Origin of the sequence: Serratia sp. MMO-28 (assembly GCF_037199905.1) — a bacterium.
GTDB lineage: Bacteria > Pseudomonadota > Gammaproteobacteria > Enterobacterales > Enterobacteriaceae > Chania > Chania oryzae.
On the sequence record NZ_JBBCVB010000020.1, the window covers coordinates 1 to 53303 of the forward strand.

At 52.3% G+C, this 53303-nt stretch carries 74 protein-coding genes (1 of these 74 running past the window's edge); 15 read left to right on the top strand and 59 right to left on the bottom strand.

The annotated features are described in order from the left end of the window. Positions 1 to 364: 364 nt before the first annotated feature. Complete coding sequence (locus tag WG891_RS17375) at positions 365 to 907, top strand: gamma carbonic anhydrase family protein (RefSeq protein WP_337263916.1); 543 nt, start codon at positions 365 to 367, stop codon at positions 905 to 907. 40 nt (positions 908 to 947) lie between these two features. Here WG891_RS17375 and aroE read toward each other — a convergent pair whose 3' ends face one another. The 5 genes from aroE to dprA are packed head-to-tail and all read right to left on the bottom strand — an operon-like array spanning position 948 to position 4493. After that, positions 948 to 1766 carry a shikimate dehydrogenase gene (aroE, locus tag WG891_RS17380; RefSeq protein WP_337263917.1) on the bottom strand — a complete coding sequence of 273 codons (819 nt, stop codon included), beginning with the start codon at positions 1764 to 1766 and terminating at the stop codon, positions 948 to 950. 11 nt (positions 1767 to 1777) lie between these two features. Next, positions 1778 to 2347, bottom strand: coding sequence for an L-threonylcarbamoyladenylate synthase type 1 TsaC (gene tsaC, locus WG891_RS17385; protein WP_337263918.1), 570 nt, complete (start codon positions 2345 to 2347; stop codon positions 1778 to 1780). Positions 2348 to 2354: 7 nt separating this feature from the next. After that, positions 2355 to 2900, bottom strand: coding sequence for a DNA topoisomerase family protein (locus tag WG891_RS17390; protein ID WP_337263919.1), 546 nt, complete (start codon positions 2898 to 2900; stop codon positions 2355 to 2357). Between the two features lie 26 nt (positions 2901 to 2926). Next, positions 2927 to 3400: a DUF494 family protein Smg gene (smg, locus tag WG891_RS17395; RefSeq protein WP_076943292.1), complete on the bottom strand. Its 474-nt coding sequence runs from the start codon at positions 3398 to 3400 to the stop codon at positions 2927 to 2929. Next, positions 3372 to 4493 (bottom strand): DNA-protecting protein DprA, encoded by a 1122-nt coding sequence (gene dprA, locus WG891_RS17400; protein ID WP_337263920.1) that lies wholly within the window; start codon positions 4491 to 4493, stop codon positions 3372 to 3374. Before dprA ends, smg begins: the two co-directional genes overlap by 29 nt. Before the next feature lie 132 nt (positions 4494 to 4625). Between dprA and def the strand changes: the two genes are divergently transcribed. The 5 genes from def (at position 4626) to mscL (ending at position 9431) form a co-directional block, all read left to right on the top strand. Then, positions 4626 to 5135, top strand: a complete 510-nt coding sequence (gene def, locus WG891_RS17405) for a peptide deformylase (protein WP_076943290.1) — start codon at positions 4626 to 4628, stop codon at positions 5133 to 5135. A 17-nt stretch (positions 5136 to 5152) separates the two neighbouring features. Continuing rightward, the gene (gene fmt, locus WG891_RS17410) at positions 5153 to 6097 is read left to right on the top strand and encodes a methionyl-tRNA formyltransferase (RefSeq protein WP_156294330.1); all 945 of its coding nucleotides are present in this window, start codon (positions 5153 to 5155) and stop codon (positions 6095 to 6097) included. A gap of 76 nt (positions 6098 to 6173) precedes the next feature. Next, positions 6174 to 7463 carry a 16S rRNA (cytosine(967)-C(5))-methyltransferase RsmB gene (rsmB, locus tag WG891_RS17415; RefSeq protein WP_076943288.1) on the top strand — a complete coding sequence of 430 codons (1290 nt, stop codon included), beginning with the start codon at positions 6174 to 6176 and terminating at the stop codon, positions 7461 to 7463. Positions 7464 to 7533: 70 nt separating this feature from the next. Then, positions 7534 to 8910 (top strand): Trk system potassium transporter TrkA, encoded by a 1377-nt coding sequence (trkA, locus tag WG891_RS17420; RefSeq protein ID WP_076943287.1) that lies wholly within the window; start codon positions 7534 to 7536, stop codon positions 8908 to 8910. 107 nt (positions 8911 to 9017) lie between these two features. Next, on the top strand, positions 9018 to 9431 hold the full coding sequence (gene mscL / locus WG891_RS17425; protein WP_337263921.1) for a large-conductance mechanosensitive channel protein MscL: 414 nt from the start codon (positions 9018 to 9020) through the stop codon (positions 9429 to 9431). Between the two features lie 35 nt (positions 9432 to 9466). Here the strand turns inward: mscL and WG891_RS17430 are convergent, their stop codons facing one another. The 41 genes from WG891_RS17430 to fkpA form a co-directional block, all read right to left on the bottom strand. After that, entirely contained in the window at positions 9467 to 9673 is a 207-nt protein-coding gene (locus WG891_RS17430) for an alternative ribosome-rescue factor A (protein WP_337263922.1), read from the bottom strand. Positions 9674 to 9756: 83 nt separating this feature from the next. Further along, complete coding sequence (zntR, locus tag WG891_RS17435; protein ID WP_337263923.1) at positions 9757 to 10188, bottom strand: Zn(2+)-responsive transcriptional regulator; 432 nt, start codon at positions 10186 to 10188, stop codon at positions 9757 to 9759. A 223-nt stretch (positions 10189 to 10411) separates the two neighbouring features. Next, on the bottom strand, positions 10412 to 10801 hold the full coding sequence (rplQ, locus tag WG891_RS17440; protein ID WP_004929726.1) for a 50S ribosomal protein L17: 390 nt from the start codon (positions 10799 to 10801) through the stop codon (positions 10412 to 10414). Between the two features lie 40 nt (positions 10802 to 10841). Continuing rightward, positions 10842 to 11831: a DNA-directed RNA polymerase subunit alpha gene (locus WG891_RS17445; RefSeq protein ID WP_002919219.1), complete on the bottom strand. Its 990-nt coding sequence runs from the start codon at positions 11829 to 11831 to the stop codon at positions 10842 to 10844. A 26-nt stretch (positions 11832 to 11857) separates the two neighbouring features. After that, positions 11858 to 12478, bottom strand: coding sequence for a 30S ribosomal protein S4 (rpsD, locus tag WG891_RS17450; RefSeq protein WP_076943283.1), 621 nt, complete (start codon positions 12476 to 12478; stop codon positions 11858 to 11860). 33 nt (positions 12479 to 12511) lie between these two features. Continuing rightward, the gene (gene rpsK / locus WG891_RS17455; RefSeq protein ID WP_004929731.1) at positions 12512 to 12901 is read right to left on the bottom strand and encodes a 30S ribosomal protein S11; all 390 of its coding nucleotides are present in this window, start codon (positions 12899 to 12901) and stop codon (positions 12512 to 12514) included. Between the two features lie 16 nt (positions 12902 to 12917). Further along, positions 12918 to 13274 carry a 30S ribosomal protein S13 gene (gene rpsM / locus WG891_RS17460; protein ID WP_025123454.1) on the bottom strand — a complete coding sequence of 119 codons (357 nt, stop codon included), beginning with the start codon at positions 13272 to 13274 and terminating at the stop codon, positions 12918 to 12920. A gap of 146 nt (positions 13275 to 13420) precedes the next feature. Then, on the bottom strand, positions 13421 to 13537 hold the full coding sequence (gene rpmJ / locus WG891_RS17465; protein ID WP_037402687.1) for a 50S ribosomal protein L36: 117 nt from the start codon (positions 13535 to 13537) through the stop codon (positions 13421 to 13423). 33 nt (positions 13538 to 13570) lie between these two features. Beyond that, positions 13571 to 14902, bottom strand: a complete 1332-nt coding sequence (secY, locus tag WG891_RS17470) for a preprotein translocase subunit SecY (RefSeq protein ID WP_337263924.1) — start codon at positions 14900 to 14902, stop codon at positions 13571 to 13573. Positions 14903 to 14910: 8 nt separating this feature from the next. Then, complete coding sequence (gene rplO, locus WG891_RS17475) at positions 14911 to 15345, bottom strand: 50S ribosomal protein L15 (protein WP_024912197.1); 435 nt, start codon at positions 15343 to 15345, stop codon at positions 14911 to 14913. A gap of 3 nt (positions 15346 to 15348) precedes the next feature. After that, entirely contained in the window at positions 15349 to 15528 is a 180-nt protein-coding gene (rpmD, locus tag WG891_RS17480; protein ID WP_004956161.1) for a 50S ribosomal protein L30, read from the bottom strand. A 6-nt stretch (positions 15529 to 15534) separates the two neighbouring features. Next, positions 15535 to 16035: a 30S ribosomal protein S5 gene (rpsE, locus tag WG891_RS17485; protein WP_004956164.1), complete on the bottom strand. Its 501-nt coding sequence runs from the start codon at positions 16033 to 16035 to the stop codon at positions 15535 to 15537. A 14-nt stretch (positions 16036 to 16049) separates the two neighbouring features. Continuing rightward, a complete protein-coding gene (gene rplR, locus WG891_RS17490) occupies positions 16050 to 16403 on the bottom strand; it encodes a 50S ribosomal protein L18 (protein ID WP_076943282.1) in 354 nt (117 codons plus the stop codon). A 9-nt stretch (positions 16404 to 16412) separates the two neighbouring features. Further along, positions 16413 to 16946, bottom strand: coding sequence for a 50S ribosomal protein L6 (gene rplF, locus WG891_RS17495; protein ID WP_337263925.1), 534 nt, complete (start codon positions 16944 to 16946; stop codon positions 16413 to 16415). Between the two features lie 14 nt (positions 16947 to 16960). After that, positions 16961 to 17353: a 30S ribosomal protein S8 gene (gene rpsH / locus WG891_RS17500; protein WP_076943280.1), complete on the bottom strand. Its 393-nt coding sequence runs from the start codon at positions 17351 to 17353 to the stop codon at positions 16961 to 16963. Positions 17354 to 17383: 30 nt separating this feature from the next. Then, positions 17384 to 17689 (bottom strand): 30S ribosomal protein S14, encoded by a 306-nt coding sequence (gene rpsN / locus WG891_RS17505; RefSeq protein ID WP_076943279.1) that lies wholly within the window; start codon positions 17687 to 17689, stop codon positions 17384 to 17386. Positions 17690 to 17702: 13 nt separating this feature from the next. Next, the gene (rplE, locus tag WG891_RS17510; RefSeq protein WP_076943278.1) at positions 17703 to 18242 is read right to left on the bottom strand and encodes a 50S ribosomal protein L5; all 540 of its coding nucleotides are present in this window, start codon (positions 18240 to 18242) and stop codon (positions 17703 to 17705) included. Between the two features lie 14 nt (positions 18243 to 18256). Then, positions 18257 to 18571, bottom strand: coding sequence for a 50S ribosomal protein L24 (rplX, locus tag WG891_RS17515; RefSeq protein ID WP_037402707.1), 315 nt, complete (start codon positions 18569 to 18571; stop codon positions 18257 to 18259). 10 nt (positions 18572 to 18581) lie between these two features. Continuing rightward, positions 18582 to 18953, bottom strand: a complete 372-nt coding sequence (gene rplN / locus WG891_RS17520; protein ID WP_000613954.1) for a 50S ribosomal protein L14 — start codon at positions 18951 to 18953, stop codon at positions 18582 to 18584. A gap of 166 nt (positions 18954 to 19119) precedes the next feature. Beyond that, on the bottom strand, positions 19120 to 19374 hold the full coding sequence (rpsQ, locus tag WG891_RS17525) for a 30S ribosomal protein S17 (protein ID WP_020837241.1): 255 nt from the start codon (positions 19372 to 19374) through the stop codon (positions 19120 to 19122). Further along, positions 19375 to 19566, bottom strand: coding sequence for a 50S ribosomal protein L29 (gene rpmC, locus WG891_RS17530; protein ID WP_024912203.1), 192 nt, complete (start codon positions 19564 to 19566; stop codon positions 19375 to 19377). Continuing rightward, positions 19566 to 19976 carry a 50S ribosomal protein L16 gene (gene rplP, locus WG891_RS17535; protein WP_076943277.1) on the bottom strand — a complete coding sequence of 137 codons (411 nt, stop codon included), beginning with the start codon at positions 19974 to 19976 and terminating at the stop codon, positions 19566 to 19568. Before rplP ends, rpmC begins: the two co-directional genes overlap by 1 nt. A gap of 12 nt (positions 19977 to 19988) precedes the next feature. Next, the gene (gene rpsC, locus WG891_RS17540) at positions 19989 to 20687 is read right to left on the bottom strand and encodes a 30S ribosomal protein S3 (protein ID WP_004956187.1); all 699 of its coding nucleotides are present in this window, start codon (positions 20685 to 20687) and stop codon (positions 19989 to 19991) included. 17 nt (positions 20688 to 20704) lie between these two features. Then, positions 20705 to 21037, bottom strand: coding sequence for a 50S ribosomal protein L22 (rplV, locus tag WG891_RS17545; protein ID WP_002223844.1), 333 nt, complete (start codon positions 21035 to 21037; stop codon positions 20705 to 20707). Positions 21038 to 21051: 14 nt separating this feature from the next. Continuing rightward, on the bottom strand, positions 21052 to 21330 hold the full coding sequence (gene rpsS / locus WG891_RS17550) for a 30S ribosomal protein S19 (RefSeq protein WP_004929772.1): 279 nt from the start codon (positions 21328 to 21330) through the stop codon (positions 21052 to 21054). A gap of 14 nt (positions 21331 to 21344) precedes the next feature. Further along, positions 21345 to 22169: a 50S ribosomal protein L2 gene (rplB, locus tag WG891_RS17555; protein WP_024912205.1), complete on the bottom strand. Its 825-nt coding sequence runs from the start codon at positions 22167 to 22169 to the stop codon at positions 21345 to 21347. A gap of 18 nt (positions 22170 to 22187) precedes the next feature. Beyond that, complete coding sequence (gene rplW / locus WG891_RS17560; RefSeq protein WP_004951179.1) at positions 22188 to 22490, bottom strand: 50S ribosomal protein L23; 303 nt, start codon at positions 22488 to 22490, stop codon at positions 22188 to 22190. Next, positions 22487 to 23092 carry a 50S ribosomal protein L4 gene (rplD, locus tag WG891_RS17565; RefSeq protein WP_004929779.1) on the bottom strand — a complete coding sequence of 202 codons (606 nt, stop codon included), beginning with the start codon at positions 23090 to 23092 and terminating at the stop codon, positions 22487 to 22489. Before rplD ends, rplW begins: the two co-directional genes overlap by 4 nt. 10 nt (positions 23093 to 23102) lie before the next feature. Beyond that, positions 23103 to 23732: a 50S ribosomal protein L3 gene (gene rplC, locus WG891_RS17570; protein ID WP_076943276.1), complete on the bottom strand. Its 630-nt coding sequence runs from the start codon at positions 23730 to 23732 to the stop codon at positions 23103 to 23105. A gap of 32 nt (positions 23733 to 23764) precedes the next feature. Continuing rightward, positions 23765 to 24076, bottom strand: coding sequence for a 30S ribosomal protein S10 (gene rpsJ / locus WG891_RS17575; protein ID WP_001181005.1), 312 nt, complete (start codon positions 24074 to 24076; stop codon positions 23765 to 23767). A gap of 366 nt (positions 24077 to 24442) precedes the next feature. Continuing rightward, positions 24443 to 24922 (bottom strand): bacterioferritin, encoded by a 480-nt coding sequence (gene bfr / locus WG891_RS17580; RefSeq protein ID WP_337263926.1) that lies wholly within the window; start codon positions 24920 to 24922, stop codon positions 24443 to 24445. 74 nt (positions 24923 to 24996) lie between these two features. Beyond that, positions 24997 to 25191: a bacterioferritin-associated ferredoxin gene (bfd, locus tag WG891_RS17585; protein ID WP_076943274.1), complete on the bottom strand. Its 195-nt coding sequence runs from the start codon at positions 25189 to 25191 to the stop codon at positions 24997 to 24999. 132 nt (positions 25192 to 25323) lie between these two features. Further along, on the bottom strand, positions 25324 to 26508 hold the full coding sequence (tuf, locus tag WG891_RS17590) for an elongation factor Tu (RefSeq protein ID WP_337263927.1): 1185 nt from the start codon (positions 26506 to 26508) through the stop codon (positions 25324 to 25326). A 71-nt stretch (positions 26509 to 26579) separates the two neighbouring features. Next, positions 26580 to 28688, bottom strand: a complete 2109-nt coding sequence (fusA, locus tag WG891_RS17595; protein WP_337263928.1) for an elongation factor G — start codon at positions 28686 to 28688, stop codon at positions 26580 to 26582. A 97-nt stretch (positions 28689 to 28785) separates the two neighbouring features. Then, complete coding sequence (gene rpsG / locus WG891_RS17600; protein WP_021181637.1) at positions 28786 to 29256, bottom strand: 30S ribosomal protein S7; 471 nt, start codon at positions 29254 to 29256, stop codon at positions 28786 to 28788. Positions 29257 to 29352: 96 nt separating this feature from the next. Next, positions 29353 to 29727 (bottom strand): 30S ribosomal protein S12, encoded by a 375-nt coding sequence (gene rpsL, locus WG891_RS17605; RefSeq protein WP_004930426.1) that lies wholly within the window; start codon positions 29725 to 29727, stop codon positions 29353 to 29355. 143 nt (positions 29728 to 29870) lie between these two features. Beyond that, on the bottom strand, positions 29871 to 30158 hold the full coding sequence (gene tusB, locus WG891_RS17610; RefSeq protein WP_337263929.1) for a sulfurtransferase complex subunit TusB: 288 nt from the start codon (positions 30156 to 30158) through the stop codon (positions 29871 to 29873). Positions 30159 to 30170: 12 nt separating this feature from the next. Next, positions 30171 to 30530 (bottom strand): sulfurtransferase complex subunit TusC, encoded by a 360-nt coding sequence (gene tusC, locus WG891_RS17615; protein ID WP_337263930.1) that lies wholly within the window; start codon positions 30528 to 30530, stop codon positions 30171 to 30173. 9 nt (positions 30531 to 30539) lie between these two features. Next, positions 30540 to 30929 carry a sulfurtransferase complex subunit TusD gene (gene tusD / locus WG891_RS17620; protein WP_076943269.1) on the bottom strand — a complete coding sequence of 130 codons (390 nt, stop codon included), beginning with the start codon at positions 30927 to 30929 and terminating at the stop codon, positions 30540 to 30542. Next, positions 30929 to 31651 (bottom strand): helix-turn-helix transcriptional regulator, encoded by a 723-nt coding sequence (locus WG891_RS17625; RefSeq protein ID WP_076943305.1) that lies wholly within the window; start codon positions 31649 to 31651, stop codon positions 30929 to 30931. Before WG891_RS17625 ends, tusD begins: the two co-directional genes overlap by 1 nt. Before the next feature lie 330 nt (positions 31652 to 31981). Continuing rightward, the gene (gene fkpA, locus WG891_RS17630) at positions 31982 to 32851 is read right to left on the bottom strand and encodes an FKBP-type peptidyl-prolyl cis-trans isomerase (protein WP_337263931.1); all 870 of its coding nucleotides are present in this window, start codon (positions 32849 to 32851) and stop codon (positions 31982 to 31984) included. A 363-nt stretch (positions 32852 to 33214) separates the two neighbouring features. Here fkpA and WG891_RS17635 point away from each other — a divergent pair, with 363 nt between their 5' ends. After that, positions 33215 to 33442, top strand: a complete 228-nt coding sequence (locus tag WG891_RS17635) for a protein SlyX (protein WP_337263932.1) — start codon at positions 33215 to 33217, stop codon at positions 33440 to 33442. A gap of 43 nt (positions 33443 to 33485) precedes the next feature. Here WG891_RS17635 and slyD read toward each other — a convergent pair whose 3' ends face one another. From slyD to kefG, 4 genes are all read right to left on the bottom strand, one after another. Beyond that, positions 33486 to 34076 (bottom strand): peptidylprolyl isomerase, encoded by a 591-nt coding sequence (gene slyD, locus WG891_RS17640; protein WP_337263933.1) that lies wholly within the window; start codon positions 34074 to 34076, stop codon positions 33486 to 33488. Between the two features lie 94 nt (positions 34077 to 34170). Continuing rightward, entirely contained in the window at positions 34171 to 34374 is a 204-nt protein-coding gene (locus WG891_RS17645) for a YheV family putative zinc ribbon protein (protein WP_037376686.1), read from the bottom strand. A 14-nt stretch (positions 34375 to 34388) separates the two neighbouring features. Further along, positions 34389 to 36197: a glutathione-regulated potassium-efflux system protein KefB gene (gene kefB, locus WG891_RS17650; protein ID WP_156294327.1), complete on the bottom strand. Its 1809-nt coding sequence runs from the start codon at positions 36195 to 36197 to the stop codon at positions 34389 to 34391. After that, a complete protein-coding gene (kefG, locus tag WG891_RS17655; RefSeq protein ID WP_337263984.1) occupies positions 36197 to 36751 on the bottom strand; it encodes a glutathione-regulated potassium-efflux system ancillary protein KefG in 555 nt (184 codons plus the stop codon). The genes kefB and kefG overlap by 1 nt, the downstream gene beginning before the upstream one ends. A gap of 176 nt (positions 36752 to 36927) precedes the next feature. On the opposite strand from kefG, the gene WG891_RS17660 reads away from it, so the two are divergent. After that, on the top strand, positions 36928 to 38847 hold the full coding sequence (locus WG891_RS17660) for an ABC transporter ATP-binding protein (RefSeq protein ID WP_337263934.1): 1920 nt from the start codon (positions 36928 to 36930) through the stop codon (positions 38845 to 38847). Between the two features lie 245 nt (positions 38848 to 39092). Continuing rightward, entirely contained in the window at positions 39093 to 39821 is a 729-nt protein-coding gene (locus tag WG891_RS17665; protein ID WP_337263935.1) for an ankyrin repeat domain-containing protein, read from the top strand. Positions 39822 to 39900: 79 nt separating this feature from the next. Here WG891_RS17665 and tauD read toward each other — a convergent pair whose 3' ends face one another. The 6 genes from tauD to WG891_RS17695 form a co-directional block, all read right to left on the bottom strand. After that, positions 39901 to 40749, bottom strand: coding sequence for a taurine dioxygenase (gene tauD / locus WG891_RS17670; RefSeq protein WP_337263936.1), 849 nt, complete (start codon positions 40747 to 40749; stop codon positions 39901 to 39903). Next, positions 40746 to 41582, bottom strand: a complete 837-nt coding sequence (tauC, locus tag WG891_RS17675) for a taurine ABC transporter permease TauC (protein WP_337263937.1) — start codon at positions 41580 to 41582, stop codon at positions 40746 to 40748. Before tauC ends, tauD begins: the two co-directional genes overlap by 4 nt. Then, positions 41579 to 42346 (bottom strand): taurine ABC transporter ATP-binding subunit, encoded by a 768-nt coding sequence (gene tauB, locus WG891_RS17680; protein WP_337263938.1) that lies wholly within the window; start codon positions 42344 to 42346, stop codon positions 41579 to 41581. Before tauB ends, tauC begins: the two co-directional genes overlap by 4 nt. 9 nt (positions 42347 to 42355) lie before the next feature. After that, positions 42356 to 43351, bottom strand: a complete 996-nt coding sequence (gene tauA, locus WG891_RS17685) for a taurine ABC transporter substrate-binding protein (protein ID WP_337263939.1) — start codon at positions 43349 to 43351, stop codon at positions 42356 to 42358. A 115-nt stretch (positions 43352 to 43466) separates the two neighbouring features. Next, positions 43467 to 44249: a PhzF family phenazine biosynthesis protein gene (locus tag WG891_RS17690; protein ID WP_337263940.1), complete on the bottom strand. Its 783-nt coding sequence runs from the start codon at positions 44247 to 44249 to the stop codon at positions 43467 to 43469. 10 nt (positions 44250 to 44259) lie between these two features. Continuing rightward, positions 44260 to 44862 carry a LysE family translocator gene (locus WG891_RS17695; RefSeq protein WP_337263941.1) on the bottom strand — a complete coding sequence of 201 codons (603 nt, stop codon included), beginning with the start codon at positions 44860 to 44862 and terminating at the stop codon, positions 44260 to 44262. A 117-nt stretch (positions 44863 to 44979) separates the two neighbouring features. Between WG891_RS17695 and WG891_RS17700 the strand changes: the two genes are divergently transcribed. The 4 genes from WG891_RS17700 to WG891_RS17715 all read left to right on the top strand — a co-directional run bounded on the left by WG891_RS17700 (position 44980) and on the right by WG891_RS17715 (position 48265). Then, on the top strand, positions 44980 to 45960 hold the full coding sequence (locus WG891_RS17700; protein ID WP_337263942.1) for a hydrolase: 981 nt from the start codon (positions 44980 to 44982) through the stop codon (positions 45958 to 45960). After that, positions 45957 to 46190, top strand: coding sequence for a YheU family protein (locus WG891_RS17705; protein WP_337263943.1), 234 nt, complete (start codon positions 45957 to 45959; stop codon positions 46188 to 46190). Before WG891_RS17700 ends, WG891_RS17705 begins: the two co-directional genes overlap by 4 nt. Before the next feature lie 133 nt (positions 46191 to 46323). Beyond that, entirely contained in the window at positions 46324 to 47193 is an 870-nt protein-coding gene (locus tag WG891_RS17710; RefSeq protein ID WP_337263944.1) for a phosphoribulokinase, read from the top strand. A gap of 163 nt (positions 47194 to 47356) precedes the next feature. Beyond that, entirely contained in the window at positions 47357 to 48265 is a 909-nt protein-coding gene (locus WG891_RS17715; RefSeq protein WP_337263945.1) for a LysR substrate-binding domain-containing protein, read from the top strand. A 2-nt stretch (positions 48266 to 48267) separates the two neighbouring features. Here the strand turns inward: WG891_RS17715 and WG891_RS17720 are convergent, their stop codons facing one another. Then, positions 48268 to 48675, bottom strand: a complete 408-nt coding sequence (locus tag WG891_RS17720) for an OsmC family protein (RefSeq protein WP_076943256.1) — start codon at positions 48673 to 48675, stop codon at positions 48268 to 48270. Between the two features lie 382 nt (positions 48676 to 49057). Between WG891_RS17720 and crp the strand changes: the two genes are divergently transcribed. Both crp and WG891_RS17730 read left to right on the top strand, forming a co-directional pair. Next, positions 49058 to 49690 (top strand): cAMP-activated global transcriptional regulator CRP, encoded by a 633-nt coding sequence (crp, locus tag WG891_RS17725; RefSeq protein WP_005969523.1) that lies wholly within the window; start codon positions 49058 to 49060, stop codon positions 49688 to 49690. A 55-nt stretch (positions 49691 to 49745) separates the two neighbouring features. After that, a complete protein-coding gene (locus tag WG891_RS17730) occupies positions 49746 to 51821 on the top strand; it encodes a YccS/YhfK family putative transporter (protein ID WP_337263946.1) in 2076 nt (691 codons plus the stop codon). 43 nt (positions 51822 to 51864) lie between these two features. Here WG891_RS17730 and argD read toward each other — a convergent pair whose 3' ends face one another. Together argD and WG891_RS17740 are read right to left on the bottom strand one after the other, a co-directional pair. Continuing rightward, positions 51865 to 53082 carry a bifunctional acetylornithine/succinyldiaminopimelate transaminase gene (gene argD, locus WG891_RS17735; protein WP_076943254.1) on the bottom strand — a complete coding sequence of 406 codons (1218 nt, stop codon included), beginning with the start codon at positions 53080 to 53082 and terminating at the stop codon, positions 51865 to 51867. A 132-nt stretch (positions 53083 to 53214) separates the two neighbouring features. Continuing rightward, positions 53215 to 53303: the 3' end of an aminodeoxychorismate synthase component II gene (locus tag WG891_RS17740; RefSeq protein WP_076943253.1), read on the bottom strand. It continues 487 nt past the right edge of the window; only the last 89 of its 576 coding nucleotides appear in the window; the start codon falls outside the window, past its right edge — the gene reads right to left on this strand; it ends in the stop codon at positions 53215 to 53217.

Sequence of the window (53303 nt, forward strand, 5' to 3'; positions counted from 1 at the left end):
TGTCTGATAAATTGTTAAAGAGCAGTGAGTTACGCGCTTTCGCTTGCTAACTCGAGGTGGCGTATATTACGCTTTCCTCTTTCAGAGTCAACCCTAAATTTCAGGTTTTTTCTTTGCGACCCCTGGATACTCTGTGAAGTGATTCACACGTTCCCGGTCGATGGAGGCGCATTATAGGGATCCTTGTTTTTTCCACAAGCCCTTTTTAGATCTTTTCTTTCCGACTGCGTACTTTTCAGCCCTTTCGTGTGGATCTTGCCCGATCGAGGCTATTTCACACGGGATCCGGCATATTGACTGGTTGTAATTCCATCACCAAAGTCTAGTATTGCCGGTAAATATGATCCTGACGTGAGGCTATACTATGTCCGATACAGTACGTTCTTATCTTCATTACTCCCCTCAGATCGGTCAGCGCGTGATGATCGATCCTTCCAGCGTCGTGATCGGTAACGTTGAACTGGCTGATGACGTCAGTATTTGGCCACTGGTTTCCATCCGTGGAGATGTGAATGCCGTAAAGATCGGTGCGCGTAGTAACATCCAGGATGGCAGCGTCCTGCATGTAACACACCAATCTGACTATAATCCGGCAGGCTATCCTTTATTGATTGGTGAAGATGTCACCGTCGGGCATAAAGCCATGCTGCATGGTTGCGTTATCGGCAACCGGGTTTTAGTCGGAATGGGCTCGATCCTGCTGGACGGTGCGGTAATAGAAGATGATGTGGTGATTGGTGCTGGTAGCCTGGTGGCCCCAGGCAAACGCCTGGAAAGCGGTTACCTGTATGTCGGCAGTCCGGCACGCCAGGTAAGACCGTTAACACTGGCTGAACGAGAAGGATTAGTCTACTCATCTAACAACTATGTACGCTGGAAAGAAGAATACCTCTCCAAAGATATCTAATATTGAACGCCCCGCTCTAACCTACCGAGCGGGGCATTATTCAAACGGCCATCTCTTTGCGCAGTTTGCATAACACAGGCTCGATTTCCGGCATCACACCATGCCATAACAGGAAAGCATGTGCCGCCTGCCCCACCAGCATCCCCAATCCATCAGCATAATGTTTCCCGCCCTGTTTCTTCACCCAGGCTAAAAATGGGGTTTCTCCTCGCTGATAGAACATGTCGTAACAACGGGTTGTGCTATTCACTATATTGGCTGGCAATGCCGGGATCTCACCGCTGATCCCTGAAGCAGTCGCATTGATCACTAAGTCAAAATGCTGTTGATCAAGTTGATCCATCGGCAATGAGACGATCTCACCCAAATGTTGGAAGAGCGTCACCAACTCTTGTGCGCGACTAGAGGTGCGGTTGGTCATCACCACTTCGCAGCCAAAAGAGAGTAATGGCAGGATAACACCGCGTGCTGCACCACCCGCTCCCACCAGCAGAATGCGATCGCCGGGTTGGATCAACTGTTGGCACTCAAGATCGGTCAGCAAACCAATACCGTCGGTGTTATCGCCCAACAAACCGCCATTCGGCAACACTTTGAGCGTATTCACCGCCCCCGCTATTGCCGCCCTGTCACTCAGTTCGGTAGACACTTCGTAAGCACGCTCTTTGAAAGGAACGGTGACATTGGCCCCCTTTCCCCCTTCAGCTATAAATTGCTGCAGCGCTACCTCAAATCCATCCAGCGGTGCCAGCACCGTACCGTAAGGATGCTCAATCCCGGTTTGTTCGGCAAACAGTGCATGAATGCGGGGAGATTTACTGTGAGCAATGGGATTACCGAATACCGCGAACTTCTCCATTAACATAACCTCTAGCCCTGACGAATTTGCTCGCCTGTTAAAGCATCTCTGATTTCAGAAGGATTCAGGCGCCCGCCAACGTGACCAGCCAGCACCGGGAAAGATTCGCCAAATTGCTGTTTTACCTCTTCAACAGTACGGCACGGTTCTTGGCCGCTTAAGTTGGCACTGGTTGAAACCAGCGGTTTACCAAACTGACGGCAGAGCTGTTGCACCAGTGGGTGATCGCTAACGCGAACCGCCAACGAGCTAAAGTGGCCGGTCAGGAAACGTGGTGTTTGCCGTTTGGCCGGGATCACCCAGGTGACCGGACCAGGCCAACTGGCAAAAATCGCTGCACGCTGCTGCTCGCTCAACGTGCTGTCATCAATATAAGGTGCTAGCTGTGCATAATCGGCAGCGATCAGGATCAGACCTTTTTCCCACGGGCGTTGTTTCAAGGCCAGTAGTTCTTTGACGGCCTGTTCGCTATCCGGATCGCATCCCAGACCGAATACGGCTTCGGTTGGATAAGCAATGACCAGCTGATTTTTTAGCGTTTCTATAATAGGTGCAAATGCGGAAGTTTGTTCTGAGCTCATGGCATGCTTATTCTGTGGTGATGACGGGTTTTCCGCACAATTTACTGGCACAAAAGAGGGTTGGGCCTTTTGCCGTACGTTTTTCCATCAGCAACGGGTAGTGGCAATAGGCACACTCACCGGCGATAGGTTTAAAGTTGAGGGCGAACTGGCAAGCCGGATAACGATCGCAAGAGTGGAACACCTTGCCATAACGTGATTTACGTTGCAGTAGCTTGCCTTGACCACATTGTGGGCAGGCAATGCTGGTTTCATCTGGCTTATCGATCACTTCGGTATGATCGCACTCGGGATAGTTTCCGCAGCCGATGAACATGCCATAGCGCCCCTGACGCAGCACCAGCGTCGCTTGGCATTTCGGGCACGTCTGCCCCTCTAGAACTTTGACAATATGGCCGTCAGCCTGCGCTTTCAACGGGCGAATATATTGGCATTCAGGATATTGGGAACAGCCAAGAAAGGGGCCGTGGCGACCACTACGGATCACCAGTTCGGCCCCGCATTCCGGACAAGGTTCATTTTGCCTGGCGGCAAAAATCGCGGTTTTTGTCATAACGTCTTTCTATGCTTGCTATCGGCTCAGTGCAGATAGCCTTCGTTTACTTCAAATAACAGCTCTTCCATTTGCTGATAGGCACTTTCATACCCGGGGATATTAAACAGCACCATCAACACTACCCATTTCAGATCTTCGAGATCAAACTCCGTGTTATCCAAAGCCATAACACGATCGATGACCATTTCACGGGTTTCGAGGTTCAATACTTGAATCTGTTCTAGGAACAAAAGGAAACCACGGCAACCGGCATCCAAACGCACACTTTCCTCTTCGGTGTAGATCCGCATTGCCAGCGGGTCGGCATCCATAAAGTAAGGCGCATTCTCACCTTCCTGGAGGTCTGCAAGCTTCTCAAGCCAGTTCAGTGCGTTGTAAATATCATCTCGCTCGAATCCTGCTTCGGCAAGATCGGCGGTCAAGGTATCCTGATCAACAGACATCTCTGGCTCATTGTGGATATAAGTTTCAAACAAGTACATGAGTACGTCGAACATAGCCTGCCCTCCTTAATCGGACATAGCCGCCGGATACAGCTGCGATCCACCCTGCTAACTCCAGATCGAGTAACTTGATTACCACCTCTGGCACAGGTTGGCCGGCACGTTCAGCGACGACGTCAACAGGTGTCACCTCATATCCTACGTTAGCCAACACATCGGCAAATGGCAATTCAACTTGGGCCTCTGATGCAGAAATAGTTGTATTTTCATTCACAGACAACCAATGCAGGCCACTTCCCAGTTGTTCGGCGATGTCTTTAGGGCCGGTAACCAAGCTGGCTCCCTGCTGAATTAACCAGTGAGTGCCCTCACTCATCGGGCTCCCCAGCGCTCCTGGCAGGGCGAAAACTTCACGCCCCTGCTCCAGCGCACAACGTGCTGTAATCAATGAACCGCTGCGTAACGAAGCTTCGATGACCACCACTCCCATACTTAAGCCGCTGATAATCCGGTTGCGACGTGGGAAGTGATCCGCCAGCGGCAAATCCGTTGCCAGATGCTCAGAAACCACCGCACCACCCTGCTCAACGATTTGTTCAGCAAGATACCGGTGACGACGCGGATAAATGTTGGCCAGGCCGCTGCCCAGCACGGCGATCGTCACTCCTTGAGCCGCCAAAGCGGCACGATGGCAAATACCGTCAATACCGATGGCTAACCCGCTGGTAATAGCAAAACCGCAGTGCACCAGCCCAGTGGCAAAATCGTTCCCCCAATGCTCACCATAGTGGCTGAATTGGCGGCTGCCCACCATAGCGATCTGCGGTAATTGCAGAGCGGCTGGATTTCCTCTCACCATCAGTAAAAACGGCGCATCGGCAATATGTGTCAAAAGCTCAGGGAAACCCGGTTCGCCGTAAATCACCATCCGATTACCTGCTTGCTCCAACCATTTCAGCGATGCCTGCAGGTAATGCATAGGGGTGTGGCGAAATTGCTCCTGTTGCTTATTATTCAAACCTAGCAAGTTCAATAACGGGTAAGGATCTCCGCCCTCAATAACCAGTTGATGGATAATTTGGCTGGCTTGCTGCGCATTTATCCCAGTCACCGCATGCATACGTAGACCGATTTCCTCTCGCTGCATCACGCATTCCCTCGCTGAAAGTAGGGTGTTACCCATTGGTGCAATTGGTCAACGATGCTGTCAATCAAGCCAGGAAATGTCTAGAATAGAAGCTAACTCCCTTTTATCACTCGGATACAGATCTAAAGATATATGTCAGTCTTGCAGGTATTACATTTCCCAGACGAGCGGCTACGCAAAGTTGCAGCCCCGGTAAAAGAAGTCAATGCAGATATCCAGCGCATAGTGGATGATATGTTTGAAACCATGTACGCAGAGGAAGGCATTGGTCTGGCTGCGACGCAGGTGGATATTCATCAGCGCATTATCGTCATTGATATCTCTGAAAACCGCGACGAGCCGCTGGTGCTGATCAACCCGGAAATGCTGGAAAAACACGGTGAAACCGGTATAGAAGAAGGCTGCCTTTCTGTTCCTGAGCATCGCGCTCTGGTGCCGCGAGCAGAGAAAGTGAAGATCCGCGCGCTTGACCGCGAAGGGAAGTCTTTTGAGTTCGAAGCCGATGAGTTGCTGGCTATTTGCATCCAACACGAGATGGATCACCTGGTCGGTAAGTTGTTTGTCGATTACCTTTCTCCGCTTAAACGCCAGCGTATCCGTCAGAAACTGGAAAAAATGGCCAAGCTTAACGCCCGTGCCTAACCGATCAGGAAACTAACGTGTCTGACTCTTTACGGATTATTTTCGCCGGAACACCAGACTTCGCAGCGCGTCACCTCGACGCGCTGTTGTCGTCTGAGCACCAGATTGTTGGGGTTTTCACTCAGCCCGATCGCCCGGCAGGTCGTGGGAACAAACTGACGCCAAGCCCGGTCAAGGTACTGGCAGAACAGCACCAGCTCCCGGTGTTTCAGCCCAAATCACTGCGCCCGCAAGAAAATCAGCATCTGGTTGCCGATCTCAACGCCGATGTTATGGTGGTGGTTGCCTATGGCCTGATCCTGCCGAAAGCCGTTCTGGAGATGCCGCGCTTGGGTTGCATCAATGTGCACGGTTCACTGCTGCCCCGCTGGCGGGGAGCTGCGCCTATCCAACGGGCATTGTGGGCCGGTGACAGTGAAACTGGCGTGACGATCATGCAAATGGATGTTGGGCTTGATACCGGCGACATGATGCACAAAATCAGTTGCCCGATCACAACCAGCGATACCAGCGCCAGCCTATACAACAAGTTAGCGGAACTGGGGCCACAGGGGTTACTGGCAACGTTGCAGCAGTTGGCGACCGGAACGGCTCAGCGCGAAGTGCAAGATGAAACGCTGGTCACCTATGCAGAGAAACTGAGCAAAGAAGAAGCTCGCCTGGATTGGAACCTATCTGCGGCACAGCTTGAGCGCTGTATTCGCGCTTTCAACCCATGGCCAGTCAGCTATTTCACGATTGAAGACCAGCCGGTGAAAGTCTGGCAAGCAACGGTTCTGGCCGAAACAGCCGGCTCACAACCCGGCACTGTCGTTCATGCCGACAAACATGGCATCCAAGTTGCCACCGCTGACGGTATTCTGAACCTGACACAATTGCAGCCCGCGGGCAAAAAACCGATGTCAGCACAGGATTTACTGAATTCACGCCGCGAATGGTTTATACCGGGAAACCGGTTATAAAAAGCCCATTGCTCTTGCCCGGTCACAGTTGCCGGGCTGTTTCTTTCTTAATGCCGTTCGTTATCAGCTTCAGCCTATGAAAAACAATTACAATCTCCGAAGCCATGCAGCCAAAGCTATCGGCCAAGTACTGGATCAGGGGCAGTCACTCAGCACTGTTCTGCCTGCATTGCAAAAGAACATTTCAGACAAAGATCGTGCTCTGCTGCAGGAGCTTTGCTTCGGCACGCTGCGAGTACTACCTCAGCTCGAATGGTGCATTCAACAACTGATGGCCAAACCAATGACCGGCAAGCAGCGTACGCTGCATTATTTGCTGATGGTTGGCCTGTATCAGCTACTGTATACCCGTATTCCTCCGCACGCAGCGCTGGCTGAAACAGTAGAGGGGGCCGTGGCCCTCAAACGCCCGCAGTTGAAAGGCCTGATCAATGGCGTTCTGCGCCAATTCCAACGCCAGCAAGAAGAACTGTTGCAACGTGCGGCCAATAACGAAAGCCGTTACCTGCACCCAAGCTGGCTGCTCAAGCGTATTAAGCAGGCCTATCCAGCCAATTGGGAACAGATCGTTGATGCCAACAATCAGAAACCCCCGATGTGGCTGCGCGTTAATCGTCTTCACCATAGCCGTGATGAATACTTGCAACTGATGCAACAGGCAGGTATCGCCGCTGAGCCCCATAGCGAATATCGCGACGCGGTACGTTTGCTGGCACCTTGCGCCGTGACAGACCTGCCGGGTTTTGCTGACGGCTGGATCACCGTGCAGGATGCGTCAGCCCAAGGCTGTGTCGATCTGTTAGATCCGCAAGATGGCGAACAGATCCTTGATTTATGTGCTGCGCCGGGGGGTAAAACCACCCATATTCTGGAGGCTGCCCCAAAAGCCCATGTGATGGCCGTTGATATTGATGAACAACGTTTGGGCCGGGTAAAAGAAAACCTGCTGCGCCTGCGCCTACATGCCGAAGTCAAATTAGGTGATGGCCGCACACCGGCAGCCTGGTGTGGCGATAAACAGTTTGACCGCATCCTGTTGGATGCCCCCTGTTCTGCCACTGGTGTCATTCGCCGCCATCCTGATATTAAATGGCTGCGTCGAGATAGCGACATCGCTGAGTTAGCCAGTCTGCAGTGCCAGATTCTCGAGGCTATCTGGCCACACGTAAAGTCAGGTGGCGTGATGGTCTATGCGACCTGTTCTATTCTGCCGCAGGAAAACAGCGAACAGATATCCGCTTTCCTGCAGCGCCACAGTGACGCTAAATTGGTAGAAACAGGTGATAATCAGTCACCAGGCAAGCAAAATCTTCCTCATCCTGAGGATGGAGATGGTTTCTTTTACGCTAAGCTGATTAAAATGTAACTATCAGGGCGCACTTTAGGGCGCCTACAAATAACGGCTATGGCCGTTGCGGTGTAAAGCAGAGAACACGATGAAAATAATTATTCTTGGCGCTGGTCAGGTTGGTGGGACGCTGGCAGAAAACCTGGTGGGTGAAAACAACGATATCACCGTGGTCGATACCGATTCTGGGCGTTTGCGCCAGCTACAGGATAAATTCGATCTGCGCGTCGTCCAAGGGCATGGCTCCCACCCGCGAGTCTTACGTGAGGCTGGGGCAGAAGATGCCGACATGCTGGTCGCTGTCACCAACTCTGACGAAACCAATATGGTTGCCTGCCAAATCGCCTATTCACTGTTTAATACCCCAAATCGCATCGCCCGTATTCGCGCACCGGAATACATTCGTGAGTCCGAGAAACTGTTCCATCCGGATGCGGTGCCAATCGATCACCTTATCTCACCAGAGCAGTTGGTCATAGATTACATTTATAAGCTGATTGAATACCCTGGCGCATTGCAGGTGGTGAATTTTGCCGCCGGTAAAGTCAGCATTGCGGCCGTGAAAGCCTATTATGGTGGCCCGCTGGTCGGCAATGCCCTATCGTCTATGCGCGAACATATGCCACACATCGATACCCGTGTTGCCGCCATCTTCCGCCAAGATCGCCCGATACGTCCACAAGGTTCAACCATCATCGAAGCAGGTGATGAAGTCTTTTTTGTTGCCGCCTCTCAGCATATCCGCGCGGTAATGAGCGAGTTGCAGCGGTTAGAAAAACCCTATAAGCGCATCATGATTGTGGGCGGTGGGAACGTGGGAGCAGGGTTGGCACAGCGGTTGGAAAAATCATACAACGTGAAACTGATTGAACGTAATCAGCAGCGTGCCGCCGAGTTGGCGGAACATCTGCACGATACGATTGTTTTCTACGGAGATGCTTCCGATCAGGAACTTCTTGCCGAAGAACACGTGGAGCAGGTGGACGTATTTATCGCCATCACCAATGACGATGAGGCTAATATCATGTCTGCCATGCTAGCCAAGCGCATGGGGGCCAAGAAAGTCATGGTGTTGATCCAGCGCCGTGCTTATGTCGACTTAGTACAAGGCAGCGTGATCGATATTGCTATTTCACCGCAACAAGCGACGATCTCCGCATTGCTGGGGCATGTGCGTAAAGCCGATATTGTCAGCGTTTCTTCGCTGCGTCGTGGTGTTGCAGAAGCTATCGAAGCTATCGCACACGGGGACGAAAGTACCTCTAAGGTGGTTGGCCGCCTGGTGGAAGAGATTAAACTGCCACCAGGGACCACCATCGGAGCCATCGTCCGTGGGGATGATGTCATTATTGCCAACGGCAATAGCAAAATTCTGCAAGGCGATCACGTGATCATGTTTATTACCGATAAGAAATTCGTGCCAGACGTTGAACGTCTGTTCCAACCGAGCCCGTTCTTCTTATAAAAACCTTGATTATGCAGGCGTAAGAAACCATAAACTTTTCTATACTCATCGTGGCGAAAGGAAATCGCTTTGTTAAACTTTCATCATTAATTTTTAAGGGGGTTGTTATGAGTATTTTGAAAGAATTCCGCGAGTTTGCCATGCGCGGCAATGTGGTCGACTTAGCCGTAGGTGTCATTATTGGTGCCGCATTTGGCAGAATTGTTTCATCACTGGTAGCTGACATTATCATGCCACCATTGGGTCTGCTGCTTGGGGGCGTTGATTTTAAACAGTTTCACTTGGTACTACGTGAGGCAGAAGGCAATATCCCTGCCGTAGTAATGAATTACGGGGCTTTTCTGCAGAACATTTTTGATTTCATCATTGTCGCTTTCGCCATTTTTATGGCAATCAAGCTGATGAATAAGCTACGCAGCAAAGCAGCTGAAGAACCGGCAGCGCCTCCCGCGCCCACGGCCGAAGAAAAATTACTGACAGAGATCCGCGACTTGCTCAGACAGCAACAATCCAAGCAGTAAGCACACTTTTCATTCGCTAGAAAGTCGCTTGCATCTTAAAACCAGAAGGCCAGTGGTAAATTATTATTTGATAACTTACCACTGGCCTCCCAGCTCCCCTCTTTTACATGCTTATCTTTACGCCGGTAGCTGCCTTTCCCTTTGGTATTCTTTTCTACGCGCTGACGGAAAAGTGGGTCATGCAGCAGCGCCTCAATGGCGTTTTCCTGGATTTGGCCTTTAGTGTGCCGATATTTAGTCATAGTCATATTCCTTGTGAATCGCGTGGGCATAAAACGGGCTGATAATACTGCTGTACGGATAAAAATTAAAGTGTTGGAAGCGCTCAGACTGATTTTTGACTCTTGTCTTCGCTCGCACCTTGTTCCAAAGCCTCCAGAATAGAACAGTAGTTGCTGGTATGTGCACTGCCACAGCAGGCATCGCTGAGCCTTTTGAGCGACGCGCGCATTCTGGTCAGTTCGGTAAGCTTATTTTCTACTTCAGCTAACCTGGCATCTACGATGGATTTAGATTCCTGGCAAGTATGATGTTCTGGATCTACACGGATCGACAATAATTCCGCAATGGTTTCCAGCGTGAAGCCCAATTGCTTGGCATAGCGGATAAAACGCAGACGCTGCAGATCCTGATCGCTATACAAGCGATAGCCGCCCTCAGTACGGACGTTATGGTCCATCATGCCTTGCTTCTCGTAATAGCGAACGGTGTCTGGTGTAACATCCGCGAGTTTTGCCAGTTGGCCGATTTTAAACATTTTTACTCCCCAAGGCTGAATCTTCCAGCAGCGGGTGTTGGGTGTTTCCAACACAAACACACCACGTAGCGAGAGTCCGCCGTCACAATTAATCCGATGGATAGTATTAGCATAACGGATAAAAAGAAGGAGCTTAAGAGGTGCTACTACAGGAGAATGTTTTCATGTTGCTTAATAGACGTAAAAAAACCGGGCAAGCCCGGTTTTTTTACGCGTCTACAGATTACTCTGCAGTTGCTACTTCTGCTTGAGACTCAGCACGATCAACCAGCTCGATGTATGCCATCGGCGCGTTGTCGCCTGCGCGGAAGCCACACTTCAGAATACGAGTGTAACCACCGGCACGGCTCGCAAAACGCGGGCCTAGCTCGTTAAACAGTTTTGCCACGATCTCGTTATCACGAGTACGGGCGAATGCCAGACGACGATTAGCTACGCTGTCGGTCTTGGCAAGAGTAATCAGCGGCTCAACAACGCGACGCAGCTCTTTCGCTTTTGGCAAGGTCGTCTTGATGATCTCATGACGAACCAAAGAGCCGGCCATGTTACGGAACATAGCCTGGCGATGGCTGCTGTTACGGTTCAGTTGACGACCACTCTTACGATGGCGCATGACCTTATCCTTCTCAGTAAAACCTTAACCTGTGATCCGGTTACTCGTCAGCAATGCTTGCCGGTGGCCAGTTTTCCAGGCGCATGCCCAGAGACAACCCACGCGAAGCCAGCACGTCTTTAATCTCAGTAAGAGATTTTTTACCCAGGTTAGGCGTTTTCAGCAACTCAACCTCGGTACGCTGTACCAGATCACCGATGTAGTGGATAGCTTCTGCCTTGAGGCAGTTAGCAGAGCGGACAGTCAATTCCAGATCGTCAACAGGGCGCAGCAGGATCGGATCGAATTCTGGTTTCTCTTCTTTCACTTCCGGCTGACGAACATCACGTAAGTCAACGAAAGCTTCCAGTTGTTCAGCCAGAATGGTTGCCGCACGGCGGATCGCCTCTTCAGGATCGATCGTACCATTGGTTTCCATTTCGATTACCAGCTTGTCCAGGTCAGTACGCTGTTCTACACGCGCTGCTTCAACATTGTAGGCAATACGCTCTACAGGGCTATAGCAGGCGTCAACCAACAGACGACCGATCGGGCGCTCATCTTCTTCCGAATGAATTCGGGCAGAAGCCGGCACATAACCACGACCGCGCTGAACTTTGATACGCATGCTGATAGCAGCGTTCTCATCGGTCAGGTGGCAGATCACGTGCTGCGGCTTGACGATTTCGACATCACCATCATGGGTGATGTCGGCAGCGGTCACAGGGCCAATGCCAGATTTATTCAGGGTAAGAATAACTTCATCTTTTCCTTGAACTCTCACCGCCAGCCCTTTCAGGTTGAGCAGGATCTCCAGGATATCTTCCTGTACGCCTTCTTTGGTGCTGTACTCATGCAGTACACCATCAATCTCAACCTCGGTCACCGCGCAACCCGGCATAGATGAAAGCAGAATACGGCGCAGTGCGTTGCCAAGAGTATGGCCAAAGCCACGCTCTAAAGGCTCAAGGGTCACCTTGGCGTGCGTCGAACTGACTTGCTCGATATCTACCAGGCGCGGTTTTAGAAACTCTGTCACAGAACCCTGCATTGTGTCCTCTCTTTGAAACTCAAGCTTTACTTGGAGTAAAGCTCGACGATCAGGTGTTCGTTAATGTCGGCGGACAGATCGGTACGTTCAGGAATACGTTTGAACACACCTTCCATCTTCGCAGCATCAACTTCCAGCCAAGTCGGCTTTTCACGCTGCTCAGCCAGCTCCAGAGAAGCCTTAACACGAGACTGCTTTTTAGCTTTCTCGCGGATGCTGACTACGTCATTCGGAGATACCTGATAAGAAGCGATGTTAACAACGCGACCATTTACCATAACTGCTTTATGGCTAACCAGCTGACGTGCTTCTGCACGAGTGGCACCAAAGCCCATACGATAAACTACGTTGTCCAGACGGCCTTCCAGCAGTTGCAACAGGTTTGCACCGGTGTTGCCTTTCAGACGTGCTGCTTCTTTGTAATAGTTACGGAACTGGCGCTCCAGAACACCGTACATACGGCGAACTTTTTGCTTCTCACGTAACTGTACACCATAGTCAGACAGACGCGGTTTACGCGCACCGTGTTGACCAGGCGGTTGCTCAATTTTGCACTTTGAATCGATCGCGCGAACGCCAGACTTCAGGAACAGGTCTGTGCCCTCGCGGCGGCTAAGCTTGAGCTTAGGACCCAAATATCTTGCCATTTTCTTTCTCCAACAATCCGAAAAGCAGGGGCGTTACACGCGACGCTTTTTCGGCGGACGACAACCGTTATGAGGGATCGGAGTCACATCAGTAATATTAGTGATGCGGAAACCAGCCGCGTTCAGAGCGCGGATAGTAGACTCACGACCAGGACCAGGTCCTTTAACCATAACTTCCAGGTTCTTGATACCGTATTCTTTTACTGCGTCAGCACAACGTTCTGCTGCAACCTGAGCTGCAAACGGAGTTGACTTACGAGAACCACGGAAACCGGAACCACCGGCAGTTGCCCAACCCAAAGCATTACCCTGACGATCGGTAATAGTTACAATGGTGTTGTTGAAAGAAGCATGGATATGAGCCACGCCGTCAGAGACTTGTTTTCTTACACGCTTACGTGTACGAACAGGTGCCTTTGCCATTATTCAATCACCCCGATTATTTCTTGATCGGTTTACGCGGACCCTTACGGGTACGTGCGTTGGTCTTGGTACGCTGACCGCGCACTGGCAGACCACGACGATGGCGTAAACCACGGTATGTACCAAGATCCATCAGACGCTTGATGCTCAGGGTAACTTCACGACGCAAATCACCTTCAACAGTGAATTTGGCAACTGCTTCACGCAATTGTTCAATTTGCTCTTCAGACAGCTCACTGATCTTAACATTTTCAGCAATACCCGTAGCAGCACAGATGGACTGTGAACGAGTCTTGCCGATTCCGAAGATCGACGTTAACGCGATAACGGTATGTTTATGATCAGGAATGTTAATGCCTGCTATACGGGCCACTATGCACTCCTACTTATTTTTACGGCAACACCATTCTGAAAAGCCCGTTTTCAGGATACTCAAATAATGTTGCAGCTACATACAAAAGATTGGCTGGCTAATCTAGCCAGCTCAACCCAACTTTGCAAGAAAAATATGCGAGATAATCAGCCTTGACGCTGTTTATGCTTCGGCTCGGCACTGCAAATCACACGAACGACACCGTCACGCTTAACGATTTTGCAGTTACGACATAATTTCTTGACGGAAGCACGAACTTTCATTTTTACTCTCCGTAACTTCTCAAACGCACCTGATTAGCGGTTATAGCCTTTCAGGTTTGCTTTCTTCAATGCAGACTCGTACTGACTTGACATCATCAGAGTTTGCACTTGAGCCATAAAGTCCATGATGACGACAACCACGATCAGTAGCGAGGTACCACCAAAGTAGAATGGTACTTTCATTGCATCACGCATGAACTCCGGGATCAGGCAGATGAAAGTAATGTACATCGCGCCCACCAGGGTTAAACGCGTCATTACTTTATCGATATACTTCGCCGTTTGCTCTCCCGGACGAATTCCTGGTACGAAGGCACCGGACTTCTTCAGGTTATCTGCTGTTTCACGCGGGTTGAAAACCAACGCCGTGTAGAAGAAACAGAAGAAGATGATTGCAGACGCATAGAGTAACACATAAAGCGGTTGTCCAGGCTGCAAATACAGCGAAATCGTTGTCAGCCAGTTCCAACCGGTACCGCCCCCAAACCATGATGCAATCGTGGCAGGGAACAGAATAATACTGGAAGCGAAGATTGCAGGTATTACCCCGGCCATATTCACTTTCAGTGGTAAGTGTGTGCTCTGTGCTGCGTAAACTCGACGACCTTGTTGACGTTTCGCATAGTTAACGACGATACGACGTTGACCACGTTCGATGAAAACAACGAAGAAGGTTACTGCAAACACTAATACTGCAACCAACAGCAACAGGAGGAAGTGCAGGTCGCCTTGCCGAGCTTGCTCAATAGTATGGCCCACTGCCGGCGGTAAACCCGCCACAATACCCGCGAAAATAATGATCGAAATACCGTTACCGATACCACGTTCAGTAATTTGTTCACCCAGCCACATCAGGAACATTGTCCCAGTAACCAGACTCACAACCGCAGTAAAGTAGAATGCAAAGCCTGGGTTTAACACCAGGCCCTGCATACCAGGCATATTCGGCAAACCGGTAGCAATACCGATCGACTGGAATACGGCCAATACCAGCGTACCGTAGCGGGTGTACTGACTAATCTTGCGACGGCCAGCCTCCCCTTCTTTCTTGATCTCTGCTAACGCTGGATGGACCACCGTCAGCAACTGGATAATGATCGAAGCCGAAATATACGGCATGATCCCCAGTGCAAAGATAGAAGCACGGCTGAGAGCACCACCAGAGAACATGTTAAACATTTCAATGATGGTGCCTCTCTGCTGCTCAAGCAGTTTGGCAAGCACAGTGGCATCGATACCAGGAATCGGAATAAAAGAGCCGATGCGGAAAACAATCAGCGCGCCGATAACAAACAAAAGTCTGCGCTTCAGCTCGCCGAGCCCGCCTTTAGCACTTTGAAAATCTAATCCTGGTTGCTTAGCCATTAGCTCACTTATTCCTCAATTTTACCGCCAGCAGCTTCGATAGCAGCACGAGCGCCTTTGGTGACACGCAGACCACGCAGGGTAACCGGACGAGCGATTTCGCCAGAAAGCATAACTTTCGCGAATTCGATCTGGGTACCAACAACGTTAGCGGCTTTCAGCGTGTTCAGGTCGATTACGTCGCCTTCAATCAGAGCCAGTTCAGACAGACGAACTTCTGCCGTGATCATAGCTTTGCGAGAGGTGAAGCCGAATTTCGGCAAACGACGATATAAAGGCATCTGACCACCTTCAAAACCACGACGTACGCCACCGCCAGAACGAGACTTCTGACCTTTGTGACCACGGCCGCCGGTTTTACCCAGGCCAGAACCAATACCACGACCTACACGCTTCGGCGCATGCTTGGCACCTTCAGCCGGAGACAGAGTATTTAAACGCATCTGTTACTCCTCAACTTTAACCATGTAGGAAACCAGGTTGATCATACCGCGTACAGCAGGAGTATCCTCGCGCTCTACGGTGTGACCAATACGACGCAGACCCAGACCGAGCAGTGTAGCTTTATGCTTCGGCAGACGGCCAATGGAGCTGCGAACTTGTGTTACTTTGATAGTCTTAGCCATGGTCAATTACCCCAGAATGTCTGCAACGGATTTACCACGCTTGGCAGCGACCATTTCAGGGGACTTCATATTTGCCAAAGCATCGATAGTTGCACGAACCACGTTAATCGGGTTGGTGGAACCATAAGCTTTAGCCAATACGTTGTGCACCCCAGCGACTTCCAAAACGGCGCGCATTGCACCGCCGGCAATAATACCGGTACCTTCGGAAGCCGGCTGCATGAACACACGGGAACCCGTATGAGCACCTTTAACAGGGTGCTGCAGGGTGCCGCTGTTCAGCGCGACATTCATCATGTTGCGACGGGCTTTTTCCATCGCTTTCTGGATCGCTGCCGGAACTTCGCGTGCTTTGCCGTAGCCAAAACCAACGCGACCGTTACCATCACCAACTACTGTCAGTGCGGTAAAGCTGAAAATACGGCCACCTTTTACGGTTTTAGATACGCGGTTTACCGCGATCAGCTTTTCCTGCAGTTCGCCAGCTTGTTTTTCGATGTGAGCCATCTTAAACCTCTTCCTTAGAACTGAAGGCCAGCTTCACGGGCAGCATCTGCCAGTGCCTGGACTCGACCATGATATTGGAAACCGGAACGGTCAAAGGATACTTTCGCAATCCCTTTTTCCAATGCGCGCTCAGCCAGAGCTTTACCTACGGCTGCTGCTGCATCTTTGTTACCGGAATACTTCAATTGCTCAGTAATAGCTTTTTCTAAAGTAGAAGCGGCTACCAGTACTTCAGAACCATTTGGAGCAATTACCTGTGCGTAAATGTGACGCGGGGTACGATGTACCACCAGGCGAGTTGCTCCCAGTTCTTTGATCTTACGGCGTGCGCGGGTCGCACGACGGATACGAGCAGATTTCTTATCCATAGTGTTACCTTACTTCTTCTTAGCCTCTTTGGTACGCACGACTTCGTCGGCGTAACGGACACCCTTGCCTTTGTAAGGCTCAGGACGGCGGTAGGCACGCAGATCTGCAGCAACCTGGCCAATAACTTGCTTATCAGTACCTTTCAGCACGATTTCAGTTTGGCTTGGGCATTCAGCAGTAATACCTGCTGGCAGCTGATGATCGATTGGGTGAGAGAAGCCGAGGGCTAAATTCACCACATTGCCTTTAACAGCAGCACGATAACCAACGCCTACCAGTTGAAGCTTCTTGGTGAAGCCTTCGGTAACACCGACAACCATTGCGTTCAGCAGAGCACGCGTAGTACCCGCTTGGGCCCATGCGTTAGCAAAACCTTCGCGCGGAGCGAAAGTCAGTGCGTTAGCTTCTTGCGTAACGATAACGGCGTCGTGGACTGTACGAGTCAGCTCGCCGTTTTTACCCTTAATCGAAATAACCTGACCGTTGAGTTTTACCTCTACGCCGGCAGGAATGACGACGGGTGCTTTTGCAACACGAGACATTCTTTCCTCCCGAATTAAGCTACGTAGCAGATAATCTCGCCACCAAGACCAGCCTGGCGAGCTGCACGATCGGTCATAACACCTTTAGAGGTAGAAATAACAGCGATACCCAAACCGGCCATAACTTTTGGCAGCTCATCTTTTTTCTTATAGATGCGCAGACCTGGACGACTGATACGCTGAATGCTTTCTACCACTGCCGCGCCCTGGAAGTACTTCAGTACCAGTTCCAGAACAGGCTTGGTATCGCCTTCGACTTTAAAATCTTCAATAAAACCTTCTTCCTTCAGCACTTTGGCAATTGCCACTTTCAGCTTGGAGGAAGGCATGGTGACCGCAACTTTGTTCGCGGCTTGACCGTTACGGATACGGGTCAGCATATCCGCGATCGGATCTTGCATGCTCATCTGTCTTTACTCCCGTGATTCAATTGGTAATTACCAGCTAGCTTTCTTCAGGCCTGGTACTTCACCGCGCATTGCGGCTTCACGTAGCTTGATACGGCTCAACCCGAATTTGCCCACATAACCATGTGGACGGCCAGTTTGGCGGCAGCGCTTACGCTGACGAGACGGGCTGGAATCACGCGGCAGACTTTGCAGCTTGAGAACAGCATCCCAACGATCTTCGTCGGAAGAGTTCACACCAGAAATGATAGCTTTCAATTCCTCGCGCTTAGCGCGGTACTTGTTAGCCAGTTTCACGCGAACGACTTCGCGTGCTTTCATTGATTGTTTAGCCATCAGTAACCCTGCCTTACTTGCGGAATGGGAATTTGAAAGCAGCCAACAGCGCACGGCCTTCATCATCAGATTTCGCAGTAGTGGTAATGGTAATATCCAAACCACGAACGCGATCGACTTTGTCATAGTCGATTTCTGGGAAGATGATTTGCTCACGCACACCCATGCTGTAGTTTCCACGGCCATCGAATGACTTGGCGGACAAGCCACGGAAGTCACGGATACGTGGAACAGCAATGGTAATCAGACGCTCAAAGAACTCCCACATGCGTTCGCCACGCAGAGTTACTTTACAGCCGATCGGATAGCCCTGGCGGATTTTGAAGCCTGCAACAGATTTGCGTGCTTTGGTGATAAACGGCTTTTGACCGGAGATTGCTGCCAAATCAGCTGCTGCATTGTCCAGCAGTTTCTTGTCAGCGATCGCTTCACCAACACCCATATTCAGGGTGATCTTCTCGACCCGAGGGACTTGCATGACAGAGTTGTAATCAAACTGAGACATCAGTTGTTTGACTACCTCGTCTTTGTAGTAATCATGCAGTTTCGCCATCGTCATACTCCAAATTACTTGATAGTTTCGCTATTTGACTTGAAGAAACGGACTTTTTTGCCGTCTTCGAATCTAAAGCCTACACGGTCAGCCTTACCAGTAGCCGCGTTGAAAAGGGCAATGTTAGAAACCTGAATAGCAGCTTCTTTTTCAACAATGCCACCTGGTTGGTTCAGAGCCGGAACAGGCTTCTGATGTTTTTTAACCAGGTTGATCCCTTCAACAATGACCTTACTCGCAGACAGGACACTTTTTACTTTACCGCGTTTACCTTTGTCTTTACCGGTAATCACGATAACTTCGTCATCACGACGGATTTTCGCTGCCATGGTTCGCTCCTTAGAGTACTTCTGGTGCCAGAGAGATAATTTTCATGAACTTCTCATTACGCAGTTCACGAGTTACCGGCCCAAAAATACGCGTACCGATAGGCTGCTCGCTGTTATTGTTTAAAATAACGCATGCATTACCATCGAAGCGAATGACAGAACCGTCCGGGCGACGTACACCCTTCTTGGTGCGCACCACTACCGCCTTCAGCACATCGCCTTTCTTCACCTTACCGCGAGGAATTGCTTCCTTGATGGTAATTTTGATGATGTCGCCGACGCCTGCGTAGCGACGGTGCGAGCCACCTAGAACCTTGATACACATTACGCGACGTGCACCGGAGTTGTCGGCCACGTTCAGCATAGTCTGTTCTTGGATCATGTTAGTGCTCCGCTAATGTCAACTACAACTTTAGGACCCATTAATAGGTCGTTGAAAAGCCCCATAACTGAGGGCGCAGCATTATAACACCGCATCCAAAGTATGGGTAGAAAAAATAAACGGCCCACTTTCTGAGCCGTTTATTAGGTTAGAGCCAGCTACTCTATTACAGAATCGCTTTCTCTACAACGCGAACCAACGTCCAGGACTTAGTCTTGGACAGTGGACGGCATTCGCGGATTTCTACCACGTCGCCGATGCCACATTCGTTGTTCTCGTCATGTACATGCAGCTTAGTCGTACGCTTGATGAACTTCCCGTAAATTGGGTGTTTCACCGTACGTTCGATAGCAACAACCATGGATTTCTCCATTTTGTCACTAACAACACGACCTTGCAGAGTACGGATAATATCAGTCATTTACGCACCCGCCTTTTCAGTCAGTAAAGTCTTAACACGTGCGACATTACGACGCACTTGCTTCAACAGGTGAGTTTGTTGCAGTTGGCCACTCGCCGCCTGCATGCGTAAGTTAAATTGCTCACGCAGCAGGTTGAGCAGCTCAGTGTTCAGCTCTTCAACACTTTTTTGACGCAGCTCTTGTGCTTTCATTACATCACCGTCTTAGTTACAAAGGTGGTTTTGATCGGCAGTTTCGCTGCTGCCAGCTTGAACGCTTCGCGGGCGATTTCTTCCGGCACACCGTCCATTTCGTACAGGACTTTACCAGGTTGGATCAGGGCAACCCAATACTCCACGTTACCCTTACCTTTACCCATACGCACTTCAAGCGGCTTCTCGGTGATCGGTTTGTCCGGGAATACACGGATCCAGATCTTACCTTGACGCTTAACTGCACGAGTCATTGCACGACGAGCTGCTTCGATTTGACGAGCAGTCAGACGGCCACGGCCAACAGCTTTCAGACCGAAAGTGCCGAAGCTAACATCCGTACCTTGCGCCAGACCACGGTTGCGGCCCTTGTGCACCTTACGGAATTTTGTACGCTTTGGTTGTAACATCAGCGACTCTCCTTACTTGCGGCCTTTACGCTGCTGCTTTTTAGGTTGAGCAGCCGGTTCCGGTTGTTCAACTGCAGCCATACCACCCAGGATCTCACCTTTGAAGATCCATACCTTAACGCCGATTACACCATAAGTGGTGTGCGCTTCAGATGTGTTGTAATCGATATCCGCACGCAGTGTGTGCAACGGAACACGACCTTCACGGTACCATTCGGTACGCGCGATTTCAGCACCGCCAAGACGGCCGCTTACTTCAACTTTGATACCTTTAGCGCCAAGACGCATTGCGTTCTGTACAGCACGCTTCATAGCACGACGGAACATAACGCGACGTTCCAGCTGTGAAGTGATGCTGTCAGCAACCAATTTAGCGTCCAGTTCCGGTTTACGGACTTCGGCGATGTTAATCTGTGCAGGAACGCCAGCGATATCCGCTACGACCTTACGCAGTTTTTCGACATCTTCACCTTTCTTGCCGATAACGATGCCTGGACGAGCGGTGTGAATAGTCACACGGATGCTCTTCGCAGGACGCTCGATAACGATGCGCGAAACGGAAGCTTTCGCCAGTTCTTTAGTCAAGAATTGGCGAACTTTAAAGTCGCTGTCCAGGTTGTCAGCGAATTCTTTGGTATTCGCATACCAAGTAGAGTTCCAAGGTTTGACAATACCCAGGCGAATACCATTAGGATGTACTTTCTGACCCATTGCTAGTCTCCAGAGTCTCAGCGATCGGACACAACCACAGTAATGTGGCTGGTGCGCTTCAGGATGCGATCTGCACGACCTTTTGCACGCGGCATAATGCGCTTCATGCTTGGGCCTTCGTCGACGAAAATTTTCGTGACTTTCAGATCATCGATGTCAGCGCCATCGTTGTGTTCTGCGTTAGCAATGGCAGACTCCAGCACTTTCTTAACCAGACCAGCAGCTTTCTTGTTGGTATAGGTCAGGGTTTCCAGAGCTTGCGACACTTTCTTACCGCGGATCAGGTCTGCAACAAGGCGAACCTTCTGAGCAGAAGAACGAGCGTGGCGATGTTTAGCGATAGTTTCCATCTCTTCCTCCTACCTTAGCGCTTTTTAGCTTTTTTATCAGCCGCATGGCCGCGATAAGTACGAGTCGGCGCGAATTCACCCAGTTTGTGACCGACCATTTCATCGGAAACGAACACTGGTACGTGCTGACGACCATTATGGACAGCGATGGTCAAACCGATCATGTTAGGAAAGATCGTTGAACGACGGGACCAAGTGCGCAAAGGCTTCTTGTCACCGCTTTCCACCGCTTTCTCTACCTTCTTCAGCAAGTGCAGGTCAATAAAAGGACCTTTCTTGAGAGAACGTGGCATGGCTTATCCTCTAATTATTTTTTACTACGGCGACGTACGATGAACTTGTCAGTACGCTTGTTGCTACGGGTCTTCTTACCTTTGGTCTGAACGCCCCACGGAGTTACCGGGTGCTTACCAAAGTTACGACCTTCACCACCACCGTGCGGGTGATCGACTGGGTTCATCGCCGTACCGCGAACGGTAGGACGAACACCACGCCAACGTGCAGCACCTGCTTTACCCAGAACGCGAAGCATATGTTCAGCGTTACCGACTTCACCCAGGGTGGCGCGGCAATCAACTGGAACTTTACGCATTTCGCCAGAGCGCAGACGCAGAGTTACGTAGGAACCATCACGTGCAACGATCTGAACGTAAGCACCGGCAGAACGAGCCAGCTGGCCGCCTTTACCTGGTTTCATTTCTACGTTATGAACCGTTGAACCGACTGGAATGTTGCGCATCGGCAGGGTGTTACCTGCTTTGATTGCAGCATCAACACCAGATTGGATCTGGTCACCAGCTTTCAGGCCTTTCGGCGCCAGGATGTAACGGCGTTCGCCGTCTTTGTACAGAACCAGCGCGATGTTCGCGGAACGGTTCGGATCGTACTCCAGACGCTCAACCACAGCAGGGATACCATCTTTGTTGCGTTTGAAGTCAACCAGACGATAGTGTTGCTTGTGGCCACCACCGATATGACGGGTGGTGATACGACCATTGTTGTTACGACCACCGCTTTTGCTCAATTTCTCAAGCAACGGGGCGTAAGGTTTACCCTTGTGCAGCTCAGGGTTAACCACTTTAACAACATGGCGACGACCCGGAGATGTAGGTTTACATTTAACAATTGCCATTGTTCTTACTCCTCCGACTTACTCTGCGCCGCCGATGAAGTCCAGATTCTGGCCTTCTTTCAGGGTGACGTAAGCTTTTTTCCAGTCGCTACGACGACCAACACGCTGACCGTGACGCTTCACTTTCCCTTTAACTACCAGGGTGTTTACGTCTTCGACTTCGACTTCAAACAGTTTCTGCACTGCAGCTTTGATTTCTGCTTTGGTCGCGTCTTTGGCAACTTTGAGAACGATGGTGTTACTTTTTTCCATCGCTGCGGATGCTTTTTCAGATACGTGCGGTGCACGCAGCACTTTCAGCAAACGTTCTTCACGGATCATGCCAGCATCTCCTCAACTTGCTTCACAGCATCAGCAGTCATAACCACTTTGTCGAAGGCGATCAGGCTAACTGGGTCGATACCTGCTACATCGCGCACGTCAACCTTGTACAGGTTACGCGCAGCCAGGAACAGATTCTCATCCAGTTCACCGGTCACGATCAGCACATCTTCCAGCGCCATATCTTTCAGTTTCTGTGCCAGCAGCTTGGTTTTAGGCGCTTCTACAGAGAACTTCTCGACAACGATCAGACGATCTTGACGTACCAGTTCGGACAGAATGCTTTTCAGCGCGCCGCGGTACATCTTTTTGTTTACTTTCTGACTGTGGTCCTGTGGCTTGGCAGCGAAGGTTACACCACCGGAACGCCAGATCGGGCTCTTTACAGAACCTGAACGCGCACGGCCAGTACCTTTCTGACGCCACGGTTTTTTACCGGAACCAGTTACTTCAGCACGGGTCTTCTGAGCACGAGTACCTTGACGGGCACCTGCTGCATAAGCAACAACAACCTGGTGTACCAGCGCTTCGTTGAAATCACGACCGAAGGTAGTTTCGGAAACAGTCAGCGCGCTTTGCGCGTCTTTCAATACTAATTCCATTGCTATCCCCTTACGCCTTCACAGCTGGTTTAACGATCAGGTTGCCACCGGTAGCACCCGGTACAGCACCCTTAACCAGCAGCAGGTTGCGCTCAGCGTCAACACGTACTACGTCCAGGCTTTGAACGGTTACACGCTCGTCACCCAGGTGGCCAGCCATTTTCTTGCCTTTGAACACTTTGCCCGGAGTCTGGTTCTGACCGATAGAACCCGGAACGCGGTGAGACAAGGAGTTACCGTGGGTAGCGTCTTGGGTACGGAAGTTCCAGCGCTTTACAGTGCCAGCAAAACCTTTACCTTTAGAAGTACCGGTAACGTCGACTTTTTTAACGTCAGAGAAAATCTCAACGCTAATTTCCTGACCTGCAGCGAACTCTTGGCCTTCTTCAAGGCGGAATTCCCACAGACCACGGCCAGCTTCAACGCCAGCTTTAGCGAAATGGCCCGCTTCCGGTTTGGTCACACGGTTAGCTTTTTTGCTACCGGTAGTGACCTGAATGGCACGGTACCCGTCGGTCGCCAGGTCTTTAACCTGAGTCACGCGGTTCGCTTCAATTTCAATTACGGTTACTGGGATAGAAACGCCATCTTCAGTGAAGATACGCGTCATGCCCACTTTTTTACCGACTAAACCAATCATTGTTTCAACCTCTCAATCGCTCAATGACCTGATTAACCCAGGCTGATCTGCACGTCTACACCGGCAGCCAGATCCAGACGCATCAGAGCATCAACGGTTTTCTCGGTTGGCTCAACGATGTCAACCAGACGCTTGTGAGTGCGAATCTCGTACTGATCACGCGCATCTTTGTTGACGTGCGGAGAGATCAGAACGGTAAAGCGCTCTTTGCGAGTTGGCAGCGGGATCGGACCACGGACTTGCGCACCAGTGCGCTTGGCAGTCTCGACGATTTCCGCAGTTGATTGATCGATCAGACGATGATCAAACGCTTTCAGGCGGATACGGATTCTTTGGTTCTGCATGAGACCAGAGCTCCAATTATTTATAAACGTAAATAATTACTCCTCACACCCATTTCGATTGATGGGGGAGTGTAATCGTCAACATATAACCCCCATATCGGGAGTATTGTTCGAAGGGCAAAACGAGCTTGCCTATCGACTGATTCGCTAAAATCAGGCTTACCTTGATCAGGTAAGCCCGCGCATTATACGCAAAACGGGCCAGGAAGCAAGTCACGGATGGAAATATGCGCAGGATTGCGGCGATCTTGGTTTGCAGTGACGCTTTGAGGTAAAACAGAGGAAGTGGCAATCATTGATAATAGCCCCCTAACCTACTGCTCTTAAATCACGAATCAGGCGAGGGGCTATAAAAAACCGTGAAAATCAGTCTTTACGCTCGAGTATCTGTGCTTGGGCATAGTTTTGAATGCCGAGACGTTCGATCAGACTCAGCTCAGTTTCCAGCCAGTCGATGTGCCCTTCCTCATCGGCCAGCACATCCCTCATCAGATCGCGGCTGACATAATCATGGATCGAGTCGGCATAAGCGATAGCTTCCCGCAGATTTTTAGCACCATCCAACTCAAGTGCCAAATCGGACCTCAGCATCTCTTCGATATCTTCACCAATATTCAGCTTACCGAGATCCTGCAGGTTAGGTATCCCCTCAAGGAACAAAATACGCTCGATATAACGATCGGCATGTTTCATCTCATCGATGGACTCGTGATATTCCTTATCATTGAGGCGCATCAGCCCCCAGTTTTTGAACATTCGCGCATGCAGGAAGTATTGATTGATGGCAACCAACTCGTTACCGAGCAGTTTGTTGAGATGAGCAATAAGTTTTTTATCACCTTTCATAAGTATGTCCTCCTAGGCAGTTCTAGAAGTGTAGAACCTGCTGAACAAGAGTCAAAAAATAACCATACCTTTTATTAGGCGACTTTATGCATATGGATGATGCTCGCGCGTTCCTCCACCATAATTTGCCTTGCCTGACGAATGCACTTCCCACAGTCAGTGCCAAGCGGCACCAAGTCACGCAACTGCTTCATGGTATGGGGGTTGTGCTGACGAACCGCCTTGCGGATTGCTTTATCAGTCACGGCATTACACAGACATACATACATAGAAAGACTCACTTCTTAACCAATACAGTAAGTCTAAATAGGAATTGTTTTTATTTCAATTAACATTTAAATAAATTGTATAAAAAAAGGGCACCTAAGTGCCCTCTTTTCGTGCTTCTAAGTTACTTGCTATTAAGCAAGAACTTTAGCAACCACGCCCGCACCTACAGTACGGCCGCCTTCACGGATTGCGAAACGCAGACCGTCGTCCATCGCGATTGGGTGAATCAGGGTTACAACCATGTTCACGTTATCGCCTGGCATTACCATCTCTACGCCTTCTGGCAGTTCGATGGTACCGGTCACGTCAGTTGTACGGAAGTAGAACTGTGGACGGTAGCCTTTGAAGAATGGCGTATGACGGCCACCTTCTTCTTTGCTCAGGATATACACTTCTGAGTCAAATTTGGTGTGTGGCTTGATAGAACCTGGTTTAGCCAGAACCTGACCACGCTCGATGTCTTCACGCTTGATACCACGCAGCAGAACACCTACGTTCTCACCCGCACGGCCTTCGTCCAGCAGTTTGCGGAACATTTCAACGCCGGTACAGGTAGACTTAACGGTGTCTTTGATACCAACGATTTCAACTTCTTCACCAACCTTGATGATACCGCGCTCTACACGACCGGTAACAACGGTACCACGACCGGAGATGGAGAAAACGTCTTCGATTGGCAGCAGGAATGGCTTGTCAATCGCACGCTCTGGTTCTGGGATGTAAGAATCCAGATGACCAGCCAGCTCGATGATCTTCTCTTCCCACTCTGGCACGCCATTCAGCGCTTGCAGAGCTGAACCACGAACCACCGGCAGATCATCACCAGGGAAGTCATAAGCAGACAGAAGTTCACGCACTTCCATTTCTACCAGTTCCAGCAGCTCTTCATCATCAACCATGTCACATTTGTTCATGAACACGATGATGTAAGGAACGCCAACCTGACGACCCAGCAGGATGTGCTCACGGGTCTGTGGCATTGGGCCATCAGTCGCAGCAACTACCAGGATCGCGCCGTCCATCTGAGCAGCACCGGTGATCATGTTTTTCACGTAGTCGGCGTGCCCTGGGCAGTCAACGTGCGCGTAGTGACGAGTCGGGGTGTCATATTCAACGTGAGAGGTGTTGATGGTGATACCACGAGCTTTTTCTTCTGGCGCGTTATCGATCTGATCGAAAGCACGTGCGTTACCGCCGTAGGTTTTAGCCAGTACGGTAGTGATTGCAGCAGTCAGGGTAGTTTTACCATGGTCAACGTGGCCGATAGTACCAACGTTAACGTGCGGTTTGGAACGTTCAAATTTTTCTTTAGACACGGCTATATTCCTTACTCTTATGCTCCCCCCTCATGGAGAGAGCACTGGATCAATGTTTTAAACCCGGCAGCTTATTTACCACGGGCTTCGATAACGGCCTGAGCGACGTTGTTCGGCGCTTCAGCATACTTCAAGAACTCCATGGAGTATGAAGCACGGCCCTGGGTCTGAGAACGCAGGTCAGTAGCATAACCAAACATTTCAGACAGTGGAACCTGAGCGCGAACGGTTTTACCGGTGGCAGTATCATCCATGCCTTCGATCATACCGCGACGACGGTTCAGGTCACCAATAACGTCACCCATGTAATCTTCAGGGGTTTCGACTTCAACCTTCATCACTGGCTCAAGCAGAACTGGCTTGGCTTTCTTAAACGCGTCTTTAAACGCGATAGAAGCGGCCAATTTAAACGCCAATTCAGAGGAGTCAACATCGTGGTAAGAACCGAAGTGCAGACGCACCTTGATGTCAACAACCGGATAACCAGCCAGAGGACCAGCTTTCAACTGCTCCTGGATGCCTTTATCAACAGCAGGGATGAATTCCTTAGGAATCGTACCACCCACGATGTCGTTGACAAATTCATAACCAGCACCGCCTGGAGGCAATGGCATCATATCGATCACTACGTGACCATACTGACCGCGACCACCAGACTGCTTAGCATGCTTACCTTCGATGTCAGTAACTTTGTCGCGAATCGTTTCACGATAAGCAACCTGCGGCTTACCGACGTTCGCTTCAACGTTAAATTCACGACGCATACGGTCAACCAGTACATCCAGGTGCAGTTCACCCATACCTGCGATGATGGTTTGACCTGACTCTTCGTCAGTCCACACGCGGAAGGATGGATCTTCCTTCGCCAGACGGCCCAGAGCCAGACCCATTTTTTCTTGGTCAGCTTTGGTTTTCGGCTCAACAGCAACCGAAATTACCGGATCTGGGAACTCCATACGCTCCAGAATGATCGGGTTAGCTGGATCACATAGAGTGTCACCGGTGGTTACGTCTTTCAGACCGATAGCCGCAGCGATGTCACCAGCACGAACTTCTTTGATCTCTTCACGCTTGTTAGCATGCATCTGAACAATACGGCCCAGACGTTCACGCTGTGCTTTCACTGAGTTCAGTACGGTATCACCGGAGTTAACCACACCGGAGTAAACACGGAAGAACGTCAGGTTACCCACGAATGGGTCGGTAGCGATCTTAAACGCCAGCGCCGAGAACGGCTCTTTGTCGTCAGAATGACGCACTGCTGGCGTATCTTTACCGTCGTCCAGAATACCGTTGATGGATTCAACGTCAGTTGGCGCAGGCAGATATTCGACAACCGCATCCAGCATTGCCTGTACGCCTTTGTTTTTAAACGCAGAACCACAGGTAACCAGGATAATTTCGTTGTTCAGCACGCGCTGACGCAGAGCTTTCTTGATTTCTTCCTCGGTCAGCTCTTCGCCACCCAAGTACTTATCCATCAGCTCTTCTGAAGCTTCAGCAGCAGACTCAACCAGATTCTGGTGCCATTCTTCAGCCAGTTCCTGCATGTCCGCCGGGATCTCTTCGTATTCGAAGGACACGCCCTGGTCAGCATCGCTCCAGTTGATGGCTTTCATTTTCACCAGGTCAACAACACCGGTGAATTTCTCTTCCGCGCCGATCGCCAGTTGCAATGGAACCGGGTTCGCTGCCAGACGAGATTTAAGCTGGCCAACAACTTTCAGGAAGTTAGCACCCATGCGGTCCATTTTGTTAACGAACGCGATGCGTGGAACTTTGTATTTGTTTGCCTGACGCCATACGGTTTCAGACTGCGGCTGAACACCACCAACCGCACAGTAAACCATTACTGCACCATCAAGGACACGCATGGAACGTTCTACTTCGATAGTGAAGTCAACGTGCCCCGGGGTATCGATGATGTTGATACGGTGCGGTTCAAACTGCTTGGCCATACCAGACCAGAAAGCGGTGGTCGCAGCGGAGGTGATAGTGATACCACGTTCCTGTTCCTGCTCCATCCAGTCCATGGTCGCGGTGCCTTCGTGCGTTTCACCAATCTTATGGTTTACACCGGTATAGAACAGAATACGTTCGGTAGTGGTGGTCTTACCGGCGTCGATGTGAGCACTGATACCGATATTACGGTAGCGCGCAATGGGTGTTGTACGAGCCATTTGATTCCTCTATTGCCTTAGGCGTTCAAGTTCGGTTAATCCAAGCGGGTTAGCGACTTGACGCGCCCGCTTGGTTAGCATAACTACAGCGTGGTAATTACCAGCGGTAGTGGGCGAACGCCTTGTTGGCCTCTGCCATACGGTGAACGTCTTCACGCTTCTTAACAGCAGAACCTTTGTTCTCTGCTGCGTCAGACAGTTCGTTCGCCAGGCGCAGAGCCATGGATTTATCACCACGTTTACGAGCAGCATCAACGATCCAACGCATTGCCAGGGCATTACGACGAACCGGACGAACTTCAACTGGTACCTGGTAAGTAGAACCGCCAACGCGACGCGACTTAACTTCTACAGTCGGGCGAACGTTGTCGAGAGCGACTTCGAAAGCTTCCAGGTGACCTTTACCAGAACGCTGGGCCAGGGTTTCCAGCGCGGTATAGACGATTGCTTCTGCAGTAGATTTTTTACCATCTACCATCAGGATATTAACAAATTTGGCCAACAGCTCGGATCCGAACTTAGGATCTGGCAGGATTTTACGTTGACCAATAACGCGACGACGTGGCATGGAAATACTCCGTTGTAAATTCAGGATTGTCCAAAACTCTACGAGTTTATTTTGACATTAAAGTGAAAATGTTTGGCCTTACTTAACGAAGAACCATTAAGCCTTTGGCTTCTTCACGCCGTACTTGGAACGAGCTTGCTTACGGTCTTTAACACCGGAGCAGTCAAGTGCGCCGCGAACGGTGTGATAACGCACACCTGGCAGGTCTTTTACACGACCGCCGCGGATCAGGATCACGGAGTGTTCCTGCAGGTTGTGGCCTTCACCACCGATGTAGGAAGTCACTTCGAAACCGTTAGTCAAACGCACACGGCAAACTTTACGCAGTGCTGAGTTTGGTTTTTTCGGGGTAGTAGTATATACGCGGGTACATACACCACGTTTCTGCGGGCAGGCTTCCAGCGCTGGAACGTTGCTTTTAGCAGCCTTCACAGAGCGTGGTTTGCGAACCAGCTGATTAATTGTTGCCATTAAAAAGCTCCTGGTTTTTGCTTCGTTTCTTGCTTCGTAAACATGTGATAAATCCCCTCGTATGCACTACTGGCAAAGTACGAGGACGCAGAATTTTATGGCTGACCAGTAGAGGTGTCAAGAAATATACAACATCCCGTCGATTACCACGCCATTTGGCTAGGATGCTTTTCGGTTAATTCAACGAAGTGAGTATAGTCGACAAGCGTAATATCGTGCGAAATATGACCAACCAACCCTCTAGCCTCGACATCGGCCTGCAGCGCATACAGAGATATGGGGGCATTGAGCAGCAGATCAAGGTGAGTGCTGCCCATAAGGCCCGCCAACACGCCGTCCTGCAGCAGCAATAGGGCGTCATCCTGCATGGTGAGCCGTAACAAGGTGGGCAAATCGCAATAACTCGGTGAATGGCTCAGGGTATACAGCATGAAAATATCCTACTAGAAAGTCATCACCACATCATAAGCGGCCAACTGCTGTCGCAGCCTATCCGCTGGCAAAACCTCTGCCGCCAGCACCCAGTCAGTGGTCTGTTGCAAACCGCGATCCTGCAGTGACGCCTCGCAGAGATAACAGTTCTCGACGTCATACAATGGCAACACACCGAAGGTGGCGATGTAATTACGCGCCAGAATCTTTTCCGGCTGCTGGCCTGGAAGCAGTTGCAACACGCCATCGCCGATAAAAAATACGCCGATATCTTCGCTCAACGCCGAAGTTGCAAGCAGCGCATCCAGCCCCTCTCTACCGGCAGAACTGCCATGCGGCCCATGGGTAAAAACAAACGCCACTCGTTTCATCTTGCTCTCTTAAAACTGCACCAGGCGATCGCAACTCAACGCAGCTTGCGCCAGCGATCCCAAACCACTGAGGGTGAACCCCTCCTGCAAATTAGCCGAACTCAGCCCAAGCTGTGCGGCTTCCTGCTCATCGGTAATACCGCGCCGCAAAGCCGCAGCGACGCAGATATTCAGCTCAATGCCGTGTTGCCTGGATAACCCAACCCAGGCACGCACCAAATCGAACTCGTCGCTCGCCGGGGAGGTCAGTTGATTGGCATTCAAAACACCTTCGCGGTAAAAAAACACGCTAGAGAGGTTATGCCCGGCCGCCAGCAACGCCTGAGCAAACTGCCAGGCACTGCTGGCCTGCTGGGTGCCATACGCCGGGCCGGTGACCAGCAGGCAGTAATTCAGCATCAACGCTCACTTCCCAACAGATCGCCGCTTTTAAACTGGCGGATATACAGGTACACGGTATGTTTGGAGATATTCAGACGCTCGGCCACCTGGTTAATCGCATCCTTGATATCAAAAATGCCTTTTTCGTAGAGGTTAAGCACTATCTGGCGATTTTTGGCGTTATTGGACACGTTGCGATCGACGTTCACCTCTTCGATAGTGAATTCCAGCGTTTGGGCAACCAGATCGTCCACGGAAGACGCGAAGTTGACCGAAGAGGCCACTTCCTGAGTTTCTGGCGGCATAAATGTCTGTATCACCTGCGAGAACGGCACATCAAGGTTCATGTTGATACACAATAGGCCGATCACACGTTGCTCGCGATTACGAATGGCGATAGTCACTGATTTCATCAGCACGCCGCTTTTGGCACGGGTGAAATAGGCCTGGGAAACGCTGCTGTCGGCACCAGCCATGTCATGCAGCATACGCAGCGCCAAGTCAGTGATAGGCGAACCGATTTTGCGCCCGGTATGCTCACCATTGGCGATACGTACTGCAGAACACTTCAGATCTTCCAACGAATGCAGCACGATTTCACAATGAGCACCGATCAACATCGCCAGGCCGTCCACCACGGCTTCGTAAGATTTCAGGATTTCATGATCCGTCTGGCTAAACGGACGCTCATTCAGCAAATCAAGTTCACTGGCTTCGCCGGATAAAAGCGAATTAGACATCGAAGATACCACCCTCATAGATCGCCTGAGCCAGGGGACGCAGCTAAAACTGCTCGTGCAGAGTTCCGTCAGCGGGAAGCCAGAAACAGCTTTAGATACACGCCCTTAGGGGCAGGCGCATAACTCATAAATCCAGACATTGGACTTGGCAAAATAGCCAAATCAACATCCTTGCATTTGCGCGTGGTAATGACGTTAAGCCCGATGCCCGGCAGGCGTCAAGCAATCAGTAAGGGGAGAAAGTAAACTTGCAGGGGATTTTGCATTATTCGCTGGGACAGAAATGACAACCGCCGCGAAGAACCTTCGCGGCGGTTGGGGAAAAACGGCTTATTTCGCTTTAGCGTCTGCTGGTTTAGCTTCTGCTGCTGGCTCTTCAGCTGCTTTTTCTTCTGCTGCTTTTTCGTCAACTTTAGCGGCTGGTTTCACATCCAGCAGTTCAACGTCAAACACCAGAGTAGAGTTGGCTGGGATCCCTGGAACACCCGTTTTACCGTAGGCCAAGGCCGGTGGAATAACCAGCTTGATTTTGCCGCCTTTCTTAATGTGTTTTAGGCCTTCGGTCCAACCTGGGATCACACCATCCAGACGGAACGACAGCGGCTCGCCACGGGTGTAAGAGTTGTCAAACTCAGTACCATCGGTCAGAGTCCCTTTGTAGTTCACCACGACAGTATCGCTGTCTTTTGGTGCTTCACCGGTACCTTCTTTCTCTACCAGGTACAGCAAGCCAGACTCAGTTTTCTTCACGCCTTTCTCTTTGGCGAAAGCTTCGCTGTATTTAGCCCCTTTGGCTTCGTTTTCTTTGGCATCCTGCTCCATCTTCGCCTGAGCAGAAGCTTTCACACGTGCTTCAAAGCTTTGCAGAGTTTTCTCAATATCGCCATCGTTCAGCTTGCTCTTGTTGGCAAACGCATCCTGAACACCAGAGATCAACTGCTCTTTATCCAGCGTGATACCCAGCTTTTCTTGCTCTTTCAGCGAGTTTTCCATGTAACGACCCAGTGAAGCACCCAGGGCATACGCAGCCTGCTCATCATCATTCTTGAATTTGCCGGTGCTTGGTGCTTCTGCAGGTTTAGCCGCTTCAGCAGCAGGCGCATCAGCGGGTTTAGCGGCATCAGCAGCCATTACCTGAGTGGTACCCAGAGCGAAAGCCATGGTCGTTGCCAGAAGCGTGACTTTAAACAAAGATTTCATCCATTTCTCCAGTGTTTGAAGCAGTGCTCCAAACGATCATTAAGTAAGTTAACCGGGCTACTATAGCTGCCTGAAACAAAACAAAACAGCCACACAGGTGACCAATCGAGTCAAAGTGTGACCTTAGATTTGCCTATAAGTTTCCAACCTCTGCCTAGCTAGCTGATAATTCAGAGCTTTCTTCTAACGGCAGCCACGCTGGACTATCCACCCCGACGACTTGAAGCGCTCTTTTCCTCAGCACATCCTAGGGATGTGATGGGATGTAAAGACACCGCATTCATAAATAGCGCAGCGCAAAGCGGGCAGCTACTGTTAACATAGCGCCAGTCTCCCGGATTGAACAGTGCCAGAGGTAATATCATGCACAATGCCGACAACGAAAGTCTGTTAAAGCGGCTGGAAGAGCTGGAAAGCCGCCAGGCTTTTCAGGAAGTCACCATTGAAGAACTTAATCAAACCGTGGTGCAGCATCAGCTTGAAATGCTGAAGCTGCAGGAACATCTGCGCTTACTCACCGATAAACTGCGTGCGACGCAACCTTCTATGATCGCCCCACAGTCAGAGGAAACGCCGCCGCCACATTACTAAAAAGGCCGCCGAAGCGACCTTTTTTGCAGTGACGATGCCAGAATTAATGGCAACCGCAACCGCCATTACCACCACAACCGCCTTTCTTGCCATGATGATGGCCTTCATGGTCATGATCGTGGCCATGACCACCACAGCAACCATCACCATGCTCGTGGTGGTGATCATGTTCGCCATGCACGTGCCCATGCGCCAGCTCTTCTGCGGTGGCTTCGCGGATCGCAACCACTTCTACGTGGAAGTTCAGGTTCTGGCCAGCCAGCATATGGTTGCCATCAACCACCACGTGATCGCCATCCACTTCGGTGATCTCAACCGGGACCGGGCCCTGATCGGTATCCGCCAGGAAGCGCATGCCAACCTGCAGTTCGTCAACGCCCATAAAGACGTCTTTCGGTACGCGCTGCACCAGGTTTTCGTCATAGTCGCCGTAAGCTTCGTTTGCGCCGACGTGCACATCAAAACTGTCGCCCGCATCGTGGCCTTCGAGTGCTTTTTCCAGACCTGAGATCAGAGAACCATGCCCGTGCAGATAGTCCAACGGTGCACTCACCGGAGACTCATCAACCAAAACACCGTCTTCTGTACGTACTTGGTAAGCCAGGCTGACCACCAAGTCTTTTGCTACTTTCATGATATCTCCTACCGTTGGAAACTAAATCGGTGAAGATTGTATCGGAAATCTGCACCGCTGTACCCTCCAGCATAAAAAATCACGGCAGATATCGCTACTCAGGGTGGAAAATACCAATCACCTGCTCCTGCGGGCGAACGTGCTTTTCCACCTGTTGTTCGGTCTGGCGCTGATGGTGGCCACATTTGACGCACTCCACCACTTCAACCTGATCTTCGCGCCAAACCGCCAGCGTATCCATCGCGTTACAGCTTGGGCAAACCGCCCCGGCGATAAATCTTTTACGTGTTGCAGACATCATTGCGCTCCAAATTATTCGTGTTCATCCCAACCATCGTACTGGCGTTTCTCTTTTTGCATTTCACGATGGAACAACTCTTCCAGCTCTCGCCGGGCTTCTTTCACGCGGGAAATCTGCGCCACGTCGCCCTGATGCGGCGGCATCAGCTCACGCAACATCCGCATATCCAAACGGCGGAAATGCTGCTGCGCACGATAAGCCTGGTGCGGATGCATCCCCAATTCCGTCAACGCTTTACGCCCCAATTCCAAGGCGCTGGAGAAGGTTTCGCGGGTGAACTGCTTCACCCCGGCCTGCAACAGCTCATGCGCCTCCACACGGCCACGGGCGCGCGCCAACAGGGTGAGATTAGGAAAGTGCTGCTGGCACAAATGCACAATCGCCATCGTGTCTTCCGGTTCATTACAGGTAATCACGATGGACTTGGCTTTCTCTGCACCGGCGGCGCGCAGCAATTCCAGCTCCGTCGCGTCACCATAGTAAACCTTATAGCCATAACGGCGCAGCACGCCGACCGCGCTGACATCACGCTCAAGCACGGTAATTCGCATCTTGTTAGCCATCAGCAAGCGGCCAACCACCTGGCCAAAACGCCCGAAACCAACGATGATCACCTGCGGATCGTCATCAGCCACGTACGGTGCTTCTTCATGATCGTCTTTGGCGTTGTAGCGGCGCACCAGAATGCGATCGATAATCTGCATCAGTAACGGCGTAGTCATCATCGACAGCGTTACCACCACCAGCAGCAGAGCCAACTGATCCGAGTTCAGTACATGCTGCGCCAGCGCCGCCGAGAAAAGCACGAAGGCAAATTCACCGCCTTGGCTCAGGACACCCGCAAACTGCAGACGCACCGAATGATGCAGGCCGAAAATGCGCGCCAATACATACAACACACCCGATTTAATCGCCACTAACAGCAAGACACCCAACAAAATCTCGGCCAGATGGGTGTAGAGCACACCGATATTCAGCTCCATCCCCACCGAAATAAAGAACAGCCCGAGCAACAGCCCCTTAAAGGGTTCAATGGCGATTTCCAACTCGTGGCGATATTCGCTTTCGGCCAGCAACACACCGGCGATAAAGGTCCCGAGCGCCATGGAAAGGCCCAGTTCCTCCATAAACAGAGCGGCCCCAAGCACCACCAGCAAAGCGGCGGCAGTGAAGATCTCACGCACGCCAGAAGAGGCGATATAGCGGAACAGCGGGCGCAGCAGAAAACGGCCGCCGATCAGCATGCCGCCAAACGCCGCCACCTTAGTGGCGATCTCCGCCCAGTCATCGCTGGTGCCACCACCACCGGCCAGAATCGGGATCAGGGCCAACGCGGGGATCACTGCCATGTCCTGAAACAACAGCACCGAGAACCCCAACTGCCCGCCCTCGTTGCGATTCATGCCCTTTTCACGCATCAGTTGCAGTGCCATAGCGGTCGACGACATCGCCAGGCCAATCCCGCCAATCACCGCCGCCTGCCAGGCAAAGTGGCTGAAATACAGCAACGCTCCCAGTATTGCTGCCGTGATTAATACCTGCCCGGCGCCCACCCCAAAGATCGAACGGCGCAGTTCCCACAGCTTGGCCGGGTTCAGTTCCAACCCGATGATAAACATCAGGAACACCACGCCAAGTTCAGAAAAGTGCAGGATCTCATCCACATCGCGGATAAACCCTAGCCCCCACGGGCCAATCGCGATACCGGCGATCAAATAGCCCAATACCGCACCGATCCCCAGACGGCGCGCAATCGGCACGGTCACCACGGCAGCAAACAAAAACAGCAGTATTGCTGTCAATAAAGACGCCCCTTCCATCACACTCTCCCTGTATGCGGTAACGGGTTACTCAGCCAATCAGCATAAGCGCTGGCATGGTGTTTCAATACTTCCGGTTTCTGCCGACGAGCCCAATAGACCACCATCGGTGTCAGCCAGTGCATATGGCACATGGCAGCAGTCAGCTCAAACGGGCGCAGGATATCTTCGATCGGGTAACGATTATACCCGCCGGTGCGATAGGCCCCTTCCGGTTCACCGGTGGTGATCACCGAACGCCAGTATTTTCCTGCCAACGCGTTGCCGCCCACACCGCTGGCAAAACCGCGCGACAGCACGCGATCCAGCCACTCTTTCAGCAAGGCCGGGCAGCTATAGGTGTATAAAGGATGTTGAAAAACAATAACCTGATGGTCACGCAGCAGCTGTTGTTCATGGTGGATATCAATAAAAAAATCGGGATAGTGCGCGTAGAGATCGTGCACGGTGACATGTTCCAACTGCTGCGCCGGTTGTAACAAAACCCGGTTTGCGACCGAGTCCTGGGATTCCGGATGGGCATACAGCAGCAAAACCTTCGGCAGCTGCGACATCATTCCCCTCCAAAGCGTCGTCAGGGTAGCGGATTTCCGTTACCATGCACGCAAAGATCAATAATAGGGCAGCCTACCCGCCGTCTTTCAAGCGCCAGCTTGAAATCCATAGGGTATCTGCGCCCTGTTAACGTAAACTCATCCCAATTTAACATACTCTGAACATACGGCGCTTTATGATTGTTTTCTCCTCGCTACAAATCCGACGCGGCACGCGCGTCCTGTTGGACAACGCCACGGCGACGGTTAATCCCGGTCAGAAAGTCGGCTTGGTGGGCAAAAATGGCTGTGGTAAATCCACGCTGCTGGCCCTGCTGAAGGGCGAAATCGCCGCAGACGGTGGCAGCTATACCTTCCCTGGCAACTGGGCACTGGCCTGGGTGAATCAGGAAACACCTGCGCTGGATGTACCCGCCATCGAGTATGTGATTGATGGTGATCGCGAATTCCGCCAGCTCGAAGCCGATTTACAGTTGGCAAACGATAAAAATGATGGCCATGCCATCGCCACGCTGCACGGCAAGCTCGACGCTATCGACGCCTGGACCATCCGCGCGCGCGCTGCCAGCCTATTGCACGGCTTAGGTTTCTCTAACGAACAGTTGCAAAGCCCGGTACGTGCCTTCTCGGGCGGCTGGCGCATGCGCCTGAACCTGGCGCAGGCCCTGGTTTGCCGTTCCGACCTGCTGCTGCTCGACGAACCAACCAACCACCTGGATTTGGATGCGGTAATCTGGCTGGAGCGCTGGCTGAAAGGCTATGCAGGCACTCTGGTGCTGATTTCGCATGACCGCGACTTCCTCGACCCGATCGTTGATAAAATCCTGCACATCGAAAACCAGACCATCAACGAATACACCGGTAACTACTCCTCGTTCGAGCGCCAGCGTGTCACCAAGCTGGCACAACAGCAATCGCTTTACCAAAGCCAGCAGGAAAAAGTGGCGCATCTGCAAAGCTATATCGATCGCTTCCGCGCCCAGGCCACCAAAGCCAAGCAGGCGCAGAGCCGTATCAAGATGCTGGAACGCATGGAGCTGATCGCCCCGGCGCACGTCGATAACCCATTCAGCTTCAGTTTCCGCCAGCCGGAAAGCCTGCCGAATCCGCTGCTGCGCATGGAAAAAGTCAGCGCGGGTTATGGCGAGAAAGTGATCCTGCAATCGATCAAGCTCAATCTGGTGCCCGGTTCCCGCATTGGTCTGCTGGGGCGTAACGGTGCCGGTAAATCGACGCTGATCAAGCTACTGGCAGGCACGCTGGAACCATTAAGCGGCGAGGTCGGGTTAGCGAAAGGCATCAAGCTCGGCTATTTTGCCCAGCATCAGTTGGAGTTCCTGCGCGCCGATGAATCGCCGCTGCAACACCTGAGCCGCATTGCGCCTCGGGTGCTGGAACAGCAGTTACGCGATTACCTCGGCGGCTTCGGCTTCCAGGGCGACAAAGTCACCGAGGCGACCGAGCGTTTCTCCGGCGGCGAAAAAGCGCGGCTGGTTCTGGCATTGATCGTCTGGCAACGCCCTAACCTGCTGCTGCTTGATGAACCGACCAACCACCTGGATCTGGATATGCGCCAGGCGCTGACCGAAGCGCTGATCGATTTCGAAGGCGCGCTGGTGGTGGTTTCGCACGACCGTCACCTGCTGCGCTCCACCACCGACGATCTGTATCTGGTACACGACGGCCAGGTGGAACCCTTCGAAGGAGATCTGGACGATTACCAGCAGTGGCTGAGCGATCTGCAAAAGCAGCAGGCGCAGCAGGACGCGGCACCGAAGCAAGATAGCGGCAACAGCGCACAGGCGCGTAAAGATCAAAAGCGCCGTGAGGCCGAATTCCGTACGCAAACTCAGCCGCTACGCAAACAGATCGCCAAGCTGGAACAGCAGATGGAGAAATTGGGGGCAGCGTTGGCAGCAGTAGAAGAGCAACTGGCCGACTCAGCGCTGTATGACATCAGCCGCAAGGCCGATCTGACCGAGTGCCTGCAAAAACAGAGCCAGACCAAATCCGCCCTGGAACAAACAGAAATGGCCTGGCTGGAGGCGCAAGAACAGTTGGAAACGCTGACTCAGGCATTTGAATCAGAAGGTTAATACCCCGTTACGTCTGGATACTGGAGTTCGCCTTGCGGTACAAGGCGAACTCAGGATGTAAACCGGCAGCACCATTAAGCCCCCTTTTCACCACGGCGAAGCAGCGCTTGCCGCCTACAAGTAACCCGCATTATTTGGGTTTATTTAAAATTCAATTTTTTTGAATATCATGCTCAATATAACTACTGGTGTTATCAGCAGAAATCATCTAAAAACACCTTTTAAACTGACCTCTGCGGAATAAGATGATGAAATTAGCAAAAATAATATTTCTAGCCAGCCTTGTTGCTTCTAGTTCTTTTAATTTGTACGCACAAGAAAAAAAGGGCAACGTAGATTTATCAAAATTCAGATTCAGCTATGAAGAGATGCAGCAAATTGCCAACCCTAAGTTGCTATCGCATCGTATTTTCTATGAGACCCCTTCAGTTGGCCCAGATGCCGCCTGGTTCGACGCAGTTAAACAAGGCAATTTAGCCACCGTTAAAAAAATGGTCGAAGCGGGGCAAAATCTTGAAGCAAAAGATGAAGCCTCTTTAGGACAAACCGCATTAGGCTGGGCCGCATTCATTGGTTATTTGGATATCGTCCAATATCTGACTGAGCAAGGGGCCGATATTCGCGCCACCGATAGAGCCGATGTTTATAATACGGTGAAATCCGCCGTGATGGGTAAAAACGCCGAAGTTGTTAAATATCTGCATGAGCGTTTAAAGAACGAAGTAGACTGGAATGCCAAAGAAAAAGATGGTGAAACACTGTTTATGGTCGCCGCGGTGGATGGCAGACTCGACACCGTCAAATACATTCTGCAATTTAACCCAGATTTAAACGTCGTCGCGATAAACGAGAATCCTAAAATTAACGCCAGCCCTCTCAGCGGTGCCTGCGAACACGGCTTTACCGATGTGGCAAATCTGCTGATCGAAAAAGGGGCGATCAATCATAAAACGGGTAAATCAAGCTGCGATTAATCTGTTCATTGATTAACCCACAGGGTGGTACAGGCGTACGCAAAGTACGCCTGTACCACAAAAAATAGGTAGATTATCCTCAAGCACGATAAAACGGCTTATCCCCCAAGATTGTCGCACGGTGCATAATGCGCCGCTGCGGCAGATAATCCGCGTTGGCATAATGCTGCGTCACGCGGTTATCCCAAATCGCAATGTCATTCTCCTGCCAGCGCCAGCGCACCTGAAACTCCGGCTTGGTGATATGCGCAAACAGGAAGCTCAGCAGGGCATCGCTCTCTTTGACGGCCAAATCGACAATACGGGTGGTGAACCCTTCATTCACGAACAGCGCCTGCTTACCGCTGACCGGGTGAGTGCGGATCACCGGGTGCCGCAGCGGTGGATTATTCTGTGCCGCCAGTTGCCAGCGCTGATGCTCCTCCGCACTGCCACGGTGCTGGTGTTCCGGGAAAGATTTGGTGAAGTCATGCTCTGCCTGCAAACCGGCCAACAGCCGTTTGAATGGCTCGGAAAGCGCATCATACGCCGCTATACCACTGGCCCACAGGGTATCCCCACCGGCCGTCGGTAATTGTTTAGCGGCCAAAATCGCCCCCAGCGGCGGGTTGGCAATAAAGGTCACATCGGTATGCCAGTTATCGTTGTCAGGAGGATTATCGTTATGCGTATCCAACACGATAATTTCTTCCACACCAGGAGCGTGCGGATAGACCGGGTGAATATGCAGATCGCCAAAACGAGCGGCCAGTTCGCGCTGTTGCTGCGGCGTAATCGGCTGGTTACGCAGGAACAGCACCTGATGCTTCAGCAATGCATGGTAAAGCTGTTCAAACTGGCCATCACCCAATGGCCGCGCCAGATTAACGTTTTCTACTAACGCACCAATATAAGGCCCCAACGGGGCGATCGTCAGACGCTCGTTCATTGTTGTACTCCATGCCACGGGGTCAGGCGGCGCTGCAACGCGCGTAGCCCCAACTCCAGACCGAATGCGATTATCGCAATCACACTGATGCCAGCAACCACCACATCGGTCGCCAGAAACTCACCGGCGGATTGCACCATAAACCCCAGGCCGCGCGTGGCGGCAATCAGTTCGGCGGCCACCAAGGTGGACCAACCGACACCCAACCCAATGCGGATGCCGGTGAGAATTTCCGGCAACGCACTCGGCAACACCACGAAGCGCACAACCTGCCAATCGCTGGCACCCAGTGCCTGTGCGGCACGGATGCGCACCGGCTCCACGCTGCATACCCCAGCCACGGCGGAAAGCGCCACCGGAGCAAAAATCGCCAGGTAGATCAGCAGGATTTTTGAGGTTTCACCGATGCCGAACCAGATCACCATCAGCGGTAAATAAGCCAGCGGCGGTACCGGGCGATAAATCTCAATCAGCGGATCGAGGACGGCGCGTACCTTATCGTTCAACCCCATCGCGATACCGACCGGAATCCCCATCACCACCGCCGCCAGCAGCGCCACCAGGATGCGCCCCAGGCTGGCCGCCAAGTGCTGCCATAAGGTGGCCTCCATAAAGCCCTGCGGGCTGGCGATGGTTATCAACTGACGCAACACCTGCTGCGGGGCAGGCAAGAACAGTGGGCTTATCAGCTGCATAGCGGTAACCCCCCACCACAGCAGCAGGATCCCCAGCAAGGTGGCGGCACTCAACCACAGCTGGCTTGGTGACTTAACGCTGAGTCGCCGCACCGCTAACGGTTTTGCCGTGGTTTTCAAGGTGGAATGCAGGCTCATAGCAATGCCTCGCGTTGCTGGAATACTTTGCCCAGCACATATTCACGCTGGGCGATAAATTCAGGGTCGGATTTGATCGCACGGCATGCTTCACCGGCGGCATAGCGTTGGCCAAAGTTCAGCGTCAGCCGTTCCATCACCTGCCCTGGCCCCGGTGAAAGCAGCAATAGCTCGCTGGCGAGAAACACGGCTTCTTCAATATCGTGCGTAATCAGCAATACTTGCTTGCCGGTATCGCGCCAGATGGTCAGCAACAGTTCCTGCATCTGTTCGCGAGTGAAAGCATCCAACGCGCCAAAAGGCTCATCCAGCAGTAATAACCGTGGATTGGCCGCCAGCGCCCGGGCGATCCCCACACGCTGGCGCATCCCGCCGGAAAGCTGCCAGATAAAATGTTGCCCATACCCCGCCAGCCCAACGCGTTGCAACATCTGCTGTGCCACCTGGTGGCGCTCCTGCTTGCCCACCCCGGCCAGTTGCAAACCGAACGCCACGTTATCCAGCACGTTGCACCACGGCAGTAACCCCTCATGCTGGAACACGACACCGCGTTCAGCCCCTGGGCCGCATACCGTAACGCCATCCAGCGTGATGCTGCCTGCGGAAGGTGCGATAAACCCGGCCAACAGATTCAACAGCGTGGTCTTGCCACAGCCCGAAGGCCCCAGAACCACCACCAGTTGCCCGACAGCAATCTGGAACGAAACATCATGCAGCACAGGGCGCCCCTGGTACTCGGCGGCCAGATGGCTAACGTTGAGCATTCTGGCTCCTTACGACTGCGGTGCAGCCTGTACCTGTTTAACGAAGCGATCGGTCACGTAGGCGCTGTAATCGCTGTCGACCTGCGGAATTTTGCCCTGCTGCTTAAGAAACTCGGCGGTGTCACGAATGGCATTATCCACCGGCTGCCCAAGCTGAGTGATTTGCTCCGCCACTGGCAAATAGCGATTGCCTTTCACCAGTACCGGCACCTGCTCTTCTGCAACGCCACTCAAACGGGCCAGCGTACTGAGGTGGTCCTTATCCTTCAGCCACTGTTCCGGCTGTGCCAGATAAGCTTTTTGCGCGTTGAGCGCGCTGGCGGCAAAAGCGGTCACCACCTCTGGGTGTTGCTCGGCGAAATCTTTACGCACGACCCACACATCCAGCGTCGGCGCTCCCCATTGGCCTACCTGTTCAGAGTCGGTCAATACTTTGCCCTGCTTGGCGAGTTCATTCACCACCGGTGCCCAAACGTAGGCGCCATCAATATCACCACGTTGCCAGGCAGCAGCGATCGCCGGGGGTTGCAGGTTGAGGATCTGCACCTGTTCCGGTTTGATGCCCCAATGTTTCAGGGAAGCCAGCAGGCTGTAATGGGTGGTGGAAATGAACGGAACGGCGATGCGCTTGCCGATCAGATCCTGGGGAGATTTGATGTCTTTTTTTACGACCAAGGCTTCGGAGCTACCGAGCTGTGAAGCGATCAGGAACACTTCAATCGGGAGTTTCTGGCTGGCAGCGACCGCTAATGGACTGGAGCCGATATTGCCGATCTGCACGTCGCCGGAGGCCAGCGCTCGCAGCACGGCGGAACCACTGTCAAACTTGCGCCAGTCAACCGTCGCACCAGACTGCTTGGCGAAACTGTTTTCCGCCTGCGCCACTTTAGCTGGCTCGGCGGAAGTCTGGTACGCCACGGTCACATCCAGCGCCTGGGCACTGGCAGCCCCCAGCGATAAAGCCAGCAGCGCCACGCTGCGTAATGAAAAGAGTTTGCCCGCCATAGTTCCGCTCCGTTGATAAACTGCCGTTCAGTGGCTGACAGTTTTATCTGAGCGAAACCCAGCAACAAAGGAATAAAAAAATATTCTTTATTCCTTATGTGAATATATACTCAGGCTACAGCTTGATTTCACCCCGCAGGAAAATACGCGCATAGCCCCCCAGCAGCGTGCGCTCCCCTTTCAGTTCGCAGAACAGTTCGCCACCGCGCGATGAGATCTGCTTGGCGTGCAACACATGGCGGCCAAGGCGTGCCGTCCAGTAAGGCATCAGCGTACAATGGGCAGAGCCGGTCACCGGGTCTTCGCTGCGATCCAGCGAGAAATAACGTGAGACAAAGTCCACCCCATCGCCCGGTGCGGTGGCAATCACGCCGCAGCCCAGATGATCGATCAGTGCCGGAATGTCCGGCTGCAGCGCCCGCACCTGCGCCTCGCTCTCAAATACCACCATCATTGCCCTGGCCTGCCACACCTCCTGCGCTTGAGCGCCCAGCAAGGCCGCCAGTGCCGCAGGTTCAGCCACTTTCTGCGGCGGACGGGACGGGAAATCCAGAATCAGGCGTTCACAATCCTCAGCATCCCTTGTGACATGCAGTTCACCGCTGGCAGAGCGAAAGCGAACATCACGCAAGGCCGGATTCACCACGCTTAACAGCACGTGCGCCGTGGCCAGCGTGGCATGCCCGCACAGATCCACCTCCCGCGTGGGGGTGAACCAGCGAATCCCATACATATCGCCATCTTCCCAGACAAAACTGGTTTCTGGCAGGAACAACTCATTGGCGATGGCCTGCATCTGCGCGCTTTCCAGCGAGTGTTTCAGCAAACAGACCCCTGCAGGATTGCCGCGCAGGCCTGCACCGATAAACGCATCAACATGGAAATAATTTTCGCTCATCCGCTTTTCCTTAATGCCAGATCAGTAACACACAGGCCGCCGTTAACAGCCCCATGGAAACGTTGAAAATCACCCAGGCTTTCTTGCTGCGCAGCAGGCGGCCGATCACCGTGCCGAAGCCTAGCCAAATTACCCCGGCAACGATATTCACCACCAACAGGCCAAAAGCGATCGCCAGAATAGAATTATTGTACCTTTCCCCTTCCAGGCTAAAACTCGCCACCGCCCCCAGGCCCATCAGCCAGGCTTTCGGGTTAAGGAACTGCAACAGCCACCCCTGATACAGGCGAATCGGCTTGGGTGGGGCCACATCGGTATCCAGTTTTTCATAGGCAGCGGTCGCGACTTTCCAGGCCAGCCACAACAGATACAGGCTCCCAAGGATCTTCAGAATCAGGTGCAGTGAGGGATAAATCAGGATCAGACCACCCACGCCAAACGCCACCAGCAGCATGATACTCTGCATGCCGAGCATGATGCCGATCATCAGCCACAGCGAACGCATAAAACCGAAGTTGGCCCCAGAGGTGGTGAGCAGCATATTGTTTGGGCCAGGCGTAATCGCGGCAACCCACAGGAAGCCTAACATCGAAAGAAATAAACTCAGTTCCATGAAGCGGGTGCTCCTCACCCAAATGATTTTTTGCAGTATTATTGTTAATACATGACATTGAAGCTAACAGTGCGGTATTGATCACACAATAGCCGCCAACAAGAATTTTATTCAACTATGCATGAATCCTTTCGCCCTTTGATCGGGGCCAGTAATCCGCATCTGCAAACCCTGTTGCCACGCTTGGTACGGCGCCATGTTCTGCTGAAACCCCATTGGCAACGGCTGGAATTGCCCGACGGTGATTTTGTCGATCTTGCCTGGAGCGAAGATCCCCAGTTAGCCCGCCACAAGCCGCGCGTAGTCCTGTTCCACGGCTTAGAGGGCAATTTCTACAGCCCTTATGCCCACGGCCTGCTCAACGCCTGGCGCGAACAAGGCTGGCTCGGGGTGGTGATGCATTTTCGTGGTTGCAGCGGAGTGCCCAACCGCAAGCAGCGTATCTATCATTCCGGTGAAACCGAGGATGCACGTTTCTTTCTGCGCTGGCTGCGCGACAGTTTCGGTGAGGTACCCACGGCGGCGGTGGGGATCTCTCTCGGCGGTAATATGCTGGCGTACTACCTGGCGCAGCAAGGCAACGACAGCCTGCTACAGGCCGCGGTAGTCGTGTCGGCACCGCTGATGCTGGAGCCCTGCTCGGTTCGCATGGAACAAGGTTTTTCGCGTGTTTATCAGCACTATCTGCTGGGCCAGTTGAAGCAGAATGCCACGCGCAAGTTGCTGCATTACCCTGATACCCTGCCGCTGAGTCTGCCGCAGTTGAACCAGTTGCGCCGCATCCGTGAGTTTGACGAGGTGATCACCTCACGCTTGCACGGTTTTAACGGCGCGCTGGATTATTACCGCCGCTGCAGCGCCCTGCCCCTGTTGCCACAGATCACCACACCGCTGCTGATCATTCATGCCAAAGACGACCCGTTTATGACCGACGAGGTGATCCCCGATCTCACCCGCCTGCCAGCCAATATCGAATATCAGCTCACCGAGCGTGGCGGCCACGTTGGCTTTGTCGGCGGCACCTTGAAAAAACCACAAATGTGGCTGGAATACCGTATTCCATCCTGGCTTTCCCCTTTTCTGGAATCAACAACGTGATTATCCCTTGGCAAGAGCTTGAACAAGAAACCCTCAACAGCCTGATCGAATCCTTCGTGCTGCGTGAGGGTACTGACTACGGTGAACACGAACGTTCGCTAGAACAGAAGGTGAATGACGTGCGCCGCCAGTTGAAAAATGGTGATGTGGTGCTGGTGTGGTCGGAACTGCACGAAACCGTCAATATCATGCCACGCGGGCAGATCCATGCCGGACAGGAAGAAATTTAGTCACTCCAGCCTATGATTGGTAAAAAAAATCAGGTAACAATGGATGATTGCCGATCAACGCCTATGCCCAAAATAATTCAAGTTGTGTGAAGTATGGCGGGGATATGTACTTAATACGGAGTGACAACCCATTATGTCTGCCAAACATCCCATTATTGCGGTGACCGGCTCCAGCGGGGCCGGCACCACGACCACCAGCCTGGCATTTCGCAAGATTTTCCAGCAGTTGAATATCCGCGCCGCCCAGTTGGAAGGGGACAGTTTCCATCACTACACCCGGCCAGAAATGGATGCGGCCATTCGTAAAGCACGCGATCTTGGCCGCCATATCAGCTATTTCGGCCCTGAAGCCAATGACTTCAGCCTGCTGGAGCAAAGCTTTATCCAGTACGGCAAAAACGGCACAGGCCGTTCACGTAAATACCTGCACACCTACGATGAGGCCGTGCCTTACGATCAGGTCCCCGGCACCTTCACGCCGTGGGAACCGCTGCCAGCCCCCACCGACGTGCTGTTCTACGAAGGGCTGCACGGTGGCGTGGTTACCGATAAGATCGATGTCGCCAAGCATGTTGACCTGTTGGTAGGTGTGGTGCCAATCGTCAACCTGGAGTGGATCCAGAAATTGATCCGCGATACCGGTGAGCGTGGTCATTCCCGCGAGGCGGTGATGGATTCCGTAGTACGTTCGATGGAGGATTACATCGGCTACATCACGCCGCAGTTCTCGCGCACCCATATCAACTTCCAACGCGTCCCCACGGTCGATACCTCCAATCCGTTTGCCGCCAAGGCCATCCCCTCATTGGACGAAAGCTTTGTGGTGATCCACTTCCGTGGCCTGGATCAGATCGATTACCCCTATCTGTTGGCAATGCTACAGGGGTCGTTTATCTCTCACATCAATACGCTGGTGGTGCCGGGCGGCAAAATGGGGCTGGCGATGGAGCTGATTATGGCGCCATTAGTACAACGGCTACTGGAAGGTAAAAAAATCGAATAACGCTCTCGGGCGCGGCCAGCCACCGCGCTGCCTCCTTATTCCCCTTGGTATATGCCACCGCCTCACGTACGACAAAAAAGTCATTAATGAACAATTTTTCATCGCCGATATTCTTTTCTATCGGCAGGGTGAAACTGCGTTTTTTCGGCAGAAGGGGGCACGCATGCGTCAGTTACCAAAATTGCAACAGCTGAAAGCTTTTCAGCAAGTGATACGCTGTGGCAGCATTCGTGCCGCGGCACGCGCGTTAGATCAGTCTCAACCGGCGATCAGCCGCTCGATCCAGGAACTGGAACAAACGCTGAAAACCCAGCTGATTGTGCGCGGCAGTAAAGGGATGACGCTGACGCCAAACGGCCACATTTTTGCTCTGCGGGTGCAATTAGTGATTGAGGAATTACAGCGCGCCACTGAGGAGATCCAACAGTTGGACCAGCGTTCGCAAGGCAGCCTGGCGATAGGCTGCTCTTCGCTGCTGGCCGTGACGCTGTTGCCGAAACTGGTCGAACTCTTCAAGGCCTCTACCCCGCAGGCCAATCTGTTGATCCGCGAAGCGCAGCTTTCAACGTTATTGCCCGCCTTGCAGGCTGGCAAGTTGGATTTTGCCGTCGGCACGAGCAGCCCTGAATTACCGCTGCAAGATTTAGTGCTCGAACCGCTGTTCAGCGCCCCATTTTGCGTTATTGCGCGCCGTGGGCACCCTTTGGCACAGGCAACCACGCTGCACGAACTGCACGAGGCCAAATGGCTGCTGCCGGAAACCGATATGGGTTATTACCAGCAACTGCAAACGCTGCTTGGCAACTTCTATCAACAGTTGTCCCAACGCCCCATTCGCTCAGATTCAGCGGTATGCGGCTTGAATATGGTGCTGAAGGCAGATTATTTGACGATCGTCGCGCGGGCCATGAACACGCCGTTCTATTTACATCAAGAACTGGTGGCTTTGCCTATCGACGATCTGCCGCAGGCACAGTACTGCGTCCTGTATTCACAAAAATCACCGCTGACCGTCACGGCGCGGCGATTTCTGGATTTACTACGCAGCCATTGCCAGCACTACCCTTGGTAGCCTCAGGCAACGTCACGAATTTCAAAGCTGTGGGTAACGCTGGCCGCTTTGCTCAGCATCAGCGAAACCGAGCAATATTTCTCGGCCGACAGGTTAACCGCACGCTCAACAATCTTATCGGTCAGCCCTTTACCAGTGACGATAAAATGCAGGTTGATATGGGTAAACAGACGCGGTGCTTCTTCACGGCGCTCCGAGGTCAGTTTCACCTCGCAGTCACGGACATCGTTACGGCCTTTCTGCAAAATAGACACGACGTCAATAGCACTGCAACCGCCCACTGACATCAAGACCATTTCCATTGGACTTGGCGCTTTATCGCCCGCGTTACCATCCATCAACACCTGATGGCCGGACGCAGACTCACCCAAGAATGTCAGCCCTTCCACCCACTTAACTCTTGCCTGCATTTTGTACACTCCGGTTAATTTCTCAAAATCAGGGTACGCTTTCGCATAGAAACTGGCAACGGAACCTGATGCTAATCATGCTGAAGCGAGACAACACAAGACACTCGCCTCACTCTGTGCTACAAACAGAGCCGCAATAACTCTTTCCAGGTCATCGATTTCAGGGAAATGCCCGAGGAAAGGGCCCTATATTGGCATGTTAACAGAATGTAACTTGCAGCACTTCACGCAAGTTAATATGCTAGAGTACAAGCGTATTTCTATAACATGCCTCAAAACCTGTTGATAGCCACCCCACATTACACCAGGCTATAAGCACGTTTTACAGGGAACTCTGACCCCTGTGATACAAGGCAGCGATAACAACAGAGGATAACAGCGAATGGTTCTCGGCAAACCGCAAACAGACCCTACTCTCGAATGGTTCCTGTCTCATTGCCATATCCACAAATATCCATCAAAGAGTACGCTGATTCACCAAGGTGAAAAGGCCGAAACGCTTTACTACATTGTGAAAGGCTCCGTTGCGGTGCTGATCAAGGATGAAGAAGGCAAAGAGATGATCCTGTCCTACCTGAATCAGGGGGATTTCATCGGTGAACTTGGATTATTTGAAGAAGGCCAGGAACGCAGTGCCTGGGTTAGAGCGAAAACAGCCTGTGAAGTGGCTGAAATTTCCTATAAGAAATTCCGCCAGTTGATTCAGGTTAACCCGGATATCCTGATGCGCCTGTCTGCGCAGATGGCAAACCGCCTGCAAGTCACCTCAGAGAAAGTGGGTAACCTCGCCTTCCTTGACGTTACCGGCCGCATCGCGCAAACCTTGCTGAATCTGGCAAAACAGCCCGATGCCATGACTCACCCGGACGGCATGCAAATCAAGATTACCCGCCAGGAAATTGGTCAAATCGTCGGTTGCTCACGTGAAACCGTCGGTCGTATTTTGAAAATGCTCGAAGATCAAAACCTGATTTCTGCCCACGGCAAAACCATTGTCGTTTACGGCACGCGTTAATCATTGAAGAAGCGGCGTAGCAATACGCCGCTTTTTTAGCTTCCCCCGATTACTCATGTGGCGGCGCCTGATCTACCACCCAGAAGTCAACTACGCACTGCGGCAAACGCTGGTGCTGTGTCTGCCGGTGGTTTTCTTCCTGCTGCTGGGCAACCTGCAACTCGGCCTGCTGTTCTCTCTGGTGCCTGCCTGCTGCAACATTGCCGGATTAGACACACCCCACAAACGCTTTTTTAAACGCCTGATCGTCGGCGGCTCTCTGTTTGCCCTCAGCAGCTTGCTGCTGCAACAGGCGCTGTTGTGGCATATTCCGTTGCCCCTGCTGATGCTGGCGATGGCGCTGTTGCTGGGCGTCAGCGGTGAAATCAGCCCGCTGCATGCGCGCCTGCTGCCCGCCGCGCTGGTCGCGGCCATCTTCTCTCTCAGCATGGCAGGCCACGTACCGATCTGGCATACCCCGCTGCTGTATCTGGTTGGCACCCTCTGGTACGGGCTGTTCACCTGGTTCTGGTTCAAACTGTGGAAAGAGCAGCCAATGCGCGAGTCCCTGAGCCAGCTCTATATCCAGTTGGCGGACTATTTCGAAGCTAAATACTCGCTGCTGACCCAGCATATCGATCCCGAAACCGCACTGCCACCGCTGCTGCAACGCCAGCAGAAGGTGATGGACATGATCAGCCTGCTGTATCAGCAAGTTAACTTCCTGCCTCATGCCAATAGCCAGGAACAAAAACGCCTGCAGCGCACTTTCCAGGTGGCACTCGATCTGCAGGAACACATTACCGTCAGCCTGCATCAACCGGAAGAGGTGCAAAAGCTGGTCGAGCAGAGCCAGGCCGAAGCGATTATCCGCCGCAACGCGCAGGTGATTGCCGGGCGTTTACGCGTCGTGGCCAACGATATTCTCTATCACCGGCGCTCAACGCGTTTCAGCATGAAGAGTGAGCTGGCGGCACTGGAAAAAGTGGCCACACAGCATGCCGATAACCCGGTAGGCCAGTTCTGCTTTTACCATTTCAGCCGCATCGCCCGCCTGTTACGCACCCAACGCCCGCTGTATCGGCGCGATCTGATGGCAAACCAATCGCGGTTACCCTTCTGGCCTGCGGTGGTGAGCTACCTGTCATGGAAATCCAACGCCTTGCGCAATGCCGCCCGGCTGGGGACCATACTGGCGGTGGGCAGCAGCCTGGGGATGATTTTCAATCTGCCAAAACCCTATTGGATCCTGCTGACCATCATGCTGGTCAGCCAAAACGGCTACAACGCCACGCGCGTCAGGATCCAGCACCGTGCGCTCGGCACGCTGGCCGGGTTGGTGATTGCCGCAGGACTCTTGCAGTTGCAACTGCCAGAAAACGTGACGCTGAGCATCATGCTGGCGATCACCCTGGCGGCCTATCTGATATTACGCAAAAACTACGGGCTGGCGGTGATGGGGTTTACCGTCACTGCGGTATATACCCTGCAGTTGCTGGCGCTGAATGGCACCCATTTTTTGGTGCCACGCCTGATCGATACGCTGATCGGCTGCGTGCTGGTATTTGGCGGGACCATCTGGCTTTGGCCACAGTGGCAAAGCGGCCTGCTGCGTAAGAACGCGCATCAGGCGCTGGAGCGCGATCAAACGGCATTGCGCCTACTGTTACAAGAACAGGAAGCGGACCCGGCTACGCTGGCCTACGCGCGAATGCAGGTCAATCAGGCACACAATGCGCTGTTCACCTCGCTCAACCAGGCGATGCAGGAGCCGGGGTTTGAATCGGATTATCTGGCAGATATGCGGCTCTGGGTCACCCACAGCCAGTTTATTGTCGAGCACCTGAATGCGCTGACCATTCTGGCGCGCGAACACGACATTTTGACGCCAGCGCTGGCGCAAGAGTATCTGCAAAGCTGCGAAATGGCCCTGCAAAGCTGCCAGCAGCGGCTGGAATATGACGGCCCAAGCAGCAGCCAGAGCCCCATGCATCTCCCCGAGCTGCACCCAGATATGCCAATAACCGAAATGGAACGCCACCTGCGGCGTATCCTTTCGCACCTGAGCGTGATGCATACCATTTCGTCGCTGGCCTGGCGCCAACGCCCGCATCATGGCATCTGGCTGAAACGGAAACTGCGGGAAAACTGAGATTGGCAGGGGCTAAAGCTGGCGCATAGCCCCTGCGGATCGCTTATGCGTTAATCACATCCTGTACGGCCAGCTCGAACAACGCCATGCCTTCGTCGATATCTTTCAGTTCTACCACCAGCGAAGGTGCAAAGCGAATCACGTTTGGCCCGGCGTTGAGGATCATCAACCCCCGAGCGGCTGCCGCGGTCAGGAAGTCCCGCGCTTTGCCGTGATACTCCGGCGTCAATTCCGCGCCGATCAGCAATCCCATGCCGCGAATGTCGCTGAAAATTGCATACTTCTCGCCGATGTTCTGCAATGCCTGCACATACAGCTTGTGGCGCTGCTCAATGCCGCTCAATACTTCCGGCGTATTGATCACGTCCAGTGCCGCTTCCGCCACCGCACAGGCCAGCGGGTTGCCGCCATAGGTGGTGCCATGGGTGCCCACATGCATCACCGATGCGATCTCCTCTGTCGTCAGCATCGCGCTCACCGGGAAACCGCCGCCCAACGCTTTGGCGGTGGTGAGAATATCCGGCGTAATGCCATAGTGCATATAGGTGAACAGTTTACCGCTCCGGCCCATACCGCTTTGCACTTCGTCAAACACCAGTAATGCCTGATGCTTGTCGCACAACTCCCGCACGCCCTGCAGGAAAGCGGCATCCACCGGAGTAACCCCACCTTCCCCCTGGATCGGCTCCATCACCACGGCACAGGTGTGATCGTCCATCACCGCTTTCACCGCCGCCAGATCGTTGAACGGCACATGCACGATATCGGCCGGCTTTGGCCCGAAACCATCGGAGTATTTTGCCTGGCCACCGACGGAAACCGTGAACAGCGTGCGCCCATGGAACGCGTTGTTAAACGCAATAATCTTGGTTTTGTAGGGGCTATGGCGGCTGATGGCATAATGGCGCGCCAGCTTGAACGCGGCTTCGTTAGCCTCCGCCCCCGAGTTGGCGAAGAACACCCGGTCGGCAAACGTAGCATTGATCAGCTTGGTCGCCAGGCGCAGTGCTGGTTCATTGGTGAAGACGTTACTGGTGTGCCACAGGGTTTCGCCCTGCTGTTTCAACGCGGCGACCAACGCAGGATGGCAGTGCCCAAGCGCGGTGACGGCAATGCCGCCAGAGAAATCGATATACTCGTTTCCTTGCTGATCCCACACGCGGCTGCCCTTGCCCTTTACCGGCACGAACTGAGCCGGTGCATAAACAGGCAGGATAACCTGATCAAAAGTGCTGCGGTCGACTGCGATTTTTTCGGTCATTGTGGGCTCCACCCTGAAATTGACTCAGTGTCATTGTTGCGAATAATTGAAAATATAGTCACAAAATATGCATAAAAAACCAATTAAGGGCAAACCAAAATCGCCGATAGTGGCAAAGAAAATCCTAACCCACTAACTTTTAAGAAAATTATCCAGCAACTGATGACCCTGTTCGCTCAGGATGCTTTCCGGATGGAACTGCACCCCTTCCAGCGCTAGCG

Bases quoted from the DNA above. Each gene is read 5' to 3' on its own strand.
- crp (WP_005969523.1), top strand. From the start codon at position 49,058: ATGGTTCTCGGCAAACCGCAAACAGACCCTACTCTCGAATGGTTCCTG.
- WG891_RS17430 (WP_337263922.1), bottom strand. From the start codon at position 9,673: ATGACTAAATATCGGCACACTAAAGGCCAAATCCAGGAAAACGCCATT.
- WG891_RS17730 (WP_337263946.1), top strand. From the start codon at position 49,746: ATGTGGCGGCGCCTGATCTACCACCCAGAAGTCAACTACGCACTGCGG.
- rplW (WP_004951179.1), bottom strand. From the start codon at position 22,490: ATGATCCGTGAAGAACGTTTGCTGAAAGTGCTGCGTGCACCGCACGTA.
- aroE (WP_337263917.1), bottom strand. From the start codon at position 1,766: ATGGAGAAGTTCGCGGTATTCGGTAATCCCATTGCTCACAGTAAATCT.
- rplV (WP_002223844.1), bottom strand. From the start codon at position 21,037: ATGGAAACTATCGCTAAACATCGCCACGCTCGTTCTTCTGCTCAGAAG.
- WG891_RS17690 (WP_337263940.1), bottom strand. From the start codon at position 44,249: ATGAGCGAAAATTATTTCCATGTTGATGCGTTTATCGGTGCAGGCCTG.
- rplC (WP_076943276.1), bottom strand. From the start codon at position 23,732: ATGATTGGTTTAGTCGGTAAAAAAGTGGGCATGACGCGTATCTTCACT.
- zntR (WP_337263923.1), bottom strand. From the start codon at position 10,188: ATGTTTAAAATCGGCCAACTGGCAAAACTCGCGGATGTTACACCAGAC.
- tauC (WP_337263937.1), bottom strand. From the start codon at position 41,582: ATGAGCCTGCATTCCACCTTGAAAACCACGGCAAAACCGTTAGCGGTG.
- rplD (WP_004929779.1), bottom strand. From the start codon at position 23,092: ATGGAATTAGTATTGAAAGACGCGCAAAGCGCGCTGACTGTTTCCGAA.
- WG891_RS17660 (WP_337263934.1), top strand. From the start codon at position 36,928: ATGATTGTTTTCTCCTCGCTACAAATCCGACGCGGCACGCGCGTCCTG.
- tauB (WP_337263938.1), bottom strand. From the start codon at position 42,346: ATGCTCAACGTTAGCCATCTGGCCGCCGAGTACCAGGGGCGCCCTGTG.
- WG891_RS17720 (WP_076943256.1), bottom strand. From the start codon at position 48,675: ATGCAGGCAAGAGTTAAGTGGGTGGAAGGGCTGACATTCTTGGGTGAG.
- WG891_RS17695 (WP_337263941.1), bottom strand. From the start codon at position 44,862: ATGGAACTGAGTTTATTTCTTTCGATGTTAGGCTTCCTGTGGGTTGCC.
- rpsE (WP_004956164.1), bottom strand. From the start codon at position 16,035: ATGGCTCACATCGAAAAACAAGCTGGCGAACTGCAGGAAAAGCTGATC.
- mscL (WP_337263921.1), top strand. From the start codon at position 9,018: ATGAGTATTTTGAAAGAATTCCGCGAGTTTGCCATGCGCGGCAATGTG.
- rpsK (WP_004929731.1), bottom strand. From the start codon at position 12,901: ATGGCAAAGGCACCTGTTCGTACACGTAAGCGTGTAAGAAAACAAGTC.
- WG891_RS17635 (WP_337263932.1), top strand. From the start codon at position 33,215: ATGCACAATGCCGACAACGAAAGTCTGTTAAAGCGGCTGGAAGAGCTG.
- bfd (WP_076943274.1), bottom strand. From the start codon at position 25,191: ATGTATGTATGTCTGTGTAATGCCGTGACTGATAAAGCAATCCGCAAG.
- rplR (WP_076943282.1), bottom strand. From the start codon at position 16,403: ATGGATAAGAAATCTGCTCGTATCCGTCGTGCGACCCGCGCACGCCGT.
- kefG (WP_337263984.1), bottom strand. From the start codon at position 36,751: ATGTCGCAGCTGCCGAAGGTTTTGCTGCTGTATGCCCATCCGGAATCC.
- tauD (WP_337263936.1), bottom strand. From the start codon at position 40,749: ATGAACGAGCGTCTGACGATCGCCCCGTTGGGGCCTTATATTGGTGCG.
- fusA (WP_337263928.1), bottom strand. From the start codon at position 28,688: ATGGCTCGTACAACACCCATTGCGCGCTACCGTAATATCGGTATCAGT.
- rpsH (WP_076943280.1), bottom strand. From the start codon at position 17,353: ATGAGCATGCAAGATCCGATCGCGGATATGCTGACCCGTATCCGTAAC.
- rplQ (WP_004929726.1), bottom strand. From the start codon at position 10,801: ATGCGCCATCGTAAGAGTGGTCGTCAACTGAACCGTAACAGCAGCCAT.
- tauA (WP_337263939.1), bottom strand. From the start codon at position 43,351: ATGGCGGGCAAACTCTTTTCATTACGCAGCGTGGCGCTGCTGGCTTTA.
- dprA (WP_337263920.1), bottom strand. From the start codon at position 4,493: ATGCAGCGAGAGGAAATCGGTCTACGTATGCATGCGGTGACTGGGATA.
- rplP (WP_076943277.1), bottom strand. From the start codon at position 19,976: ATGTTACAACCAAAGCGTACAAAATTCCGTAAGGTGCACAAGGGCCGC.
- rpsD (WP_076943283.1), bottom strand. From the start codon at position 12,478: ATGGCAAGATATTTGGGTCCTAAGCTCAAGCTTAGCCGCCGCGAGGGC.
- def (WP_076943290.1), top strand. From the start codon at position 4,626: ATGTCAGTCTTGCAGGTATTACATTTCCCAGACGAGCGGCTACGCAAA.
- rpsC (WP_004956187.1), bottom strand. From the start codon at position 20,687: ATGGGTCAGAAAGTACATCCTAATGGTATTCGCCTGGGTATTGTCAAA.
- WG891_RS17645 (WP_037376686.1), bottom strand. From the start codon at position 34,374: ATGTCTGCAACACGTAAAAGATTTATCGCCGGGGCGGTTTGCCCAAGC.
- tsaC (WP_337263918.1), bottom strand. From the start codon at position 2,347: ATGAGCTCAGAACAAACTTCCGCATTTGCACCTATTATAGAAACGCTA.
- rsmB (WP_076943288.1), top strand. From the start codon at position 6,174: ATGAAAAACAATTACAATCTCCGAAGCCATGCAGCCAAAGCTATCGGC.
- tusC (WP_337263930.1), bottom strand. From the start codon at position 30,530: ATGAAACGAGTGGCGTTTGTTTTTACCCATGGGCCGCATGGCAGTTCT.
- tusD (WP_076943269.1), bottom strand. From the start codon at position 30,929: ATGCTGAATTACTGCCTGCTGGTCACCGGCCCGGCGTATGGCACCCAG.
- argD (WP_076943254.1), bottom strand. From the start codon at position 53,082: ATGACCGAAAAAATCGCAGTCGACCGCAGCACTTTTGATCAGGTTATC.
- rpsL (WP_004930426.1), bottom strand. From the start codon at position 29,727: ATGGCAACAATTAATCAGCTGGTTCGCAAACCACGCTCTGTGAAGGCT.
- rplB (WP_024912205.1), bottom strand. From the start codon at position 22,169: ATGGCAATTGTTAAATGTAAACCTACATCTCCGGGTCGTCGCCATGTT.
- tusB (WP_337263929.1), bottom strand. From the start codon at position 30,158: ATGCTGTATACCCTGAGCCATTCACCGAGTTATTGCGATTTGCCCACC.
- WG891_RS17715 (WP_337263945.1), top strand. From the start codon at position 47,357: ATGCGTCAGTTACCAAAATTGCAACAGCTGAAAGCTTTTCAGCAAGTG.
- WG891_RS17700 (WP_337263942.1), top strand. From the start codon at position 44,980: ATGCATGAATCCTTTCGCCCTTTGATCGGGGCCAGTAATCCGCATCTG.
- rpsJ (WP_001181005.1), bottom strand. From the start codon at position 24,076: ATGCAGAACCAAAGAATCCGTATCCGCCTGAAAGCGTTTGATCATCGT.
- rplN (WP_000613954.1), bottom strand. From the start codon at position 18,953: ATGATCCAAGAACAGACTATGCTGAACGTGGCCGACAACTCCGGTGCA.
- WG891_RS17625 (WP_076943305.1), bottom strand. From the start codon at position 31,651: ATGTCTAATTCGCTTTTATCCGGCGAAGCCAGTGAACTTGATTTGCTG.
- smg (WP_076943292.1), bottom strand. From the start codon at position 3,400: ATGTTCGACGTACTCATGTACTTGTTTGAAACTTATATCCACAATGAG.
- kefB (WP_156294327.1), bottom strand. From the start codon at position 36,197: ATGGAAGGGGCGTCTTTATTGACAGCAATACTGCTGTTTTTGTTTGCT.
- rpsN (WP_076943279.1), bottom strand. From the start codon at position 17,689: ATGGCTAAACAATCAATGAAAGCACGCGAAGTCGTTCGCGTGAAACTG.
- WG891_RS17710 (WP_337263944.1), top strand. From the start codon at position 46,324: ATGTCTGCCAAACATCCCATTATTGCGGTGACCGGCTCCAGCGGGGCC.
- rpsS (WP_004929772.1), bottom strand. From the start codon at position 21,330: ATGCCACGTTCTCTCAAGAAAGGTCCTTTTATTGACCTGCACTTGCTG.
- rpmD (WP_004956161.1), bottom strand. From the start codon at position 15,528: ATGGCTAAGACTATCAAAGTAACACAAGTTCGCAGCTCCATTGGCCGT.
- bfr (WP_337263926.1), bottom strand. From the start codon at position 24,922: ATGAAAGGTGATAAAAAACTTATTGCTCATCTCAACAAACTGCTCGGT.
- rplF (WP_337263925.1), bottom strand. From the start codon at position 16,946: ATGTCTCGTGTTGCAAAAGCACCCGTCGTCATTCCTGCCGGCGTAGAG.
- rpmJ (WP_037402687.1), bottom strand. From the start codon at position 13,537: ATGAAAGTTCGTGCTTCCGTCAAGAAATTATGTCGTAACTGCAAAATC.
- rpsG (WP_021181637.1), bottom strand. From the start codon at position 29,256: ATGCCACGTCGTCGCGTTATTGGTCAACGTAAAATCCTGCCAGATCCT.
- rpsQ (WP_020837241.1), bottom strand. From the start codon at position 19,374: ATGACTGATATTATCCGTACTCTGCAAGGTCGTGTTGTTAGTGACAAA.
- WG891_RS17445 (WP_002919219.1), bottom strand. From the start codon at position 11,831: ATGCAGGGTTCTGTGACAGAGTTTCTAAAACCGCGCCTGGTAGATATC.
- slyD (WP_337263933.1), bottom strand. From the start codon at position 34,076: ATGAAAGTAGCAAAAGACTTGGTGGTCAGCCTGGCTTACCAAGTACGT.
- rpmC (WP_024912203.1), bottom strand. From the start codon at position 19,566: ATGAAAGCACAAGAGCTGCGTCAAAAAAGTGTTGAAGAGCTGAACACT.
- WG891_RS17390 (WP_337263919.1), bottom strand. From the start codon at position 2,900: ATGACAAAAACCGCGATTTTTGCCGCCAGGCAAAATGAACCTTGTCCG.
- WG891_RS17375 (WP_337263916.1), top strand. From the start codon at position 365: ATGTCCGATACAGTACGTTCTTATCTTCATTACTCCCCTCAGATCGGT.
- rplO (WP_024912197.1), bottom strand. From the start codon at position 15,345: ATGCGTTTAAATACTCTGTCTCCGGCTGAAGGTGCCAAGCATGCGCCG.
- WG891_RS17665 (WP_337263935.1), top strand. From the start codon at position 39,093: ATGATGAAATTAGCAAAAATAATATTTCTAGCCAGCCTTGTTGCTTCT.
- rplX (WP_037402707.1), bottom strand. From the start codon at position 18,571: ATGGCAGCGAAAATCCGTCGTGATGACGAAGTTATCGTGATTACCGGT.
- fkpA (WP_337263931.1), bottom strand. From the start codon at position 32,851: ATGAAATCTTTGTTTAAAGTCACGCTTCTGGCAACGACCATGGCTTTC.
- rplE (WP_076943278.1), bottom strand. From the start codon at position 18,242: ATGGCGAAACTGCATGATTACTACAAAGACGAGGTAGTCAAACAACTG.
- trkA (WP_076943287.1), top strand. From the start codon at position 7,534: ATGAAAATAATTATTCTTGGCGCTGGTCAGGTTGGTGGGACGCTGGCA.
- secY (WP_337263924.1), bottom strand. From the start codon at position 14,902: ATGGCTAAGCAACCAGGATTAGATTTTCAAAGTGCTAAAGGCGGGCTC.